The organism is Fontibacillus phaseoli, assembly GCF_003337355.1.
Classification (GTDB): domain Bacteria; phylum Bacillota; class Bacilli; order Paenibacillales; family Paenibacillaceae; genus Fontibacillus; species Fontibacillus phaseoli.
In genome coordinates, this window is sequence record NZ_QPJW01000002.1 from 167537 (window position 1) to 225207 (window position 57671).

At 46.8% G+C, this 57671-nt stretch carries 61 protein-coding genes, 2 pseudogenes and 1 riboswitch (1 of these 64 cut by a window edge); of the genes and pseudogenes, 5 read left to right on the top strand and 58 right to left on the bottom strand.

The annotated features are described in order from the left end of the window. From DFP94_RS25450 to fabF, 4 genes are all read right to left on the bottom strand, one after another. A partial coding sequence (locus tag DFP94_RS25450) for a MucBP domain-containing protein (RefSeq protein ID WP_181873068.1) occupies nt 1–3278 on the bottom strand: 3278 nt, incomplete at its 3' end. 152 nt (nt 3279–3430) lie between these two features. Further along, a riboswitch (cyclic di-GMP riboswitch) is annotated at nt 3431–3518 on the bottom strand. A gap of 246 nt (nt 3519–3764) precedes the next feature. Further along, nucleotides 3765–6254 (bottom strand): winged helix-turn-helix domain-containing protein, encoded by a 2490-nt coding sequence (locus DFP94_RS08130; protein ID WP_245954621.1) that lies wholly within the window; start codon nt 6252–6254, stop codon nt 3765–3767. A 280-nt stretch (nt 6255–6534) separates the two neighbouring features. Next, nucleotides 6535–7536 (bottom strand): DUF4349 domain-containing protein, encoded by a 1002-nt coding sequence (locus DFP94_RS08135; RefSeq protein ID WP_245954623.1) that lies wholly within the window; start codon nt 7534–7536, stop codon nt 6535–6537. A 331-nt stretch (nt 7537–7867) separates the two neighbouring features. Further along, nucleotides 7868–9106 (bottom strand): beta-ketoacyl-ACP synthase II, encoded by a 1239-nt coding sequence (fabF, locus tag DFP94_RS08140; protein ID WP_114495977.1) that lies wholly within the window; start codon nt 9104–9106, stop codon nt 7868–7870. A 165-nt stretch (nt 9107–9271) separates the two neighbouring features. Here fabF and DFP94_RS08145 point away from each other — a divergent pair, with 165 nt between their 5' ends. After that, nucleotides 9272–10117 carry a helix-turn-helix transcriptional regulator gene (locus tag DFP94_RS08145; protein ID WP_114495978.1) on the top strand — a complete coding sequence of 282 codons (846 nt, stop codon included), beginning with the start codon at nt 9272–9274 and terminating at the stop codon, nt 10115–10117. Between the two features lie 78 nt (nt 10118–10195). Here the strand turns inward: DFP94_RS08145 and DFP94_RS08150 are convergent. The 29 genes and pseudogenes from DFP94_RS08150 to DFP94_RS08290 form a co-directional block, all read right to left on the bottom strand. Further along, nucleotides 10196–10743, bottom strand: a pseudogene (locus tag DFP94_RS08150) (GNAT family N-acetyltransferase). Nucleotides 10744–10771: 28 nt separating this feature from the next. Next, entirely contained in the window at nt 10772–11191 is a 420-nt protein-coding gene (locus tag DFP94_RS08155) for a YjdF family protein (RefSeq protein WP_114495979.1), read from the bottom strand. A 150-nt stretch (nt 11192–11341) separates the two neighbouring features. Continuing rightward, nucleotides 11342–12277 (bottom strand): cysteine synthase A, encoded by a 936-nt coding sequence (cysK, locus tag DFP94_RS08160; RefSeq protein WP_114495980.1) that lies wholly within the window; start codon nt 12275–12277, stop codon nt 11342–11344. Nucleotides 12278–12417: 140 nt separating this feature from the next. Beyond that, the gene (locus DFP94_RS08165; protein ID WP_114495981.1) at nt 12418–12981 is read right to left on the bottom strand and encodes a DUF4269 domain-containing protein; all 564 of its coding nucleotides are present in this window, start codon (nt 12979–12981) and stop codon (nt 12418–12420) included. Between the two features lie 21 nt (nt 12982–13002). Next, a complete protein-coding gene (locus DFP94_RS08170) occupies nt 13003–13869 on the bottom strand; it encodes a P-loop NTPase family protein (RefSeq protein WP_114495982.1) in 867 nt (288 codons plus the stop codon). Nucleotides 13870–13888: 19 nt separating this feature from the next. Further along, the gene (locus DFP94_RS08175; RefSeq protein ID WP_114495983.1) at nt 13889–14230 is read right to left on the bottom strand and encodes a hypothetical protein; all 342 of its coding nucleotides are present in this window, start codon (nt 14228–14230) and stop codon (nt 13889–13891) included. A 10-nt stretch (nt 14231–14240) separates the two neighbouring features. Then, a complete protein-coding gene (locus tag DFP94_RS08180) occupies nt 14241–14855 on the bottom strand; it encodes an NUDIX hydrolase (protein WP_114495984.1) in 615 nt (204 codons plus the stop codon). 83 nt (nt 14856–14938) lie between these two features. After that, nucleotides 14939–16060: a bis(5'-nucleosyl)-tetraphosphatase (symmetrical) YqeK gene (gene yqeK / locus DFP94_RS08185; RefSeq protein ID WP_114495985.1), complete on the bottom strand. Its 1122-nt coding sequence runs from the start codon at nt 16058–16060 to the stop codon at nt 14939–14941. Between the two features lie 21 nt (nt 16061–16081). After that, the gene (locus DFP94_RS08190) at nt 16082–16888 is read right to left on the bottom strand and encodes a class I SAM-dependent methyltransferase (protein WP_114495986.1); all 807 of its coding nucleotides are present in this window, start codon (nt 16886–16888) and stop codon (nt 16082–16084) included. Between the two features lie 6 nt (nt 16889–16894). After that, on the bottom strand, nt 16895–17491 hold the full coding sequence (locus DFP94_RS08195; protein ID WP_114496357.1) for a DJ-1/PfpI family protein: 597 nt from the start codon (nt 17489–17491) through the stop codon (nt 16895–16897). A gap of 125 nt (nt 17492–17616) precedes the next feature. Next, entirely contained in the window at nt 17617–18177 is a 561-nt protein-coding gene (locus DFP94_RS08200) for a GNAT family N-acetyltransferase (protein ID WP_181873069.1), read from the bottom strand. Nucleotides 18178–18240: 63 nt separating this feature from the next. Beyond that, nucleotides 18241–18753, bottom strand: a complete 513-nt coding sequence (locus DFP94_RS08205) for a GNAT family N-acetyltransferase (protein WP_114495988.1) — start codon at nt 18751–18753, stop codon at nt 18241–18243. Between the two features lie 75 nt (nt 18754–18828). Then, nucleotides 18829–19347 (bottom strand): GNAT family N-acetyltransferase, encoded by a 519-nt coding sequence (locus tag DFP94_RS08210; protein ID WP_114495989.1) that lies wholly within the window; start codon nt 19345–19347, stop codon nt 18829–18831. Nucleotides 19348–19414: 67 nt separating this feature from the next. After that, a complete protein-coding gene (locus DFP94_RS08215) occupies nt 19415–19756 on the bottom strand; it encodes a hypothetical protein (protein ID WP_114495990.1) in 342 nt (113 codons plus the stop codon). Between the two features lie 238 nt (nt 19757–19994). Then, entirely contained in the window at nt 19995–20669 is a 675-nt protein-coding gene (locus DFP94_RS08220) for an HAD family hydrolase (protein WP_114495991.1), read from the bottom strand. A 12-nt stretch (nt 20670–20681) separates the two neighbouring features. Beyond that, on the bottom strand, nt 20682–21200 hold the full coding sequence (locus tag DFP94_RS08225) for a hypothetical protein (RefSeq protein WP_114495992.1): 519 nt from the start codon (nt 21198–21200) through the stop codon (nt 20682–20684). A gap of 38 nt (nt 21201–21238) precedes the next feature. After that, the gene (locus tag DFP94_RS08230) at nt 21239–21709 is read right to left on the bottom strand and encodes a DinB family protein (protein WP_114495993.1); all 471 of its coding nucleotides are present in this window, start codon (nt 21707–21709) and stop codon (nt 21239–21241) included. Nucleotides 21710–21906: 197 nt separating this feature from the next. Then, nucleotides 21907–22683, bottom strand: a complete 777-nt coding sequence (locus DFP94_RS08235) for a class I SAM-dependent methyltransferase (protein ID WP_114495994.1) — start codon at nt 22681–22683, stop codon at nt 21907–21909. Nucleotides 22684–22736: 53 nt separating this feature from the next. Continuing rightward, complete coding sequence (locus DFP94_RS08240) at nt 22737–23222, bottom strand: hypothetical protein (protein ID WP_114495995.1); 486 nt, start codon at nt 23220–23222, stop codon at nt 22737–22739. Nucleotides 23223–23226: 4 nt separating this feature from the next. Next, on the bottom strand, nt 23227–23922 hold the full coding sequence (locus DFP94_RS08245) for a class I SAM-dependent methyltransferase (protein ID WP_114495996.1): 696 nt from the start codon (nt 23920–23922) through the stop codon (nt 23227–23229). Then, nucleotides 23909–24301 carry a VOC family protein gene (locus DFP94_RS08250; RefSeq protein WP_181873070.1) on the bottom strand — a complete coding sequence of 131 codons (393 nt, stop codon included), beginning with the start codon at nt 24299–24301 and terminating at the stop codon, nt 23909–23911. The genes DFP94_RS08245 and DFP94_RS08250 overlap by 14 nt, the downstream gene beginning before the upstream one ends. A 36-nt stretch (nt 24302–24337) precedes the next feature. Then, nucleotides 24338–24860, bottom strand: a pseudogene (locus DFP94_RS08255) (DinB family protein). 509 nt (nt 24861–25369) lie between these two features. After that, nucleotides 25370–25714, bottom strand: coding sequence for a DUF4181 domain-containing protein (locus DFP94_RS08260; protein ID WP_114495998.1), 345 nt, complete (start codon nt 25712–25714; stop codon nt 25370–25372). A gap of 43 nt (nt 25715–25757) precedes the next feature. Continuing rightward, complete coding sequence (gene murI / locus DFP94_RS08265; protein WP_114495999.1) at nt 25758–26540, bottom strand: glutamate racemase; 783 nt, start codon at nt 26538–26540, stop codon at nt 25758–25760. Nucleotides 26541–26747: 207 nt separating this feature from the next. After that, nucleotides 26748–27326, bottom strand: coding sequence for a GNAT family N-acetyltransferase (locus DFP94_RS08270; protein ID WP_181873071.1), 579 nt, complete (start codon nt 27324–27326; stop codon nt 26748–26750). 28 nt (nt 27327–27354) lie between these two features. Further along, nucleotides 27355–28146 carry a lipid II flippase Amj family protein gene (locus tag DFP94_RS08275; RefSeq protein ID WP_114496001.1) on the bottom strand — a complete coding sequence of 264 codons (792 nt, stop codon included), beginning with the start codon at nt 28144–28146 and terminating at the stop codon, nt 27355–27357. A 59-nt stretch (nt 28147–28205) separates the two neighbouring features. Continuing rightward, nucleotides 28206–29000: a hypothetical protein gene (locus DFP94_RS08280; protein ID WP_181873072.1), complete on the bottom strand. Its 795-nt coding sequence runs from the start codon at nt 28998–29000 to the stop codon at nt 28206–28208. Nucleotides 29001–29027: 27 nt separating this feature from the next. Next, nucleotides 29028–29333 carry a DUF5316 domain-containing protein gene (locus DFP94_RS08285; RefSeq protein ID WP_114496002.1) on the bottom strand — a complete coding sequence of 102 codons (306 nt, stop codon included), beginning with the start codon at nt 29331–29333 and terminating at the stop codon, nt 29028–29030. Between the two features lie 269 nt (nt 29334–29602). Next, complete coding sequence (locus tag DFP94_RS08290; protein ID WP_114496003.1) at nt 29603–31708, bottom strand: carboxylesterase family protein; 2106 nt, start codon at nt 31706–31708, stop codon at nt 29603–29605. Nucleotides 31709–31853: 145 nt separating this feature from the next. On the opposite strand from DFP94_RS08290, the gene DFP94_RS08295 reads away from it, so the two are divergent. Both DFP94_RS08295 and DFP94_RS08300 read left to right on the top strand, forming a co-directional pair. Beyond that, entirely contained in the window at nt 31854–32150 is a 297-nt protein-coding gene (locus DFP94_RS08295; RefSeq protein WP_114496004.1) for a transposase, read from the top strand. An 11-nt stretch (nt 32151–32161) separates the two neighbouring features. Next, entirely contained in the window at nt 32162–33025 is an 864-nt protein-coding gene (locus DFP94_RS08300) for an IS3 family transposase (RefSeq protein WP_245954681.1), read from the top strand. A 918-nt stretch (nt 33026–33943) separates the two neighbouring features. Here DFP94_RS08300 and DFP94_RS08305 read toward each other — a convergent pair. Genes DFP94_RS08305 through DFP94_RS08320 form a run of 4 tightly spaced genes read right to left on the bottom strand, consistent with a single transcriptional unit; the run spans nt 33944 to nt 39971 of the window. Beyond that, complete coding sequence (locus DFP94_RS08305; RefSeq protein WP_114496006.1) at nt 33944–34591, bottom strand: pentapeptide repeat-containing protein; 648 nt, start codon at nt 34589–34591, stop codon at nt 33944–33946. 52 nt (nt 34592–34643) lie between these two features. Further along, complete coding sequence (locus DFP94_RS08310) at nt 34644–36842, bottom strand: DEAD/DEAH box helicase (RefSeq protein ID WP_114496007.1); 2199 nt, start codon at nt 36840–36842, stop codon at nt 34644–34646. Next, entirely contained in the window at nt 36839–38179 is a 1341-nt protein-coding gene (locus tag DFP94_RS08315) for an ATP-binding protein (protein ID WP_114496008.1), read from the bottom strand. Before DFP94_RS08315 ends, DFP94_RS08310 begins: the two co-directional genes overlap by 4 nt. Before the next feature lie 10 nt (nt 38180–38189). Then, nucleotides 38190–39971, bottom strand: a complete 1782-nt coding sequence (locus DFP94_RS08320; RefSeq protein WP_114496009.1) for a TerB N-terminal domain-containing protein — start codon at nt 39969–39971, stop codon at nt 38190–38192. Nucleotides 39972–40094: 123 nt separating this feature from the next. Here DFP94_RS08320 and DFP94_RS08325 point away from each other — a divergent pair, with 123 nt between their 5' ends. After that, complete coding sequence (locus DFP94_RS08325; RefSeq protein ID WP_114496010.1) at nt 40095–40799, top strand: M50 family metallopeptidase; 705 nt, start codon at nt 40095–40097, stop codon at nt 40797–40799. A 511-nt stretch (nt 40800–41310) separates the two neighbouring features. Here the strand turns inward: DFP94_RS08325 and DFP94_RS08330 are convergent. From DFP94_RS08330 to DFP94_RS08385, 13 genes are all read right to left on the bottom strand, one after another. After that, entirely contained in the window at nt 41311–41895 is a 585-nt protein-coding gene (locus tag DFP94_RS08330) for an AAA family ATPase (RefSeq protein WP_114496011.1), read from the bottom strand. 37 nt (nt 41896–41932) lie between these two features. Next, nucleotides 41933–42886 (bottom strand): peptidase U32 family protein, encoded by a 954-nt coding sequence (locus tag DFP94_RS08335; protein WP_114496012.1) that lies wholly within the window; start codon nt 42884–42886, stop codon nt 41933–41935. Between the two features lie 64 nt (nt 42887–42950). After that, on the bottom strand, nt 42951–43811 hold the full coding sequence (locus DFP94_RS08340) for a hypothetical protein (RefSeq protein ID WP_114496013.1): 861 nt from the start codon (nt 43809–43811) through the stop codon (nt 42951–42953). 232 nt (nt 43812–44043) lie between these two features. Then, nucleotides 44044–44376: a YobA family protein gene (locus tag DFP94_RS08345; protein ID WP_114496014.1), complete on the bottom strand. Its 333-nt coding sequence runs from the start codon at nt 44374–44376 to the stop codon at nt 44044–44046. A 66-nt stretch (nt 44377–44442) separates the two neighbouring features. Beyond that, the gene (locus DFP94_RS08350; protein WP_114496015.1) at nt 44443–45090 is read right to left on the bottom strand and encodes a nucleoside/nucleotide kinase family protein; all 648 of its coding nucleotides are present in this window, start codon (nt 45088–45090) and stop codon (nt 44443–44445) included. A 68-nt stretch (nt 45091–45158) separates the two neighbouring features. Then, nucleotides 45159–45635 (bottom strand): GNAT family N-acetyltransferase, encoded by a 477-nt coding sequence (locus tag DFP94_RS08355; RefSeq protein WP_114496358.1) that lies wholly within the window; start codon nt 45633–45635, stop codon nt 45159–45161. Nucleotides 45636–46003: 368 nt separating this feature from the next. Beyond that, complete coding sequence (locus tag DFP94_RS08360) at nt 46004–46204, bottom strand: DUF4177 domain-containing protein (protein ID WP_114496016.1); 201 nt, start codon at nt 46202–46204, stop codon at nt 46004–46006. Between the two features lie 31 nt (nt 46205–46235). Then, nucleotides 46236–46805 carry a histidine phosphatase family protein gene (locus DFP94_RS08365; RefSeq protein ID WP_114496017.1) on the bottom strand — a complete coding sequence of 190 codons (570 nt, stop codon included), beginning with the start codon at nt 46803–46805 and terminating at the stop codon, nt 46236–46238. Next, complete coding sequence (locus tag DFP94_RS08370) at nt 46802–47308, bottom strand: GNAT family N-acetyltransferase (protein WP_114496018.1); 507 nt, start codon at nt 47306–47308, stop codon at nt 46802–46804. The genes DFP94_RS08365 and DFP94_RS08370 overlap by 4 nt, the downstream gene beginning before the upstream one ends. A 47-nt stretch (nt 47309–47355) precedes the next feature. After that, nucleotides 47356–47721, bottom strand: coding sequence for a DUF4180 domain-containing protein (locus DFP94_RS08375; RefSeq protein WP_114496019.1), 366 nt, complete (start codon nt 47719–47721; stop codon nt 47356–47358). Nucleotides 47722–48383: 662 nt separating this feature from the next. After that, entirely contained in the window at nt 48384–48554 is a 171-nt protein-coding gene (locus tag DFP94_RS25455; protein ID WP_181873073.1) for a hypothetical protein, read from the bottom strand. Nucleotides 48555–48662: 108 nt separating this feature from the next. Next, nucleotides 48663–50423 (bottom strand): dihydroxyacetone kinase subunit DhaK, encoded by a 1761-nt coding sequence (gene dhaK / locus DFP94_RS08380; protein WP_114496020.1) that lies wholly within the window; start codon nt 50421–50423, stop codon nt 48663–48665. 1 nt (nt 50424) lies between these two features. After that, nucleotides 50425–51561 carry a glycerol dehydrogenase gene (locus DFP94_RS08385; RefSeq protein ID WP_114496021.1) on the bottom strand — a complete coding sequence of 379 codons (1137 nt, stop codon included), beginning with the start codon at nt 51559–51561 and terminating at the stop codon, nt 50425–50427. Nucleotides 51562–51756: 195 nt separating this feature from the next. Between DFP94_RS08385 and DFP94_RS08390 the strand changes: the two genes are divergently transcribed. After that, a complete protein-coding gene (locus DFP94_RS08390) occupies nt 51757–52614 on the top strand; it encodes a PocR ligand-binding domain-containing protein (RefSeq protein WP_342768234.1) in 858 nt (285 codons plus the stop codon). A gap of 208 nt (nt 52615–52822) precedes the next feature. Here the strand turns inward: DFP94_RS08390 and DFP94_RS08395 are convergent, their stop codons facing one another. From DFP94_RS08395 to DFP94_RS08430, 8 genes are all read right to left on the bottom strand, one after another. Next, nucleotides 52823–53284 carry a GNAT family N-acetyltransferase gene (locus tag DFP94_RS08395; protein WP_425459248.1) on the bottom strand — a complete coding sequence of 154 codons (462 nt, stop codon included), beginning with the start codon at nt 53282–53284 and terminating at the stop codon, nt 52823–52825. A gap of 113 nt (nt 53285–53397) precedes the next feature. Next, nucleotides 53398–53892 carry a hypothetical protein gene (locus tag DFP94_RS08400; protein WP_114496023.1) on the bottom strand — a complete coding sequence of 165 codons (495 nt, stop codon included), beginning with the start codon at nt 53890–53892 and terminating at the stop codon, nt 53398–53400. A 57-nt stretch (nt 53893–53949) separates the two neighbouring features. Then, nucleotides 53950–54429, bottom strand: a complete 480-nt coding sequence (locus DFP94_RS08405) for a DinB family protein (RefSeq protein ID WP_114496024.1) — start codon at nt 54427–54429, stop codon at nt 53950–53952. A gap of 191 nt (nt 54430–54620) precedes the next feature. Beyond that, nucleotides 54621–55043, bottom strand: a complete 423-nt coding sequence (locus tag DFP94_RS08410; protein ID WP_114496025.1) for a DUF6843 domain-containing protein — start codon at nt 55041–55043, stop codon at nt 54621–54623. Between the two features lie 61 nt (nt 55044–55104). Beyond that, nucleotides 55105–55752 carry a FusB/FusC family EF-G-binding protein gene (locus DFP94_RS08415; protein WP_114496026.1) on the bottom strand — a complete coding sequence of 216 codons (648 nt, stop codon included), beginning with the start codon at nt 55750–55752 and terminating at the stop codon, nt 55105–55107. Nucleotides 55753–56046: 294 nt separating this feature from the next. Further along, nucleotides 56047–56799 carry a hypothetical protein gene (locus DFP94_RS08420; protein WP_114496027.1) on the bottom strand — a complete coding sequence of 251 codons (753 nt, stop codon included), beginning with the start codon at nt 56797–56799 and terminating at the stop codon, nt 56047–56049. A 230-nt stretch (nt 56800–57029) separates the two neighbouring features. Then, on the bottom strand, nt 57030–57485 hold the full coding sequence (locus tag DFP94_RS08425; RefSeq protein WP_114496028.1) for an NUDIX hydrolase: 456 nt from the start codon (nt 57483–57485) through the stop codon (nt 57030–57032). 179 nt (nt 57486–57664) lie between these two features. Next, a protein-coding gene (locus DFP94_RS08430; RefSeq protein ID WP_114496029.1) for an RDD family protein crosses the window boundary here: on the bottom strand, nt 57665–57671 show its final stretch. It continues 377 nt past the right edge of the window; only the last 7 of its 384 coding nucleotides appear in the window; its start codon lies beyond the right edge, outside the window; it ends in the stop codon at nt 57665–57667.

Consider the following 57671-nt stretch of genomic DNA (forward strand, 5'->3'; position numbering starts at 1 on the left):
CAGACGTCCAGCGTGTAGCTGTAAGTCGGTTCCACCGCTGTATAACCCGCGATATCCTTCGCTTTCAGCTCGATCGTCTGACCGGTTACGCCATTAGCCGTTGTCGGATCGGCAAGAATTTTATTCGCGCCTTGCTCCAGGTACTGCACATCTACGCTTTGAGCGTCAGCCGTGTAGTAGAAGATGTACTCGTTGCCTTCGGCTTTAATCGTATAGCTATCGGTCGCTTTTTCCGGACTGTAGCCCGGTACGTCCTTCGCCTTGAGAGTTACCGTTTCACCGGTGACTCCGTCCACGCTCGTCGCTTCGGCAATATCCTCGCCTGTGGCGCGGTCTACATACTTCACGTTCACGCTTTGCTCGCTCGCGGTGTAGTAGAACACATGCGCTGCATTTTCATCGTCCAGCGTGTAGCTGTAAGTCGGTTCCACCGCTGTATAACCCGCGATATCCTTCGCTTTCAGCTCGATCGTCTGACCGGTTACGCCATTAGCCGTTGTCGGATCGGCAAGAATTTTATTCGTGCCTTGCTCCAGGTACTGCACTTCTACGCTTTGCGCGTCAGCCGTGTAGTAGAAGATATACTCGTTGCCTTCGGCATTGATCGTGTAGCTATCGGTCGCTTTTTCCGGACTGTAGCCCGGTACGTCCTTCGCCTCGAGAGTTACCGTTTCACCGGTGACTCCGTCCACGCTCGTCGCTTCGGCTATTTCCTCGCCTGTGGCGCGGTCTACATACTTCACGTTCACGCTTTGCTCGTTCGCGGTGTAGTAGAACACATGCGCTGCATTTTCAACGTCCAACGTGTAGCTGTAAGTCGGTTCCACCGCTGTATAACCCGCGATATCCTTCGCTTTCAGCTCGATCGTTTGACCGGTTACACCGTTAGCCGTTGTCGGATCGGCAAGAATTTTATTCGTGCCTTGCTCCAGGTACTGCACTTCTACGCTTTGCGCGTCAGCCGTGTAGTAGAAGATGTATTCGTTACCTTCGGCTTTGATCGTATAGCTGTCGGTCGCTTTTTCCGGAGTGTAGCCCGGTACGTCCGCGGCTGTCAGCTCAATCGTTTGGCCAGTCAGGCCATTCACCGTCGTGCTAGGAGCTACTTCATCCGTCGTACCCTTTTTCAAGTACTTCACCGTTACGTTTTGTTCACTTGCGGTGTAGTAGAAAATGTACTCGTTGCCTTCGGCTTTGATCGTATAGCTGTCAGTTGCCTTTTCCGGGGTGTAGCCCGGTGCGTTCGCGGCTGTCAGCTCAATCGTTTGGCCAGTCAGGCCTTTCACCGTCGTGCTAGGAGCTACTTCATCCGTCGTACCCTTTTTCAGGTACTTCACCGTTACGTTTTGTTCTTTGGCGGTGTAGTAGAAAATATACTCGTTGCCTTCGGCTTTCACTGTGTAGCTATCTTTTGCTTTCTCAGGTGTGTAGCCCGGTGCGTTCGCGGCTGTCAGTTCGACCGTTTGGCCGGTCAGGCCTTTCACCGTCGTGCTAGGAGCTACTTCATCCGTCGTGCCCTTTTTCAAGTACTTCACCGTTACGTTTTGTTCGTTGGCGGTGTAGTAGAAGGTGTAAACTTGATTCGGTTCAGACGTAAACGTATATTCCAGCTCATCAGGAGCTACTACGTTATATCCCTCGACCGGTAAGGCCTTCAGTTCAACTTTCGAACCAGCGGAACCCTTTTGGAAAGTAGGGTCCTTCAGTTGTTTGCCTGAATCCTTCTCCAGATACTTTACTGTAACGGTTTGTTCTACTGCTGCCGTGTATCCAAACCAAACGACTGGCGCAGGATTGGTGACGGTCAGAGTTACATTTCTAGGACTTTCTCCTACTTTCAACTGGTAACCTGCAACCGATTTTGCTGGTACAGAATGCGTTGAGCCCATAGGGAAAGCTTCCTTACCGTTTTGATCCTTGTAATACTCGCTATAAAGTGCTTCTGCGAATTCCGGACCCTCAACTTCAACGCCTTCGGCATTGATTGGCTTGCCGTTCGCATTGACTTTATAGCCCTTCATGAGGATGGAACCATTGCCGATGCTTACTTTCGGCACCTCAAAATCCTTCGAAACGTTTTGGTTATTCACATTCGTGTATTCCATGGTTGTTTTACCGTTCGTAGGATAAAGGACATTAGAAACCGGGTTTTTGGATTGGTCCATGACCACTGTGTAAGTGAATGTTGCAGGTTCGCCCTCGGCAATATTACCGACGTTCCAACTGAATTTCTCAGTCGCGGCGTCCCAAGTTACAGTCCCTTGCGATACTGTGTAATCTGCCGGACTAATTTGAGCTCCTTGCAGTTTGAGATTGAACATATCTCCCATCGGATCGATTACTCTTGCACTTTGTGCCGCATAAGAGATTTTCCCGGCCATTTCGCCGAAAATCGTGTTCAGCTCATCGCTGTTGGCAGAAAAATAACCTTCATTCTGAACGTCTTTCAGAACTTTAATCGCATTACTGTTATTGGAAACGTCGAGCCCGACCGAAAAAATCTTGAGGCCTGCGTCTTTAGCGATTTTTGCCTCCGAAATTGTTCCGATGCCGTTATCTTTTACGGAGAAATTATTAATTTCGTACCGTGAAGATCTTGAAAGATCATAATCTCCACCAGTTCCAAGCGTAGTTCCATAATCAAATTTCGTAATGGCAAAATTATAACTGTTATTTTGCCAACTGGAACTTTTGGCCTGCGTTCCCTTGAAACTGTAGGTTGGTTCTCCGTCACTCAATACGACGATTACTTTATTCTGAGCCGAGCTGTTCGCCAAAAGATCACGGGCATTCTTCAACCCTGCTTGAATATTTGTACCGCCGCTTTCATTGATACCGTCAATGGCCGTCTTCAGAGCATCCTTTTGACTAGGGCCTTTAAAATCGGAAACATTTGTAGCTGACTTATTGAAGGAGACAACGGCAATTCGGGTCGAAGACCCGGTTAACAACAAATTGTCCACGAACTTCTTCGCGGCTGTTCTTGCGTCTGCCATTTTGTTAATCCCCGTCCACCAGTCATATGCCATACTCCCGGACTTATCGATCACCAGCACTACATCCGAGCTTGTTTTGATGTTCTTACCCTCAGCCTTGAGCGTAATTTTCCACTCGCCCGATTTGCCTGTAGGTTCTGCCGTTTTGCTTAATTGAATTGCGCCGGGATTAGGCCAGACCGGATCGCTCGAAGTCGTCCCTGCTCCGAAAGCCGTCAAAGGACTAATAAAAAGTGAAAATAAACATAACCAGGATATTACAATCTTTAACCCGCGTTTCATAGGTTCCTCCTCATTTTTTCATGGAATTCCTCCCTTTCAGGCACTAGTGTTCTACCCTCCTTACTTTTGGGCATTTATATCTCACGGAACAAAATCCGCTGAGAACACAGGAAAATAAAAAACCGGCTACATAGACAATGGTAATTACATTGTTATGCAGCCGGACGGTCATTAATCACACGATTATTAGACTCCAAGGCTTTGCGACCTAATCTTTCGATTAGTGTGCCGAATATTCTATTAACAGTCATAAAGTCCCGATTCTAATAAAACCAGATTATGTAAATTAATCTTTCCTATGATATTTTCAATATATTTCAAAAAAAAATGCTTGTCAACTCATTAAAATGATAAAAATGTCACAGACAAAACCCGACTTAATATCGACACTTTTCGCATTTATAGTTCCTTATGACCTTCTACATTTACGATAACAAGGCCTAAAGTCAGCGTTCTTTCGATTTGATATTAGTATTATATCAAAACCTACTCACCCTGGCCAAAAACAAGCTCCTGGGTTTTTATTAAAGCTTGTACCCGGGATCCTACGCCCAGTTTACTGTAGATCCGATTTAAATACACTTTAACGGTTCCTAACGTCAGGCCAAGCTCGTCCGCAATTCCTTGGTTTGTCTGTCCCCTATAGAGCAAAGTGATGATTTGCTGTTCTTTTGGCGTAAGTCCGAACCGCACAGCAAGGTCGCCTGACTCCATCTTCGCTTTTAGGGGCACGCTGGCTATTTCCAGTAAACCGGATGCATAAATCATCCAGGATTCCGCCCCATGTCCGGCAAGATTGCTATCCGAATCAAGACCATATCGGATCAACTTGATCATCCATTCGCCCTCATCCAAAAAAGTGCGGCAATACCGGAAAGGCTCCCCCATCCTCAACGCTTGCTGGAGCAACACGGCTGCGCTCATCGGTCCACTGCGTCCTAACTCCGCCCTGGCTTGCAGCACGATAGAAGAAATGGCCAGATTCACGATTCCCGCCTCTTCCGCCTGGACCCGCAACGCTGTCAGCAGAACCAAAGCTTGTTCATTCGCCTTCCGAGCAATTAACAGCCTGGCTAGCGTCAATATTTCCAAGGCGTGATCCAAGGTAACGCGCTGATTCATCGATATTTTCAAATCCTGCAAAATAACCTCAGCCTCGTCTATATTTCCTTCTTCCAAATCAAGGTAAGCCAAAAATACGCGCAACGGCCTAAGCCAATGTACATATCCGTTTTCGGCTTCCTGAACCGTCTGAATCGTTTCTAGCACAATGGCCCGTGCGGCTAGCGGTTGATCTTCGCTTAGCTTTAGCTTGGCCAAAGTAAGCCTGTAAGGAATTAGCAGACCGGGTACTTCGCGATAACGGTTTCCGGCGATCATGCGATTCAGCCAATTCGCGCAAGCATCCAGTTCCCCCCATTCGTAAAAACCTTCCGCCAGCGCCTGTACGACATATTGGCAAATCAGAGAATCTCCCCAACCATGCTGCTCCAGAATCGAGACGATTCTCATGCCGATTTTCTTCGTCGTGTCCGTAATGACGCCCTTTAGCCCAAACGAAGTATTCCGCACAAACGGCTCTCTGAGATTATAATTGAAATTAAAAAACACGGAATCCTTCGGTAGCCGCTCTTGAATGTTATCCGCGAAAGAGAACCAATCTTCGAATTGCCCGGAGGAGAAGGCCAGATTGGCTTTTACAAAAAACAAACCGCTCACCCATTCCAGGTTCGTTTCATCTTCGGACGAATGAGACAGCCTTGCTTCGCATTGATCCAATAAAGCCTTCGCTTTCATGAAATCGCTTGTTGCGGAGTGAACAAAGGCTTGCAAAAGCAAAAGGCGGAACGGAAGCTCGTAGGAATCCGGGAGCTGTTTAAACCAGCCCAGCAGCGTCCCGAAGTCTCCCTGGCCTATTACGTCTCCCACATGACGATCCAGCAGGTCGGAAGCCAATTCATACCTTTCGCCCAGTAAGGCATAGTCGATCGCTTCTTCCATCCAGCCTTCTTGGGCATAAGCGGTACTGGCCCGGATATGGAGATCTCGCCATTGATCTGGCATCTGCTGTTGCAGTGCCGTTACCAGATAATCCGCAAACAAATGATGATAACGGTACCATTCCCTATGGACATCCATCGGAATCAGGAACAACCCCTTTTCCTTGATAAGCTCAAGTTTGATCCCGCTATCTTCCTGCCCCGTCACGATCCTGCAAATATTTCCGTTAAGCCGCTTCAATATCGAAGTCCGCAGCAAAAACTGCTGCAGCTCTTGATCCAGCCCCGCCATCACCTCATGAAAAAGATAATCGGCCAAATGCCGCTGATTGCCTCGGATTTGCACGTAGTTGGACAAATGGTCTTGACCGCCCTGCTGCATGGATAACAGCACCAGTTGCAGACCGGCGGCCCATCCTTCGGTACGTTGCACCAGCTTCTCGACCGCATCTTCAGACAGCGGATAGCCGAGTAAATTTTCGCAAAGCTGTGCGGCCGAAACTTCATCGAATGCCAACTCCTGCGGCCCGATGGTTTGCACATCCCCGTTCATTTTCCATCTGGCCATTCCACTGAAGGGGAGTTCCGTCCTTGAAGCAATATATATACAAACCGATTCCGGCAAATTATCAATGAAAAAATTCAAATACTCATGGACTTCCGAATTGTGTATCAGATGATAGTCATCCAAAACAATAGCCAGCGGCTGATCCTCCTGATCCAGTTCATTCAGCAACTGCTCCAAAAAAGAAATCATGGCCCCTTCCGAAAACTCCGTCATAAGCGGTAGCGTCCGATCCTCCACCCCCGGTTGCGTATGTTGAGCGAGCGAATGCACTACATACCGCCAAAATCTTCGGTGATCGTTCTCCCGTTCATCCAGAGTCAACCAGGATACCGGCCTTTGCTCATGATATGTACATTCAAACAGCGCCGTTGTTTTCCCGCTGCCCGCTGGGGCAACTATCGAAATCAAGCGTTGCCTGTTTCCTCTCCCCCCGGATAACTCCCATAAGGATCTATTGACATAGTGGCTACGAAACGTAGGCGGCAGCAATTTAGTTTTGAGAATAACAGGCCGTTGCATAGTAGCACCTCCAAAGTCTTGCCTTTAGTCTCAAACGACCGTCATCACGGTACCATTCAACAACTCTTCATTGATTTCGCTTTATGAGCAGGGGTTTCCTCTTTTCATGCAAAAAGAAAACCGGAAGATAATGACTTCACGCCTTATCTCCGGTTTTCGGCTCGGGACTTTATTTCTGATCGTCATCCTCTTGCTCGGTAGCAGCAGGCGATATCTCCTGATCCGGAATTTCCTTGATTGGATCAGATACTCCCCGTTCCTCAGACCGCTGTGCATTCCAGTCTGCGAAGCGGTTCCGTTTCTTTCTTCTCCGCCGCAGCGGCCAGACAATTGCCGCAATAACCGCGCCGATCACGATCAATGGCAAAGCGCCGGACAAGACGACCACTAACCATTGCAGCACTAATAAGATCACATCGATACTTCCGGTAAGCGCGTCTTGCGCCCGCTTATACAAAGGCGGCTTTTCTTCGTTTAATTTCACGATAGAAGTTTCCATCGGCTGATACAAACGGATTTCAATCGTGGAAAAAGAAACATTGTTGTCTATATAGCGCATCCGGCCCTTAATCTGCTCAATCTCGGTCTGAATCCGTTCCAGTTCGTTCACGAATTCGACCAATTGCGACGTTTGCGTGGCTTCATCCACAAACTTGAGATATCTCGCTTCCATTGCCTGCTTCACTTTAAGGCGCGATTCCAGGTCCACGTATTCTTCGGAAACGTCCTGTCCCTGAATGCTCTGCTGTATAGTCTCCGGTTTCAGTTGTTCCAGCCGATCCAGAAAAGAGGAGAATCCGGCAGCCGGTACTTTGAGAATGAAGGTGCCGCCCCGCTCATGCTGGGATTGATTCTCAGAAAATTCGACAATATACCCGCCCGTCAGCGTGATCAAATTGCGGATTTCCGATTGTGCTTTCCCGTAATCTTTTACTTCCATGACAACATTGGCATGGTAAATCAGCTTTTTGTTGAGTCCCGCAGCCGAATCCGTCCCCTGGAAACCCGAAGAAGCCCGGTCCGACTCGGCAGCGGATTCGGTTGGTGGAAGACTCGCATTGCCGCCAGCATCTGCGGCAGGCGCCTCGGAGGTCATGTCTGATTTTTCCTCGGATACGGCATTATTGGCTGCGGAAGAGCTTTCATAACTGCCGGAATCCGCGCTGTTCATATTACTTGCGCTCCCGCAGCCTCCCAGTAGGAAAGATAATGCCAAGCAAAGCAGAAGTGCATAGAATCCCCATTTTTTCATTTTAAATCGCCCCCAGGTTCTTATCTATTTTTTTGGCTTTTGAACTCCTGACGTTTCCAGAGGCTGGAAAGTTGCGGAGGGACGTTTTTAAACTTTTTTATCGGAACAACAGGGATGTTTCCAACCTCATCCGCTATGAGAATATCCATGATTTTACCACTCTATATAAGAAAAAAAGACAGCCGATATGGAGACTTTCATCTCCACGCCGCTATCTTTTGGAGTAGGGTCATGATACGATTTCTACTCTTTATGCTTGATACCGCCTTAACAGAATGGCTGCGTTATGTCCGCCGAACCCAAACGAATTGGATAGACCCGTCCTTAGGGAAGCTTCCCTTGCATGATGCGGGACATAGTCGAGATCGCACTCGGGGTCCGGATGTTCGAGGTTGATCGTCGGCGGAATGATGCCTTCGTTCAAAGATTGGAGCAACGCGATCGCTTCAGCGCCACCCGCAGCGCCGAACATATGGCCGGTCATCGATTTGTTGGCCGTTACGGGAACCTGAAGCACCCGCTCGCCGAACAGCCTTTTGAGCGCTTTCGTTTCCGCCAGGTCACCGACATGGGTACCCGTTGCGTGCGCGCTGACCACGTCAACTTCTTCGGCAGAAATTCCTGCCGATTGAAAGGCGCGCTTCATTGCGAGGAAGGCGCCGTCTCCTTCCGGATGCGACGCCACTACATGATAGGCATCCGAGCTTGCGCCATAACCGATCACTTCCCCGTAGATCATGGCCCCTCTGCGCAGGGCATGCTCAAGCGATTCCAGCACGAGGATGCCGGCGCCTTCGGCCATGACAAAGCCGTCCCGGGTGGCATCAAACGGTCGGCTGGCCTGCTCCGGATCATCGCTGCGCTTCGATAGCGCCGTAGCGTTGCCGAAGCTGGCAAGCGACAACGGGTGGATGGCCGCCTCCGTCCCGCCGGCGATCATTACGTCCGCTTCCCCGCTCCGGATCAAGCGAAATGCTTCGCCAATCGCGGTATTGCCGATCGAACAAGCGGTCACCGGGGACATCGTCGGTCCCATCGCTCCGTAACGGATGCTGATCTGCGCCGCCGCCATGTTGGATATCATCATCGGCACCAAACTCGGGCTGACCCGGCCGGGACCCCGGCTTTGGTATGCCTCCATATTATCCGTCAGCGTCTGAATTCCGCCGATGCCGGTGCCGACATAAACGCCGAACCGTTCGCGATCAATGCTTTCCGGATCAAGATTGGCCTGCTTCACTGCCTGGTCTGCCGCGTACAGTCCATACTGAACGAAACGGTCCATTTTCCGAGCCTCTTTACGGCCGAACAGGCCTTCAGGGTCAAAATCGAAAACCTGTCCGGCGATTTTTGTTCCGAAATTCGAAACATCGAACCTATCGATCACGGTAATCCCCGATTTTCCTGCTTTAAGCTTATTCCAAAACGTCTCCACCTCATTGCCCAGCGGCGAGACGATGCCCATTCCCGTAACGACGACTCTTTCCATCTAAAAACCCCCTTGAGTTCCATTCGGCTATGTAACAGCCGTCTTTGTCCCTATTGTATCTCTTCATTATCCTATTACAAGTTTTTAGTTATCCTAGTATAATGTATAATACAATAACAACAAAAATTCTAATCCGTAGCGAAGTGTTTGACTGGAGGCAGAGTAATGCAAACCGATCCCCGGCTTAAAGCCCTTTCCGATTTTTTGAAAATCCAGCGTTCCAAGCTGCATCCGACTACTGTCGGATTGCCTGCGGGTTCGCGCCGCCGCACGCCCGGATTGCGGCGCGAGGAAGTCGCCCAATTGGCCGGCGTAAGCACAACCTGGTACACCTGGCTGGAGCAGGGCCGCGACATCAAAGTCTCCGCTTCCGTGCTGGATGCCATTTCGGGAGCCCTTCGCCTTAATGGCGACGAGCGAAAATATTTGTTCGATCTGGCGCTCGAGAACGGGTTTCATCCGGAGCTGGCCGACGAGAAAGAAGCCATAATCAGCCCGTCGCTGCACAAAATTCTTGAGGAATTGAAGTTCTGTCCCACCCTGATTTCCGATCGCCATTGCCATATCGTTGGCTGGAATCCGGCGGCCTCCCATGTGTTTCTGAATTTTCAGCAAATTCCGGAGCGTGATCGCAACCTGATCTCCCTATTGTTCAGCAAAAAGGAGCTGCGCAGTCTCGCGGTGAATTGGGCCCATTTCGTCAAAGGATTTTTGTCCATCTTCCGGGCGTATTACGGTCAATATGTCGCGGACCCATGGTACTCGGATTTTATTGAGTACATGTCCGCCAATTATCCCGACTTTACGGAACTCTGGAATCAAAGCGAGGTAAGCGCCGCTCCGGAAGTCATGATCGAATTCCGTCACGCCAAAGCCGGAAAAATGCTGTTCAATCTATCTTCACTGCAGGTACAAGGGGAGGCGGACTTGCGTTTAAGTATTTACACCCCCGCCCCGCAGACGGCCACCGAGATGAAACTAAGAAAATTGCTCGAAGGACATGAAGAGTAATGCATCTTAATGTCCAGACCAATACCCCTTGTAAAATAAAAAAATGCGGCACCGTATTCCTGGTGCCGCACTTTTGATTTATTTCGCTGTTTCCCGGTACTCCTCCGCCAAGATGCTCATAAGGATAACATCGTGATACTTGCCGTGCTTGAAAATCTTTTGCCGCGCCCTGCCTTCTTCCTTGAAGCCGCAGCTAAGATAGCAACGATGGGCGCGTTCGTTGAAACCGTAAACCTCCAGCTCAAGCCGGTTTAGGTTCAAAGTTTCGAAAACAAAGCGTTGAAGCAGTCCGATCGCTTCCCGTCCGTAACCTTGGCCCAGCATTTCTTTACGCCCGATCACAATGCCGAGGGTGGCGGAGCGGTTTCTCCAGTTAAGGCGGTGAAGGTCGATTTGGCCAATATAGTCCAGGGTGTCCTTCTCCGCGATTATGAAGCCTTGTGTTTCCGTATTCCCTTCGACCATACTTTTCAAAAAGGATTCCGTATTATGATAGGTTTGCGGAAACATAAAGATTTCGCTTAAATTTCCGACAATGTCCTCATCATTAACCCAACTTCGGATGTGCGGCAAATCCTCCATCCGGTATTCACGCAAGTGATCCGCTTTCCAGTGATATGCGGCATATTTTCACCTTCCTTGTACAGTACAAATTTATCTTCCGCGATGCCTTTGCTTTGCCTTCAGCACTTTCCGCTCCCGCTTGAGGGCTTCTTGGCGTTCCCGTTCTTCCCGTCCGGTGCTTGCTTTTTCTTTCTTTCGCTGTTCATACTCCTGTTTCAGCGCTTTCTGCGCAAACGTCGATATGCCCCTGTTGTCCATCTCACGGGCGGTCAGACGGGCCAGCCGTTTCGGGTTAATCCGGCCTCCGGCCGCTTCCTTCATTCCTTTAACGCCCGTAGAACGGGACAGGGCATCCATCACCGGAAGCATATCATGAATTACAAATTGCCAAATTTCCGGATCTTTCGGCTCGCCTCCAAAAATATGACGGTAAACTTTCAGCTTTCCTTCGGCCATTTCCTCGATGACGCCAACCCAAAACTTTCCTTCATAAAAAACGGTCAACTTCATGTAAATCCCCCTCTTGTTAAGCAGCGGAACGACGGACATCCCGAGGGGGAAGGTTACTGACATGGCCTGGGCCATGCTTCTGGACTACCGACCAGAATGTGTTTTTTCGTTCCGCATTCAGTATTTAATAATATAACCGGCCTAAAATTCCTATTCTTCCGGGAATAACGGTGTAGACAAGTATCGCTCCCCGGTATCCGGCAACAGAACAACGATGTTCTTCCCGACATTCTCCGGCCGCTTGGCCAGTTGAACGGCAACATAGGCAGCGGCTCCGGAAGAAATCCCCACCAATAGGCCTTCGGTTCTTGCCAACAGGCGCGAAGTACTAAAGGCGTCTTCATCCTTGACAGGGAAAATTTCATCAACGATCGCAGCGTCGAAATTCCGCGGTACAAAGCCGGCGCCGATCCCCTGGATTTTGTGGACGCCGCGCTTGCCTCCCGAAAGTACAGGCGATTCATGAGGCTCCACCGCCACGATTTGCACCGAAGGATTTCTCTCCTTCAGGAATGCGCCCACCCCGGAGATGGTGCCGCCGGTTCCGACCCCGGCCACAAAAATATCCACGTTACCGTCCATGTCCCTCCAAATTTCTTCCGCGGTCGTGACTTTATGTACAGCCGGATTGGCAGGATTCTCGAACTGCTGGGGAATGAACGAATTCGGCGTCTCTGCAGCCAATTCTTCAGCCTTGCGGATCGCGCCTCCCATGCCTTCCGCCGCAGGGGTCAGGACGAGCTCGGCGCCCAACGCCACGAGCAACTTCCGCCGTTCGATAGTAAAGCTCTCCGGCAGCGTGATAATGAGACGGTAGCCCAACGCCGCAGCCGCAAAAGCGAGCCCCACCCCGGTATTTCCGCTGGTTGGCTCAATAATGACCGAACCGGGCTTCAGCAATCCTTTGGACTCGGCGTCCTTAATCATGGCAAAGCCGATCCGATCTTTTACGCTGCCCGCAGGATTAAAATATTCCAGCTTGGCTACAAGTTTGGAATGCGCTCCCGTTGTCCCCGCAAAATTGTTGAGTTCCAGCATCGGTGTATTACCAATAAGATCCGTTAGATTTTTCGCAATATTACCCAAGACAATCCCTCGCTTTATTGAATTCCGACGTTTGGGGTCGGCTACTTCCACTGTATCACCGTCCACACCGCAAGTAAACGAATGTCCGGGCACGGGTGCTACGGCCTAACATAATTCTGGATTCTTCCACTAATTCCACCTCAACCCTCCTTCAATATAAGCAATAATTCCTCGTCCGTCCGGTTTTCACAGGCCAGCAGTTGCCGATAAGGATCGCCTTCCAGTTGAAGCAGCCGGGCAAAAGCCGGTTCGGTTTTGAGTCCGCTTTGTTTTAACGTAATAATTTCCTGTTTAAAAGGTTCGCCGTACAGCCTAAGCATCCTCGCTTCCACCATCATATGCCGGTAGCCATTCTGTTGCCGGATTGGCATGGGCTGTCCGAACAATTCCACGGGCCATCCCTCGCAGATAAAATTGGCTTTGATCCTCTCAATCCCCTCAACCTGGCGCCGCACAATCTCAAACTCCGGGAAATGTCCGAAGTGGAAGATTACCTGCTCTACAAATAAAGCAAAATCATGCACCTCGCAAATGATATCCAAATCGCTCCCGGGCACCTGGATATCGAGGGGAACCGTCCCGACCAGAATCGGATCATAATCCCTTAAAGTCTCAAAAATTGAATGCTTCTCCAATAATTCCTGCACTTCGGCCTGCAGCCCGGTTCCGACTACCGGATCATCGCGTTTTACATCCTTCATCATAAGTCTATTATCACCTGCCGATCATATATCACGGATTTCCTTGGACACTGCAAGCGATTCCAGAATATCTCTTAATTCCGCCTTGCTTTTGACCGGATCATACGCCGTATTGTTTAAAATTATTTTGCGGAGCCGTAAAGAGTCGAGCAATTCAAGCGTGAATTCCCTTTTGTATCTCAGTATTTCGACCGTTCCTTCCAATCCCGTCAAGCCGCGGTTTTTCCCAAATCCCTGCCCGGTATAATACTCGATGAAACCTTCACTCCATTCACGCGGTCTCTGTTCAACCGCATTCCGGAACGTCCGGTCCACGTCCTGTTGATCGATATAGATCACGACGGGATCGAGCTTGAGAATACTTTCCTCCAACCGTCTGACATACTGCCGAATATCTTGTTTCGGGACATCATATTTGATCAGGCCTACGGTAAGCGGATTTTGCAAAAAACAACACTCGAAAATATCCGTCGTGTACCGTCCCTCGGCCTCTTTCCCATATTCGCGCCATTTTTCCGCAAGGACTTCCGCATGTCGTTCAAACGGAAGTTCATAAACATCATGTTGAAACATCTGACTCGCCAAGAAATCGGGAAAATCAGCCCCGTCTTCTTCTCTCAGTTTGCGATACGGAATGAAGTAGCGGTCCCCGCGTCGAACCGAACTCTTTTCCAATAATGAGGACAAATCCTTTTGTTCCGTCAACAGCTGCCGGAATTCCTCGGCTTCATAACAAGCCACGCCGTCATAATCCGCGGGATGCTCCAGATTTCCTTCCAAATACAGCCGGGTCTCCTGCCCGAATCCGGTCAATATTTCACGGGTCCATTGGGCATGCGTCGATTTGCCTGAACCGGGCAGGCCTTCGATCATCACTAATTTGCAAGTCATGTTGGCAATTCCCTTTCATTCATAAAAAATTGGCGTACAGGATCATTCCAAGAAAAGGGATCACCCAGATCAATGGAATCAGGTTCCAAAGCACCGCGGCTCTCCATTTCTTCTTGGCAAAAAAGTACCAGCCGAAACACAGAGCCAGTAAAAGACCGCCGGGATAGGCTTGAATGTAATAATACAAAATATTCAATCCAATGTTATTCTCCGATCCCGGGCTGTCAAACATCATGGCGGAGATGCCCAATACGACGAGCCACACTGCCGAGAAAAGCAAATATAAAACCTGTGAAACAATCAGAAAAGCAAGCGTCTTCGGGGAACTGTCCATCCCCGTTAATCCGGGAAGAATACTCATTTCCCCGGCTCTAATCCAGCCAAGCCTCATGCTGGACATGCCTTGCCTTGAACAGCAACTGAATTTGTTTGAGCGTATTTCGTTCCGTGGACAGCGGCGGTAATTCATCTTCGCCAAAATATCTCGCCTGAAGGGTTTCCATGCCCGCTTGCAGTTGTCCACCGGTTACTTCGCAGAGAATAAACATTTTGTAAACATGCCACGCCGCCGGAGGATGATCATGGAATTTCTTGTCCAGCACACCAAGGAGTCTGACCGGACGCACTTCTAGTCCGGCTTCTTCCTTAACTTCCTTGGCTGCGACTTCTTTAGGCGACAGTCCGACATCGGCCCAGCCGCCCGGCAAGGCCCAGGCACCATCCAACCGTTCGCGGACGAGCAGTAGTTTGTCCCCCTCAAACACGACGCCGCGGACATCCACCTTCGGTGTTGCATAGCCGGTCTCGGATGCGAACAGTGCCCGCACTTGCTCCCCCTCCACACCGGTATACTGGCTCATGATTTCCACACTCAGATCCCGAAGCATTTCAAAACGTTCAATATCATAGATGTCTTTGGAATAAGCCAGTCCGGCTTGACTGATCGACTGAATCTGCTTGGCCCATTCCAGCCATTTTAACTGCATTGCCAACTCCCCTTTCCGTCGCTCAAGTTAGTCTTTTTCCAGGAAGCATCCTGCTTGTCGTCAAATGAAAAAGAGTTGTTCCCTCAGGCTCTGACATACTGGATGTAATCGGTCACGGGAGGCGTCAATTGCTCCATCCGCAATCCGGAGGCGATTTGACCGCGATGGTAACTTCCATGAAGCGTAATATGCGTCAAAATATCGATAATTGCCGTCGTGAATGGTATTCCTTTACTGTTCTGATAAGGGATCCCCTTATATAAATCCTCTTCCTTAATCTTTGAAAAATAGCGAGCGAATCCTCCGGCGTTACCCGCGGCCAAACGCTCGCACTGCTCGAGGCTCATGGTCTCGGTCGGCCACAGATTTATCGCCGTTGTCCCCCCGGCTTCGTTCAGCCGGGACAGCCAAATCGCTTCGGCCGCCAAAATATGAGCAAACATTCGCAGCGTAGCCTGAGGCACCGATTGTTCCATTTGCAACTGGTGAATAATCTCCCGGTTGGCCCAGGCCATGTGATCGAACATCCTAAGCAGATGCTGCTTCATGGGACCGGCTTCTTGCTGTACTTGTTCCAGCAGCTCCTCCCTGGCGGAAATCAGCCAGGAATGAACAAGTTTCATATGATCCCGCTGGCTATATACATGATCCAAATAAACATATACCGCCTCATTGAGACGGCGGCCGTCGACAAGGCGGCGAATCTCGCTCAAATAGGCGTGTTCCCCTGGCAGTTCCCAGGAGACTTTATCGGCGATGAACACCACTTTATCAAACAAGGTAGCCTGAGGTCTAAGCGTTGTATGGCATTCGATTGCCTTCAGAATTCCTTCATCGCCGATGTTAAACAACTGCTCTGCCATAGCCCGTGACAACTTCTGATGCAGGATTCTCGCATACGATAGCTCCTCATCCAGGATTTCAATGCCGGCGTCTTGGGCCACTTGAATCATCTGAGTAACGGGAATGACATTGCTGATGTCGTGAAGAAGCGCAGCCTGCTCCGCCTTGAGCGGATCGGCACCATAGAGCCGGGCAATGCGCACGGCCTGGCTGGTCACCTTCAGCGTATGATCCCATGTCTCGCTGTCCTGGTGAAGTTTGAAGAAAGTGCTAACGTCCTGAAGCAGGCTTCCGGTGAGACTGAGCCCGGCCGCATACTTTTCCAGCCCGGTTTCGTTCAAATACTTGTCCGTATCTTCCATAGTATCTCCCCTGTTCCGAAATCAGTTTTTTCTCGCGATAATCAACAAATGCTCCGTGGCCTCCCTATATTGAGGAGCCTCACTGGTTTCACTGGCAGCCTGCACAAGATGATCGTAGACCTGACGGTCCTCATGAAAAAGCCGAGTCAATTCTCCGCTCATTCCCGCCAGGAAGCTCTCCGCACCCGCATAAGATATGATGTCAAAACCACCTTTCCTCACTTCCTCCAACGCGATCCCAGGAATCGTAAAATAACATTCAGTAAAGCCTTCATTCTCATTCAGTTGTTGCTCCTGCAAATACTTATAAATATTTTCGGCATCCCGGTAAGAATCGCTAAATTCCGTCACGCCGGCCTTTAAGCAACCCCATGAATTGATAAAAGAAAATATGGCGGTCCCGCCCGGCTTCAAAACTCTTGAGGCATGAGCGATAATTCCGAGACGATCCTGCGCTTCATGTACATGATATAAAGGCCCCAGAACGAGCACGCCGTCGTAGGCTTCCTTCTCCAGAACATACAAATTTCTCGCATCTTCACATATATAGGCTTCTGCTTGCAGTCCAAGCTCAGCGATCCGGCTTTCCGCCAACGCAAGTTCCTGTGATGACAAATCGAAGAGGGTTACCTGGTATCCCTGCTGGAGCAGTTCGATTGAATATCTTCCCGGCCCGGAGCCGATATCGCAAATATGTCCCGAATCGGGCAAATATCTATCCATTAGCCGTAATGTTGACAGCCACTCTATCTTGCTATAAGGATTGTTTAGCCGATTCCATTCCTGCTCCGCGTTATTATCGTAATAACTTTTGACGACTTGGCTCATTACTTATCACTCCCTCAATTCTTGAAATTCGACAATTCCTTCCATGTCATAGGGATAATCGATCTGCATTTTAATCTCCGAGACCGCCCCCTGTCCTGCGAATATTTTCACAAGGTAGAGCGCAAGATCTATGGATGTGGCAACGCCTCCAGCCGTAATGAGATTCCCGTCTTTTACGATCCGCTTCCGAATAACTTCTTTGCAGTAGGGTTCCAGCAAATCATACGCACCGGGATGCGTCGTGGCTTTCTTGTCTTTCAACAGTCCCGCAGCCCCCAGCAGTAAGGATCCGGTACAAACAGATACGATATAACGGCAAGCTTCGGCCTTACGGAGCCAGGAAATAAAGGACTCATCGAATCTTAGCTGCCTCGTTCCCATCCCGCCTGGAACAAATACGAGATCATACTGCGATAAATCCGGATTCACGAGGTCTACTTTGATCTTCAGGCCAAGTTCATCCCTGACTTCTTCTTCGGGTCCGCAAAAGTCCCAGGTGACCCCTTTGGATGATTCAAACCCGTTAAGCCGATAAATCACATCATAAAAGCCGATCAAGTCCAAAAAAGTAAGGCCGTTAAAAGCAACAAGGGCAATTTTCAATTCCTTTCCCTCCTTCAGCGTCATAACGTATTTCATCCCACTTATAAAACAACCCGGCCCGACATACTTTGTCGATTAGGCCGGGTGCATGTTGTCTGATTCTTAGTCATATTTCATTGCACAGATTAAGCCGGGCTAAGCAGCAAACTCATGCCGATTACGTCCACGTAGCTTCCATCCTGCAGTTTGATTTGTTTTCGCAACAGGCTTTCTTGGACAAATCCCAGTTTACGATACAACTGAATGGCCTTGCTGTTGTTGGCAAACACCTCGAGGCTGATTTTTTCTAGCTTGTGATGCTTAACAGCCCAGTCAATAAGAGCTTGAAGCAATGCTTTTCCGATGCCGCCCCCTTGATAATCGCTGCGAACGCTCATTCCGAAATAGCCGGTATGGGCAATTCTTCGTTTATGTCCGCTATGAAAATCAAGGAGTCCGACTACCTTCCCCTGCTCTTCCGCCAGCAAGATGAGACTGCTCTCCTTGTTCAGCGTTTCTTCAATCCATTCGCGCTCCATTTCAACGGTCCTGTCGAATTCCTCAGGAACGGTTAATAAGAAGGATTCCGAAGAAATAATTTCCCGGTTATAGGCCAGAATTCTGTCGGCATCATGCCCAACCGCGGTTCTGATCTCAATGATTTGGTTATATTTGTCCACGATCCTGATCGGTTCAAACCAGCCCATACTCATCTTCCTTTCAGCGGAATTTGGATAGCGCTATTTCCTCCGATTACCTTCAAGCTTATTTTATGCCCCTGTCACGGCAAAGCGTTGGGATACGATTCCGTGCTCCCCAGGGAGTCCGTCGATTGTCACCGAAGTCCTTTCCTCAACAAAACTTATTTTTAAGTTGGCGTAAAGCTTTTTCCAAAATCGGACAGCCGCAAAATTGTTTTCCAACTGCTCCACATGATAGGTTCCGGGATGCAAATGAAACACTTGGCTTACCGTTTCCGCCGCCAAGTTTCTCCCTCTGAACTTTTTCAACAGGAACAGCTCCTGGATCGAATACTCTTCTTCATTTGGCGTATACGGCGGCGAACATATCAGTACGAAACCGGCAATTTGTTCATCGGCTCGGATCAAATACGGGATCAACGCCTGCTTTTCCAAATACAAGTGAGTATTGCCCAAATCAAATTTCCCGTCTTCCCTCACATCTTCTCCTGTATAAGACGATAGTTCGTACAAATACAAATTATATAAATTGAAAAAGAGTTCTTTCTCACTCACGCCTATTTCGGAGAGTTGAAGATTCATATATTTCCTTCTTTCAATTGATTGATGTTTATCAAAGACAATATCGTTTATCGCGATTGAACTCAAGGAATTTTTTTATATACCGATATCATCCAAGCATTTCATCGCTAAAAATTCGATCTCCCGATCCTCCACTTTGCTTGGAAAGCATTCTCCTTTTCTAAACCCGGTCCGTTCATATACTTTAATCGCTCGCTCATTAAAAGCAGCTACGACCAATTGAAAGGATGTAATGGCATACCGTACGCTTAGAAATCCCATAGCCTCAATTAAAAAGCTCTGTCCAATCCCTTTTCCGGTAAGATCCGGTCTCAGTCCAAGTCCGATATCCAGGCAATCATGATGTTCATAAATACCGGCCGGGTAACCTCCCGGCACTCGTGCCGAGTTCCCGCTGCATATATATCCGATGACTTCATTCCTCCGCGGGTCGATCCCCAAGAAATACTCTCCGTTCATCAGTTCGCTGATACACTCGTCGCTATCCTCCATACTGTAGATCGAATAGATTCCTTCGTATGTCCAGCGGGATAGGACAGCCGCCCGGTCTCGGGTCATCGGTTCGAAAGTAATCGGGAAATGAATATTACTCATCGAAAAACCTCCAAATCTAGCCGTTAATTAACGGATACTAGGGAAAAGCTCTCTTCAAAAGATTCCGTCATGGACGGTTAAGCAAAAACAGAATGCATGCAACCGAAAAAATAATCAGCAAAACTAAAAGAAAGGCAATGATATAACTCTTCAAAAGCACGCCGAACCTCGTCTTTTCCTTCGTTATCACGAAATACCGGGAAATCCAGGCTATAGCCATGGCAACCAGCGACAACAACGACGAGAACCTGAGCAATTTAAACAGGTACTGCCTTAATGGAAGCTGGATCAATTCCGTAACCGCGGATCCATCGTATTTGACCACCGTCGTATCCTTAAAAAACACGACTCCGATTAACAAAGCAATCAGAAAGCTGTATACCCCCGTCTTTACAATGAGCTTCTCCAAGCTGCCATCCCCCCACTTCTTATTCATGAACGATGACGCAAGAAAATGAAAATCCAATTCTCCAGTGTTAACGTTTTCTTTATTATATGGGGTTAAGCCGGGGATGAATAGCTTATCGCAGCGAGTAGTTAGATTTTTATTATTATTATTCCGTTAGATAAACGAAAGCGGCCTACCTCAGATTTTCCTCTCAGGCCAGGCCGCGTCTTTGGTTTACCACCGATCTCTTGTTGCCAAATCAAAGTATCCCGTCTAATTCTTCCAAGGATTCCACGATCAAATCGGGTCTCACTTCATGACTCCAGGTAATCTTGTTTCGATTCAACCAACACGCTGTAATTCCTTCCCGCTTTGCACCCAATACATCCGATGACGAATCCCCGATATGAATAATACGGCCCGGAGCCACTTGATAATAATTGATCAATTGCTTAAACATGACATTCTGTTCATCGTTCTTGTACGAGCTGTACTGTTCCGAGGTCAGGAGACGAATTCCATAGTCCTTATAAAACGGCGGCACCATAGCATCGTCCGCATCGCTTACAATACAAACCTCATACTTTTTCGTAATACGGCTCAGAAAGGCCTCCGTATCCTCATAAAACTCCGACAGTGCATGTTGGCGGAATAAATGGCGGTTCGCTTTCACGCAATCATAGGAAATCTCTTTCGCAGAAAATACGTCGGCAAAACTGTGTTCGTATACTTTTGCTGTCAAGGTAAAAGCTTCATGCTTTGAAAACTGCTCCTTATGCTTAAAGAAACCTTCCAATAGCAAACCGGCGTATTCATCGGCCAATTGATCGGTATATGTATTTAGCAAAATCGGCTGCCAAATATGAGATCTTCTTGTATCTATATTCACCAACGTTTGGAACAGATCGAGGCTTACGACTTCAAATGATCTCATGGAATATCCTCCTTAAGTGAGGTCAGAATCGATTTTGCTTCTCAGATAAGCTTCATGAAGCCCTTTTTTATAAAATTCAAGCTTCTCTCCAGTAGCTCCTTGAACCCGGTCTATTACTTGTCCCAGATGATAACCGGCATGCTCGAGAAGATGATATAGCTGGTGAATATGCTCTTCATTCAATGGCAGCTCCCCCTGAATATACCGTTTCATGAGGATGCTCCACGCTCTCAATTGTTCTTCAAAAGCTTGTATAAGTTGTTGGGATGTGACCGTGTCGCTTGGAAAATATTCCTGGAATCCTTGTTTCAATTCCGGATCGGATTCCGATAATCTCAAGCAGTTTCTGGCGATGTGCTCGCACATATGCATGGTGATTCCCCCGATTGTATTGCTGCCCGGGTAATTTTCGGTCCATAACAATTCTTGTGAAAGCCCTTGAAGAGACTCTTTTAATTTTAAAAAGTACATGTCGTTCATCCGATGCAACGAAATTTTCAAAAAAACCTTCTCAAAAGATGCGGCCTCCATGCTTCTCCATCCCTTCCCTTATGAAAGCTCATTCACCTTTACCCGACCCAACCTGCAGTCTCATAGCCTCGTGAACTTAAAATATGATTGCAATAGCCGATATGATGCTGGATATGCCGGATCTGCATTAAAATAACGTCGGCCTTGGTAAACTTGTCGTAAACCGCGCACGGGTCCACCAAAGATACCCCTGCCAGTTGCTTGAAAAATGACTCGGACTTTACTTTCATCTCATCTATATAACCAGCAAGTTCATGCTTCGTTGGATAGTCCAGGCATTTCTTATCGAAATCCGGGGTAATATCCTTGTTGAAATTCGGTAAGTGAAATTCTTCACCTTCTTCTCTAAACCAAAAAGCAATGCCGGTGATCGCGTGTAAAATATGCTTCCAATAATCCAATTCCGGATCTGCCCACACTTCCTCTGGCCCTAATTCTACTAATTGATTCAGCATTTGCAGCGCCGGTTCAAGATGTCGTTGCAAGACAGCAACCATTTGGCAACTCATCACATTTCCTCCTCTTCAAAATCAAAGTTTTTTATAAATGTCTCCATTTGTGCTATATGATGCCGATCATGCCATACAACCAAAACACCCCTACCATTAATGACTTTCATGTCCTAGGCAGCGGTGTTTGTCGGTATATTCTTTTCTAATTATATACATCTCGTCATCATGAGGCGGTGATGGCTTTTCCCAAAAGCTTACGACTTTTCAGCAACTACAATAAAGCTCTTGGGAATTCCCGCATCGAACACCTCGGAGGATAAATTAGGCAGTTCCTTCAATTCCTTGATCGTTAATCCCGAGCCGGCAACCGAAGTGATCACTTCGCCAAGCGTCCAGTATCTTTGATAAACTTTCGTGGGCACGGCATCATCGGAATATTTCGAATAAGCAACCTCGCGTTCAACCACGGCATCATCAAAATAGTTGCCCGTAACCTTATGTTTTCGAATATTCGCTGTTGTGCCTCGGGAAGAAATCAACTTGGTGGACACAGGATGGAAATCCTGCAAAACAAACCGCCCTCCCGGTTTTAAAAGCGTGGCAACAACCTGAAAAAGAGGATTCAGGTCGAGAAAATAATGGAGCACGCCTTTCTCCATAAACACCAAATCATATTCTGCACTCAACTCATGAGAAGGCAGCTGTAGAACATCGGATACAACGTACCGGATTTCCGCCTGCGCGGCATGAGAGAGTTCCTCCGCATATCGGGCATTATCGGCGGAGAAGTCCACAATCGTAACATTCGCCCCGAGCAATGCTAAGGCAACGGCTTTCATCCCATTCGAACCAAGTAAATTCATGACTTTCTTGCCGGAAACCTCACCAAAATAATCATAAATCTCGCCGATTTTCTTTTGCGGGTTTTCTTGAAGTTTTTGCGCCGCTTCCACCGGAGATCCGAATCGCTTAACCCATGCTTCAAAGGCACCTGTATTCCATGCTTGCTGATTTTTTTCGTTAGACTTCATTGATGCCCTCCATTTTGCTAAGAAACGATGCGTCAGAAATGCAGTTCCTAATATTATGGCCTATATTGTTCTTCCATGGCTACCAGCGTATCCCCGGCAAAGCGGAGATTGAACAATCTTTCTTCTAATTCCGAAGATACAAATTCGTTATAATCCACCGCTCTTGGGGTAGCGCCATCCATTACATAAAATAAACCGTCTTTTTCTAATTTCACTTTTTCCTGTTCGTTCGTTTCATTTCGAATATAAAATCCGTTGCTTAATGAACCTGCTTCGGGATCGCCATCTTCCTTCGCCGCCTTCTCCGCTTCCGCATCCGAGAACCATTCCGCATAGTCAAGGACCAAGTAATATTGCCCTTCCTCGCTTATCAACTGTTTTATAAAGGCAAGTCTCTTCGTGATTGGTGACTCGTCGGATGTCTTGGATACAGACGAATTACTCTTCTCATCTTGCAATTTCGTGTAAAGAAAAACATTACCCAGCAGCGAGATCACGAATAAAAATATAATAACATAATTGAACCCCCGTTTTTTCATCCTGTCACACTCCTTTCCACCAAACCCCGGTACATTCCGGCACAATGGTTAGTTGCTTCTCCTTAATCTTGTCACCCAACTCATCTCCGAAAAAATCGCGGCATAACCGTTCCGCTTGTTCCGCCGAATCAAATTCATAGTCGGTTCTTATAGCTTTATGTTGGAATCCGTAATGCTGTTCAAGCGCCTCGTAGTAATTTCTTAAGAAATCGGGCCCCGATGGTTCCGCATGGCCGGTTCCCAAAGTTTCCAGGATGATGACGGTTCCGCCAGGTCTCAAAATTCTGGAAATCTCCGTCATGACTAGAGATAAATTCTGCTCCCATGCCTGATGATTGCTGCTGCCTACATAGCAAATGCTCCACCCGGCCATGATGATGTCCATACTCTGGTCATGAAGGGGAATCTGCCTTAAGTCGGCTACGCAGGTCTTCCAGTTGGCTACTCCCATCCGATCCAGCTTGCTTGCGGTAACTCTCAGCATATCTGCCGCAAAATCAACCGCTATAATGCTCTTGGTTTGGGTAGCCACCATAGTTGTCAATCTCCCTGTCCCTGCCCCGAGATCGGTAACGTCCTTATTACTAAAATCAACAATCTCTGCCAGCGTGGCGGGAATGTTGCCCATAAAGTCTTCTTTGGATACGAGCAGATCGTAAGGCGTTGATATGTAACCGTAAATATCGTCATTTCTTAGCATTGTATAGCTCCCTTTCTCCTATTGCTGGAGTTACAAAATTCATGATATTTCCGTCGGGATCTCTAAACCAGAACGATCTGGCCCCCCAAGGGCGGCTTGTTGGCGGCTTTACAATATCTACGTTAAGACGCTTTAATCGTTCGAATTCGACATCTACATTATCCACTTGAAACCCCAGCGTAAAACTGCCATAACCCGCTCCCCGCATGCAATCCGGAGCCAGCCTCTCCATCCCTTCCGATGAAAAAACTGCCACCTTTACCCCGCCGGTCCGGATCTCCGCAAAAAAATCATCCCCCTTCACGCCAAGTACCTTTGCATAAAATTCGGACATGATACGAACCTGATTTGAAATAAGACCGACTTCAAAAAGTTCCAAGATCATCTCTCCCAACGGTATTGTAAGGATCTGCGATTACTTTGATCTCTTTTTAATGATTCGGATCTGGCCCCGATGGTTGATTTCATCTTCAAAAACATGAAACCACATAAAATACCGATTGGCTTGCTTCCCGTGCCAGAATTCTTCCTCTTGATATAACCACTCATCGTTTATAGTTTTAAACAAATCGAAGGTCCGGTTTCTGACCGTATCCAGTTTCTCCAGATAATAATTCAGATCATTGCCTTTAATTTTCTCCCGGCCTTCGGCGCCAAGGTTTAACGCGGCTCCCCATTCCGCCATTTCTTCATCGTTTAATCCCATTCTCAAACGTACCGACTTGATAAGCATATTCGACCGCCGCGAAATGCAGTAAAAAAGCCCCTATGGAGTTGCTCTCGGCATCCAACAAAAAGTCCAACTGATCTACCGATAAATTTTCTACGGACTTTGTCGTGGTAAACCTTGCGTAATTCATCATAGATAGCAGACGGCTAACTTGTGGCGAGTAACCAGGGATGTCGGTGATTAAGTAAATATTGTCCATGTTCAGCATGTTATTCCCTCCGGATAATTAGGATCATTAATTGAACAAATTAACTGGATTGCCTACAGTTAATATCGTCTAGTTCGTTCCATTAGGCCTATTAACTGGATTTCCTACAGCTAATACTGCCCTTTACCTCTGCAAAAACGAATATCGGTCGAAATAACTGGAGGTTTTCCAGATATTTTTGTACAAGGTCCAGTTTCACCAGAATTAACTGGAGGTTTTCCAGTTAATCTCTCACCGTGCACAACCGGTACCGACCGGTGACAACATATGCTGCTCCTAATGGGTCTCTCCATAATTCCATATCCCCTACAATGTTTTTATGTATAAAAAATGACCCTACCTGAGAATGCGCTTGTCTTAGGCTGGGTCAATTTTTAGTCCGATCAGGTTCTATGTCATTGGAATGTATAACGTTTTGCCGATCTTAAGAGTAAAACATATCCCCATCTTTGTAGATATAACATTTAACATAGTGCCGGAATTCTTAGGCAACGGAAGCATCCCTTTATTCAGAGTAGATAATAAACCAGAACGATCCCAAGGACCAGTACAATCAACGAAACAATATATTGCCTGGATTCCCTTTGATACTTCCAATCTATAAAAGACTGGAAGCCAACAGTCAGTATGACGAATAGCATCCAAAACCACTTCATGGCTAAGCTATCCATGCCTACCGCAAATGCAATAACAATGAAGACGATAATCCCTACCAATGCAAGAATTATTTTCCCCCATATGTTCACTTCCTTGCCCTCTTCAGGCAGTTCCCGTTTATCCAATCCTACGATCCATATTCTTAAAATCAAATGGACAAAGACGAGAAGTATACATATAAAACTAATAACCACCATGAATCACTCTCCCATTCCGATCACATTTTCGTAATCCTGACATTCAGGAGAAATCATCTTCTTTTCTAAACAAAGTAAGTGCCCGCTCCATCTTTTGCAGATATTCATCCGAGTTGCTTGAACAAAGGAATTTGATGTCATTTTGCCCGTGGTCGTTGAATAAATGGTTGTCTCTCAGAACTTGAGTTAGCCTGTTTATCGTTCCTGCTCTTCCATCGACGATTTGAATATGCTTGGGCAAAAGTTCCGCTAACTTATTTTTGTAAAAAGGATAGTGCGTGCAGCCCAACACAACGGTACCATATTCATCGAGTTGAAATGAATCCAGCTTCTCGGCGAAATAGTGACTCAGGGTCTCGGGATCAAAATTTAGCGACTCGCAATACTGTACCAATTCGGGCAGAGGCATAGAATCGACGATATTCATATTATCCACGCTTGTAACGAGATCGCGGTATTTGGATTGATTTAGGGTCAATGGAGTGGCGAAAACCAATACTCTCTTCCCCGTTTCCCGATTCATCTCCACGGCCGGCTTTACGGCTGGCTCCATGCCGATGATCGGGATGTCATAGGAGCTCCTAAGTTCCGCTACAGCCAAGCTTGTCGCCGTATTGCAAGCAATAACGATCGCTTTTATGTCTTCTCTCATGATCGTCTCGATAGAATGACGGATATATTTTTTCACATCTTCTTTGGGCTTAGTACCATATGGAACATGCAGCGTATCGGCATAAAATAAAAAATCTTCCTTGGGCAGCTCTTTCAGAGCCGCCGACAGAACGGTCAACCCGCCTAGTCCGGAATCAAAAATAGCGATTCTCATTGCTTTCACCCACCTGTACTTGTTGTTCACACTGCTTAGATGATTATACATCGTGACAACCTAAGGGGGATAGCCCACAAGAGCGGAAGAAGGCAAGAGCCTGTTTTTCATAATTTCATCTGTTCACAACATCCTTAAAATCTCTAAGGATTAACCGGGTGGTTACGAGATACATAGTGATCCTCCATTAGCAAAAGATTATAATATTTATTCCTGATTAAGCTCACTTAAAAATTCTCTTCTAAGAATGGAATACAGCTTTTGGTTTTTATATTCATTTCTAATTTTGAGTTGTTCCCTGATTAAACCTTCAAATGTCATTCCTAAATTCTGCATTACTTTTTCGGATCCAAAATTTGCTTCATTGCATCTTGCTTCAATTCTATTAAGTCCCAGTTCCATAAAGCCATACTTTATCAGCGCTCTACTTGCCTCCGTGGCTATCCCCCGGTTCCAATAGGTTCTTGAAACCGCGTAACCCATTTCTGCCCGGTCATGATCCTCATCAAATCCGAACAAACATATTCTGCCTATCACCTTACCGGCAGCCTTGTCTACGATTCCCCAGTTGAATGAATGTCCGGTCTGGAAATGACAATCCAATGAATTTAGGAATGCTCTCGCATCCTCGATCGAATGATGGTAATCCCAGCGGACATGCTCGGTCAGCATAGGATCACGTGAAAAATCAAAGAAATCTTCGGCATCCGAACATTCCAATTTCCTTAGCAAGAGCCTGCCGGTTTCAAATACCGGTTGTGATGAAAATAATAGATCGGTATTCAAAATTCTCCTCCTTTCTTAGGTCAGCCTATTAAAGAAGTTTTATAATGAACGATATAAAGTAAGCCGCAGGCAACAATAAGACCTGAGCAAATAAGGTACCCATCAACCGTGATACCATTAACAGGACATAAATTTTACCCAATTGATCCCGATACAACTTATCGTTAATCGCCCGATCCGTAATTAATCCTACTTGAGGATCTATAAATATGGTCAGCAATATCGTTGCGATACCATTGATTAGTCCCGAAGATTGGGATGCAGTTGTACTTAACTCAGGGACCAGATGGGCCGCGTACAAAGAAGATAACACTCCGACGGTATAAATGGCTGTTACAAATATATTCAAAATAATAAATCTTTTGGAGATTCCCAATACTTTAAATTGGCTTAGCCGAAAAGATGGTTTTCTTAGATAATGTCGCGTATTTTTTAATTGTCCAATTGTCACGCTGGATATAAGCCGCGGCAATGAACCCGCAACTTCCAGTTTAGATATGACTCTCTCCCACAAAATCACAAAAGTCGGGAACAGAAAGATGGCTATAATCGTACCTACAGAGGATGCAATTAAAATAATTCTTAAATAACCTAAAACATTAAACGCGGGGTCCGTCTTGGCAAAATCGATGAACTTAGCCGTCATTGGGGCTTGTATGAGATTAGCTGTTCTTGAGACGAGCACAATAATCCCTGTTAAGGACAGGGCAACTGCTATTTTGTTGATTTTTACTCCGGCAAACCGGAGCGAATACGACAGGGTCTCGGCAGTATGTATGATCATAGTCAAAACAAATATAGAAATTAAGTAATTCGTCATTATTTAGTGGTCTCCAATGAATGTTCGAATTTTTCACCAGCGTTCGATATGCTTGTAGTCTAAGTCCAAATAATCGGGTTTCCCGTTTGCATGGAAGCCTCAAACAGCTTCCGCAGCACTCCGGCGGAAGGAAAATCTGAGCTTTTAAGTTCCCTCGTAACGACTTGAAGCGAGCTTGGATAATAAAGCTCTTCGACTCCCCAAATCTTTTTCCTGAAGGGGTGATCACACTCATGTACCCGTCCCGTCTCGGTATCGTGAAACCGCACGAGCGGATGTTCCCGGCTAACGCTCTCACCACGAATAACTTCCTGGGTGAAAGCTACCGACCGAAACAGTTCACCGTTAGCCCCGTGTATGATGCAGAATCCCCGTTCATTTAACCGGTAAGTAAGTTGTCCTCCGGAAGCGTAGAACCAACTGTCTTCACCCGCCAGCGCCTTCTTATATTCTTCCAGAGATTCAGGCTCCACCAGAAATGTCCCCTGAAGTTCACGAATCATGGACTCCAGAATATCCAGTTCCTTTAACGCCTTATCTGCCTGATTCGCAGGCAGGGGTTTCCCCCCAATCGAGCTTAACAACGGAAAATAGCCGATCCCGAGCCGATCCATTGCTCCATAAAAAAAGTTCCCTCCAGCGGTATTGGCGACCCGATCATAATAGTAATAAAAGTCCTCATGTTCACAAGCCTGTTCCCGCCAACGCAGGAAGAGCCGGTAGATTTCATCGTCTCCGGAGTCCGACAAATCGATCCCCTCTTCCGTCCATTCCAGCAATCCGGAATCAAAGGGAGGGGGCTTTACTTTTCCTTCTTTTACGCAATTGCATACTACATAAGCATCAAGTCCCATGTATGCTCCTCTTTCTGCGCTACTATTTCATTTCGACATTAAATACAATACAAGTGCGGTTGCCAGCCAGGGCAGGCCAAAGATAAAGAATAATGAAGAATACTTGCTTCTAAACCTCTTATCCCCCTCTGTTTCAATACTTTCATTCGCTCTTGTTCTATCCCCGCTAATAAAAGCACCGGAAAGTAATCCCGCTAACAACCAGGAAACCAATCCGGCTCCGCCGGTTATTTTTATTGCCGTTTCTCCATTACTTAAAAGACTTATAAATATTGCTGCAATGATACATGTAACTATTCCAATAAACAAAGTTCTCGTTAACAAAGACTTCATATTCAATTACTCCTTTCCGCTTTCAACCTGGGAGCCAAAAATTCCATGAGCCAACAATCTCTTAATTGACTTTCATGACGCTCATGCCGTTTCAGTAAGCTTATTTTAAAAAAAATGATAAACGCTCCAGCATTCACAAAAGCCCAAGCCACAGATAGCTCTTATCTTGGGCTTGGGCTTTTGTGGTCTGAGCTTCTTCCATGATTATACATTCAATCTCACATGCGCGATAGACCGAGTCCTGAATAGAATGAGCCGTCTTGCGCCCGTCAATCCGTCAGGTAAATATCGCCGAAGGCATGGATATCTTTCGCCGTGCCGATTCCACTATTGAATTCCAGCCATCCCTTGCGTCCATCCCCGTCATTGTCGTTTAGCAGCAATGAAAATTTCAATTTCATTCCCGGCCTCACTAACGCTTTATTCAGGATCAACTCGTCCCAGGGGATAGCGACTTCATAGACCGTTATTTGATTCTTTCGATGAATAGCAAGCTCGGTTTCAAAAAAGTCTTGTATGCTAAAACCTGGCGGCGTTAACCAGCGCCACTTGGTCAATTGTCCCTCGTCATCCATGGCCAGGCCAAATTCATGGTATTCGGGCGGGTTGCCTCCATCCGCATTAGCTATGCCAATCGCAAACTGTATCCCGTCCCCGTTCCAGATTTCGCTGCCGCTCGACGATTGGACATGCTTATCGTCGGTAACTTCCAGAGCAAGATATAAATTGGCAGGATCCCAGCATAAAAAACCTGTCGCGCTGGCATCGTCCTCCCCATTCCAATCCTTCATTTTAACGTCTCCCACATCGAAGACGGCGCAATCTTTCCATTCCTTCAGCTCCCCATCAATGCGGATATTGCTATGAGGCTTATCAATTTTCAGCGCATGAAGAAAGTCCCCACTCCTATGCACCAATTTGCCTGAAACGTCATATCCTCGTACCCGTCTCTCCCCGCTTGCCAACTCCGGGATAATCATCACGATACTTTTCCCCGGCTCCAGTTGATCCACGTCGGTGGTGAAGGTCCCTTGATTCCCTTGCTCCGTTTCATAATTAACTTGCAGGGAACCATTGAAATTGTGCTTGGATTGGTTCGTAAGGGTCATATGAGTTTTCATTTTTTGATCCGCCGCATCAAAATACGTTTCAAAGCTTTCTTTCAGAGGATTCAAAACTTTGACATTGATCACAAATCCCGAAGCCGAAGCGGCACGGTCATCCCGAACCATATTGACGAAAATCGTATAATTTCCGGGTTCCAAACCTGCAGGAACTTGGAGATAAACATTTTGGCTTTCTTCGCTCTCAACCAGCGACCAGTCCAACGGTGCGAATACTTGGAGCTCTGCTTCACCTGAATTGAGAACATAGTCGTTTGGCAATTTAATATCGACAAGATCACCGGAAACGGCCGCAAGCCCTGCGTTCTCGGGAAGTTCCTCTGTCTCGGGACTACTCATCACATTCCACAAAAAATGCGTAATCGTCTCAACGACATCATCGATGAACTTTTCGTTTTTATAATCATGTCCGGCGCCCTCCATCGTAAACAGATTATGATAAATTCCATGTTGTTCCAATATGTCGTTTAAATCCAGGCTTTGCCAGTAGGGTATCATTGCATCGATCGTTCCATGGATAATCAGGACGGGAGGCAGTTTTTTATGAACGCTATTCTCCAGCAGACCGCCGTAGATATCCACGATGGCTAATACCGGTTTAACGAGCGAAGGATCGTTCCGCAAATATTCGTTGGCAAAATTCATCGCCAGATAGCCTCCCGCGGAGTCCCCTCCGATCACGATCTTTTCAGGATCCAATCCATAAGCTGCCGCGTTGTCATGGATCCAGCCGATCACATCGGATATATCCTCGTATGCATCCGAAAGGGTGAGCGCAAAGTTGTTGAACGGGTCGGTTTTCAATCTGTAATTCATTGACAAAACAACGTAACCTCGTTCTGCCAGCTTCATAGATATGCTCGCCGCATCCTCCTTGCTCCCTTCCTTGTATCCTCCTCCATGAATGAAAATAAAGACCGGCCTCTGCTTGTTGTTATCTCTTGCCGGCTCATACAAATCCAGATTTAGCGGTTCTTCGTTCTCCGTCTCATTTTTCTTGTTCGCATAAACGATATTGCTTTTCGTACTTACATCGAATAGAGGAGATAAATACCTGACTTCACGCTGCTCATGGCTTAGGATCACCTTCATTGAAACGTCACTAGTTCCGTTCGAATTGCTTGCGATCTTTGATAGATTCGAATTTGCTTCAGAAGGGTTCATATTCTCTTTTGCCTGTCGATTTATGAACAGCCCAACTCCCAAAATAAGCAATAAACCCAGAAGAAAATAAACCGGCCACCGTTTCACTCCAATCCCCCCGGAAGATATTAATTTCCAATTATTTAAAATTTAAATTCATTTTAAGATCGCGATTGCACCTAGTATAGAAAGTGGACACCTCTTAACCACTCACGGATAATAGAGTTAATATAATTAAGAGGTGGCGCGGACCATGAGTGAAAAAAGGCAAAGCTACAACGAGACGTTTAAACGAGAAGCCGTGAGATACGTTCAAGAACAGACGAAGTCCCTTCCTCAGATTGCTGAAGAACTAAACATAAATTCGGATACCTTACGGCAATGGGTTGGGAAGTACCGGGAGTTTGAGAACGAACCTATCAACCACGGCGAGACTCTTCGCAATCAGTCTCAAACTATTCACGACCAGCAACGTGAGATTGAGTATCTGAAAGAGGAGATCGCGATCTTAAAAAAAGCCATGCACATCTTCAGCAAAGAAAGGAACTAAGGTTCCAGTTCATCGAAGATCATCGCTCCGAGTTTCGAGTGGAGAAGATGTGCGAGGTCCTCAGCGTTTCCAGGAGCGGCTTTTACAAGTGGTTGAACCACGTGCCAAGTGAACAGCAAAAACGCAAGGAGCAGCTTACAGCGCGCATCCAATGGCACTATATCGACTCGGAGAATCGTTACGGCAGCCCTCGAATATGGAATGAACTCCAAAAGGAAGGGTGGATTGTCGCAGAGAAAACAGTCAGCAATATTATGCGGGACCACGGGCTTCGCTCGTGCATGAGTCGTAAGTTTAAGGTAATGACCACCGACTCCAAGCATGATTTGCCGATTGCACCAAATTTGCTCAAGCAAAACTTCAAAGCAACAGCCCCAAACCAAAAATGGGTTGCAGACATTACCTACATCCCTTGTCGCCAAGGGAAGCTGTATTTGGCAAGCGTTTTAGATTTATGCACAAAGCAAGTAGTTGGATGGAAGCTTAGTGATCGAATGACCACCGAACTTGTTACTGAAGCGTTAGACCAAGCCTACAAAGCCAAGAAACCGAAGAAGGGGCTCATCCATCACTCGGATCGAGGCTCCCAGTATGCCTCTAAGGAGTACCGCAACAAACTCAAGAAATACAAAATCAAGGCGAGCATGAGCCGCAAGGGCAATTGCTACGACAATGCTTGTATCGAAGCCTTCCACAGCATCTTGAAACGGGAGCTCATTTACTGTTCGCCGAAATTCAAAACAAAGCAGGAAGCCTTTGAAAAGCTATACAGGTACATTGAGTTTTTCTACAACCGCAAACGTTCCAACAGCACACTTGGCTACATGTCCCCGTGTCGTTTTGAGGAGCAATTTTACCGTAAGCAGGCAGTGTAAGAAGTGTCTACTTTCTTGACAGAAGAGCAGATCCGGTATAAACAATAATGCATTCCATCTTTTATTGAGTGTAATCATACGCAATGCGCAAAATAAATAACACCGGGAAGTCCCGGTGTCAATGACAATGCCAAGAGTTTCTTTGATTTGCGGGATGGATAGGCCGCCATGCAACGAAGCGCCACTTTCTTCAACATAGTCGTTTCAAGACTTCCCTGCGCATTTAGCGCTTCCAGCGCAAAGCTTTATGCTAATTTCAGATCGCTCAATGTCATCCTCTCCTAGTCATCATTTTTTTTAGGTCAGATGTTAACTAGGTATGATGAGCCATACGGGCATGGATTTGATCTTGGTTGCTGTTTCCTGCTTGCTAGTTGCCAGACTTACTTACTAGTTACAACTTATCACTTACTATTTACTATTCATTCCAATCATTCGTTTTGTCAACTCTCATTGCTGCGGCATGGAGAACTTAAGGCAGCTTTCCGACGAAAAACCCTGTCCTTTTATAAGCACAGGGTTTCTCAGGTGGCCAATTTCTTCATGTCTCAATAACGACCTTTTGGGGCCTTATTTCCTCGAATGGGGCAGGCATAGCGAAATAGTATCCTTTTAGGTCTTTATTTTAATTCATAATAGCCAAAGTAGCTTCAAGTGGTTATTTCTTCGAAAACAAGGTCCCAAAAATCCCCTAATTCAAGCTGCATGACCTAAAAGCGCGAAATAGCGCCCAAAAAGGACGCTATTCCAGCAGAACAGATTCTAAACCTGGCAGTACCACCATAGGAGGTATTTTGACAGTTCATTGTCATTGTCCTTCGTTTTTTCGAAGCTTGTGGAATCCTTCACACTGATTAAAACATAAGAAAGGTTCGGTAAGTAGTTTTATCCCCTAACCGCCCCGTTCCGTCCCCTCTGCTATTCCTTCACCTTCAGCCCCAGCAGCTTGGCAAACCCGATCGCCTGCTGAGGCGATACCGTGCATCCGGGTAGCGCTTGTATGGGGATATCCACCCGTTCATAGGTGCAAGTGCTGATATCCATGCCTTTTAACGAGGTGTCATTGAAATCGGCCTCATTTAAATCGCATTCCTGAAGCTCGACATCCTTAAACTTGCAGCCGTAAAAATTAACATTCTGCATGGAACAGCCGGTAAATCTCACCTGCTTCAGGGATGCCTCCACCAGATCGCTCAAATTCATCAAACAGTTTTCAAACGTCACGAATCCCAGATTGGCTTTGGACAGATTTACCCCGGTCAATTTACAATCCTTAAAATGTACGCGATGAATAATCCCCTTTGGCAACACCGAGTTGGACAGATCGCAGTTTTCCAGCACCGTGTCCGTCAAATCCATCCGATCGAATGTGGTGTGGGCGAAGGAACAGCCCCGAAGAAGTACTTTGGACATGATACATTTATCCAGGACCCCATGCTCGAAATGGACACCGTTCATTATGTTATTGACCAGTTCATGATCCTCGTCCTCCAGCAAGTCTTCCAAATACGCCTCTTCTAAATTTGCCGGAAGCTGCGGTAACATTATTTTCGTTTTTGCCGCCATCCTTATCACCCGCTACTTGTTAATGAAAAGCTCTATCTTAGTTCGTTTATTCCTACGATTCCGTCTGCTTTGCCAGCACTTCTGCAAGTCCTTTTACATCCAGCCCATCCACGGCAAAAGCGCGCCGAACCAGATCCGGCGGCACAAACTCGTCATATTTGCCCAAATATGGAGCTTCAGCGGCATCAAGAAGTGACTCAGCATCCGGGATCGCAGACAACTCTGCTTGAATTGCTGCCAGCAGTTCCTCGGCCCTCGTTCTTCCGGCAACGACCATGTAATACGGTTCCATCGGGACGACCTGACGTAGCCCCATCGGCTCCTTCAGGTTATGCTTCAGCAGACGTTCCAGCGTACGGAACTGTTTGCTTCCGCCCCAAGGCAAAATAAACACGGCATCGCCGCCCGCCGGAATCACTGTGCTGCGCAGCAGCCCGCTTTCCCGGGCGAGCCTGCGCGACCGTTCCAGACGATTCACCGCACCGGGCGCCAGATAGGGGTACAACGTCTTCTCCTCCAGCACCTGGCGCATTTTTTGCATCACCCGGGTATGGACATCGCCGCCGGCTCCAAGCCAAAGCGTATCCACCTTGCCTCTGGAGGATTTCACGTATACCGCTTTATGCTTGTTGTCCACTTCCTCCACTTTCCACAGCTTGCCGGCCAGCGTAAAACAGTAACCCGGCGGCGGTACGGTGGTGATGCTCCCGATTTCCTCGGAGCCGTCATATACCACATGCTCCTCGTCGTCCTTAAACACCGCATAGAAACGGAAGTTATTCACTACCTTTTCCCCGCCGAGCCCGATGATCAGCGTGCCTTCCTCCGTCTGCTGGACGTGGTCGGTCTGTAGCAAATACTGCAGCAGCAGCTTATACTCGTCCGGCTCGATCCCGCGAAAAGCCGGCAGCGTCAGCACCGCCCTTGCCAGATCGGCAGGCTCCGCCTCGCCGATGCTTTTGAGCGTGCTCATGGTCTGATGGTAGAGCACACCGACCGGCTTCTTGCGCAGATCCAGCGGCTCCACCCAGCGCTCGCGGACGTACAGCTCGATGACGGCGATAGCCCGCAGCAGCGTCCACGGCATCCGCGCGGGCAGTTGCGCTTCCTCGTCCTCTTCCTCCGCGACGAGGAACATCATCTCCGACGCCTGGTCTCCCCGGCGTCCGGAGCGGCCGAGCCGCTGCACAAAGCTGGAGCAGCTGTACGGCGCCCCGAGCTGGATGACCCGCTCCAGCTCGCCGAGATCGATGCCGAGCTCCAGCGTCACCGTCGCTGCGGCCACCGCAGGTCCGGGACCGGAGCGCAGCGCGGCTTCGGTCTCCTCCCGCAGCATCGCGGAGATGCTTCCGTGATGCACATGGAACACGTCCCGCTCCTCCCGCTTTGCGGCGATCCGGCGCATCTCCAGGGTGGTCAATTCCGCGTCGGAGCGGCTGTTGGTGAAGACGAGCGCTTTTTTCCGGTGCGTGTGATCATAAATAAAGTTGTGATAGTTCTGCTTGGCAAGCTCCAGATGCTTGGCCTCCCGCTCATTCCGGGCATCCGGGAACGAAAAGTGCTCCACCGACAGCTTCAGCTTCCGCCCGCCGTGCGGCGAAACGACCTCGACGGACTGCGGAGTGCCCGCCCCAAGCCAGCGCGCCGCGGTGTCGTAATCGCTGAGCGTTGCCGACAGCCCGATCCTTCTTGGCGAACAAGACGCCATCCGCTCCAATCTCGTTAACTGGCTAAGTACCTGAATGCCCCGATCCGCCCCCATAAAGGCATGCACCTCATCAATCATGATATAACGCAGATCATGGAACAAGGCTGGGATCGCATTCGGCCGGTTCATCAGCAGCCCCTCCAGCGACTCAGGCGTAATCTGCAGAACACCGCAGGGGCGCTGCATGAGCTTGGTCTTTTCACCTTGCGAGACATCGCCGTGCCAGTGCCAGACCGGAACTTCTCCTTCCCTGAGCAGTTCGGTGATCCGTTCAAACTGATCATTGATCAGCGCTTTCAGCGGCCCGATGTACAGGATGCCGACGGATCCGGAAGGGCGGTTGTACAGCTCGGTGAGCGCCGGAAAAAAAGCCGCCTCCGTCTTCCCGGATGCCGTGCCGGAAGCGATCAGCAAGTGATGCGAAGTATCGAACAACACCCGGCAGGCTTCAACCTGGGCCTCGCGCAGGGCGTCCCATTTTTTGCGGTACATGTATTCCTGAATGAACGGTGCCAGCCGGGAAAATAGATTTTGCCCGCTCATAGCTCAAACTCCGCCAAGAAGTCATCCAGCTCGTCAGCGGCTTCGCTTTTCTTGGCTGCGCCTTGGGCGGCGTATTGTTGTTCGCGCTCGCCAAGCAATTCCTCGAACGTTAGCTCCTCATGCTGGTGCAGCATATGCAGCACATCCATGAAGTCCCGCACAACCTCCCGGGTGGTGAGCAGCTCCGCGGCGCCAAGGCGGCCCACCGCCGCCTGCATAAATGTTATCAACTGCTCATCGCGCAGCTGCGGCTCATAGCCGGCATGCATCGCGTGAATGTCCCGCAGTTTTTGCAGCAGGATCAGGATCTCCTCATGCGAAAGCATGTCCAGCCTCAGAATCGGCGAGGTGTACGTACGCCGCGTCCCGCTGCTATAGCGCCCGTCCATGAGACGCGACCGCAGGGCATCATAGCTGAACAGCCCGCGGCGCTCATCCTCCACGAACTGTGGCGTGCCGCCCAGATAGATGCCCAGGTACTGGGCTTTACCTTGCATCGTGTCGTTAAACATCGTGAGCAGCTTCTCATAGTTGCTTTGGCGGGAAATGCTGTTCGTAATTTTGTACAGGTTCACGCCTTCATCGATAAAAAGCAGGAGTCCTTTATACCCGATCCGCACCGAGAACTCCGCCCATAGCTTCATATAGTCGTACCAATTGTCGTCATCGATGATCACGCCGACCCCGAGCTCTTGACGCGCTTCCGTTTTGGTGCCGAATTCTCCGCGCAGCCACCGCAGCGCCGCCGCTTTCCGGTCATCGTCGCCAAGCTTATACCCCGACCAATAAGCAGCCAATACCTTGGCAAAATCAAACCCGTGCACCAGGTTCTGCATTTCATTGGTGACCGCATAGATGCGAAGTTCCACCGCTTCATGAAGCTTTGGATCGCCGGGGCGCAGGCCGGTGTCCTGCATCTGCTCCTGCTGAAGGGCGGCAATCCATTTTTGCAGCATCGGCTCCAAGGCGCCTCCGTCCGGTCTCGTCCGGGAGGATAAGTGCATCATCAGTTCCCGGTACGTGGCCAGCCCCTGCCCCTTCGTTCCGACGAGACGCCGCTCCGGCGACAAATCGGCATCCGCCACCACAAACTCGCGATCCATGGCATAATTGCGGATCATCTGCAGCAAGAAGCTTTTGCCGCTCCCGTAACGTCCGGTAACCAACCGAAAAGCCGCCCCGCCCTCACCGATGTTATCCATATCCTGCAAGATCGAAGCTACCTCCGGTTTCCGTCCGACCGCGATATGCTCGAGCCCGACCCGCGGCACCACCCCGGCCGTCAAGGAATTCACCAACGCCGATGTGAGCCGCTTCGGGATTTGCATCTGTTTCATCGTTATCACCTCATAGATCTTTATTGCCAATTTGACTGCATTGCAGCATATTACGGAGCTCTGTCTCGTACTCCTCCGCTATCCGGTCGCCATCGATCAGCAAATCCCCGATCCATTCCATCGCCAGCTCGTTGATTTCATCAAGCAGCAGTTCCGGCATCGAGCCGGCCTGCTCGGCTATGCCGTATCGCACGTCGATGCCCCGCTCCTCGACAATTGCGCCCAGCATTGCCAGGTGAGCTCCGGATAACCGGACCGACATCTCTTGCCACTCTTCCGCCAGCTTGGGCTCAATCGGGCCTTCAATCCGAATCCTTTCTTTGTGAAGCTCTTCGCTCCCCTCACTCCGTTGTTCACAGTCATCGCCAGCGCTGCTCTCGGCAATCTCAAGCTGTACGGCCTCCGGAAGCTCATTCAATTCTTTGAACCCTTCGGGCTGCGAATGCGCCGACGGCTCTTCCTCAAACACCCGCCAGCCAAGCTCAAAGTCCATCTCAGCCTGCTGCGGCACATCCCTTTTCAGCTGCCGTGCTCCCTTTTGACCTGATGAACCTGTCGGCCGCTCCGTCTTTTGCTCAACCGTCGCAATCGACAGTTCTTCGGTTAATAGCATGTCACGCACCTCATTCGATTCTTGCTGCAACTTGCGCAGCTTTGCCGTGTTAATCTTTACCACCGGAATCCGAGACTTGGCTTCCTCCGTCTGGCGCTGCCCAAATTCCTTGTGCAGAAAACGGGATACAAGCTGCTCCACTTCCGGTTCGAGGCTGATTCCCCGCAGTTTTCCTTTAAAGCCCGTCAGCTCCCGCAGTTTGTTCTCTGTATGCCTGACAAGTTGAGTCAGGTACGCACGAAATGGAGGATGTTCACTAATCGGCAGGACGGATACGGGAACTCCGTGTCCGTACACCTCATGATCATATACAGCGCTGCGAAACAGGAAACGGGTAATCTTTTTCTCCTTCGGCTTAAAGCGCTCAATGAGTTTGCTGCCCTTGGTTTTTGCTAAGAATCCGTCAACCAGCGCGATTACTTTCGGGACATAGTGCCGCATTTCTTTTCTCCCCTGATCGCTGTAGTAGCGGCTCTTCTCCACCTCGTAATCGATGAGCGGCAACACCATTTCCCAAGTCAGTTCCAGCGGTTCGGCCGAGAATCTGCGTCCCCATTCCAGTTCCTTCAGCACGTTGGATAGACTGCGCGGAAGCTTCATCAGCGGCTCTGCAGGCGGCATGTCCAGCCCGAACACTTTCCCGAGGTCATACATCCATTCCCGCACATACAAATCCAGCTTCGGGTACCGCTTCCGGTACGCTTTCCAGACCCGGTCCATCAGTTCCACTCCGTGTACCGGGTCATCCCAGCCAATGCCATGAATCAACTCGTACAGGTACACGAACAGATAGGACATATCCGTCTCGGGATACCGTCCGGAACGTACCTCTCCGCGCCAGTACAGATACCATCGCAATTGTCCGGGTTGCATTTGGTCATAGGTCGGCCAGTAAGTCTGAAAAGGAACAAATTCAGCGTATTCCTCGCTCTTCCCTTCCAGTTCCCGCGCTGTCTGCACAAACTGCTGCTCCTTCGAGACATAGCGAAAATCCTGCCGCCAATCCAGATTGCGCTCCAAGCTTTCGCTCTCCGGCGCAACGACTTTACTTACGGGCTCGGTCTCAGGCTGACCCGGTACTCCAAGCTCCATTTCCGCAAACGTGAGCTGCCGGTCCCTTACCATTCGCTGTTTGTTGTTATCTATATGAATGTAGTGTTTGTCCGTTCTATCGTTCATCTTCCATAGACCTCCATCACGACACCATTATACCATCAAAGCGAAAATTTGTTCGCTTTTTGAATACATTTTTGATCTCTATTATAATGGACCTAGTAGAGTTTTTTCTGAAAGGGATATGCTATGAATAAATGGCTCAAGGCCTTCCTGTTTCTAATAGGAGCAGCGATACTGACGAGACTGATTCCGTTCTCCAACTGGTTTCGCATGCTCGATACAATGATTCATGAGCTCGGCCATGCCGTTGTGACGCTTCTGGTGTCCGGACGGGTGCTCCGGATTGAGCTAAATCCCGATCACAGCGGTGTCACCTACTCCCTGTTGATTTCGGACTGGAGCCAGATTGTGGTCTCGTTGGCCGGTTATATAACGGCCTCCTTGTTTGCGATTGCCATGTTCTACGGCTATTACAGACAAAAACAAGGCATCGGCCTTATCATCATCAGTGTGCTTGCTCTAGCGACGATTGTCTTTTTTGTACGGTCGGGATACGGACTCTGGTGGCTGATCATCTTCATTGCCGTGAATATGGCGTTTTATTTCATCGGCGGATGGATTAGGAACTTTTATTATTTACTCTTGGCTTTTCTTTGTCTGGAGGAGTCGTTGATGGGGCCGGTCACGCTGTTGCTGCGGTCCTTAACCGCTCCGGCTCAAGCCGGGGATGCCGCGAATCTGGCCAATCTGACGATGGTTCCCGCGCTGGTCTGGTCGCTTCTGTTTCTTGGCATCTCCCTATTGTGCGCCATGTCGTCGCTGCAACTGTATTGGAAAAACGGGCAGCGGGAGAACCTGAAGAGTAGACGGCAGCATCTGAATCTCAAATAATTCGCGGGCGCTCTCTTCTCTTAGCTGCTCCGCCGGAATAGCGCCCTTTCAGGACGCTATTTCGCGTTTTTAGGACGCATTGCAAGGAATAGCGGATTTTTGGCGCCTTATTTTCGGAGGAAATAACCATTTGGAGCTCTTCTAACCGGTTCGGGTTAAATAAAGCCCCAAAAGGACGCTATTTTCTACAACCTCACCCAAATGAGCAAATAAGGTCAAAAAAGGACGCTATTTGTGTTTCAGGCATAGCCAATGCATAGAGTTCGCCGCTTTTGCCGTTTGCGAGGACAGCATGATGTCAGGGGGATAAGCGCATAAGACCGCAAACAGGCAAAACATGAAAGAAGATGGCGATCCGCCGGGCTCGCTTGGAGAGACGTGAGACGCGAGGGAGAATCCTCTGTTTCCAAATGGCCTAAACCAAAGAGAAACCCTGTACTTTAATAGGTACAGAGGCTTCTCGACAATCTGGCGCTGCCCTTAACAGGGCAGCGCTGCTTTTGGTATGTTGTTATGCTTGACCCTTGTCTTTTCCGTCAAAACCAAATTGGTCTTTGATCATTTGTGCAACAATGCCAGGCTCAAGATCGCTGTTATTTATTTTCAGGTAATTCTCTTTCGCGATTTCGCCGGGATAGGAGTTCAAACGGTGAGCCTCAAGGGTTCTGAGCAAATCCCTCTCTGACTTTTCAACATTTCTTTTCGTCGGTTTATGTTCAAGCCGGTTAGCGGCTTTGTTCCGTCTCATTCTTTCATCGAGTTCGGCTTCCAACTCAACGAAATAGACAGTTCCGCCCCTGGATTCAAACATTTCCGAAATCCGCTTTACATAATCCCAGTCATCTTGAAGGTCAAACGCCCAAACGTAAGTAAAAATCAGGCCTGGCAAATCACTTTTTGAAACTTCTTCAAAGATTTCGTGCCGTATCAAGTTTACTAGCCGTTTACCGGACGGAGTACCATAATCAAAAAACTGTGAAACCAAATCAATGGACATATGATTATGAAACAATTTGAAATCCGTCAGTTCCGCCAAGTGTTGTCCGACTGTCATTTTCCCGACGGCCTGCGGGCCGAACAGAATAATAAACTTCATTTGGTCGTGTACCCCCATTTTTATCTTATTTCCATCTTCACAAGTAAGAATTAGTAACGTTATTCTTGATATACTTGCATCTTTTCTTGGAGCACCATTTGTTCCAGAAATCTTTGCTTTCTTCAAATGCTAAATTTCTTGCGGTTCTCTCGTCCATGTTGTTTTCCAGATAATTAATGCACTTGGCATAGGTTCTCACGATGATTTTCGTTACGTTGGCCGGTGTTTCCCTACCCGTTATTTTTAATGTGGCGACGCCCATTTCGTATAGCTTTCCAACGCTACAAAGCGAACAGTACAGGTTGCTGTCATAGTAAGGAAAATCCTTTTCGACGGAACCTTGCGTAATCACGTCATACTTGGATTTGCACGGAAACCCCAGGTCAAGAGATTCGCCCAGATTATGGTACAAGCTGCACCTTCCATTCAAAAAAGAGCCGCCGAAATTCGCGAACACCTCGATCTCAATGCCTTCCACCTGACAAATTTCTTTGATTTCCTCCGTCAACATATGATACTCGAGCGTCACTCTTTTAAAGCCGAGATCTCTAAAAAATCTCACCTGCTCCGCGTTAATCGTAGCCAAGTAAACGCTTACGTAGCAAGGGATGTCAATATTCTTTTCCCGTAATAATAGATACTGACCAAGATCCGCTAGAACTACATTATCAATACCACATTGCAAACCCATTTGTATATAATCCAGAAAGTTCCGTTCCATGCCGTCTCTTTCTTTGCTCGGTAAACTGAACTGCGGAAGATTGGCCAAAAAGCTAACGCTGGCGCTATTTTGATGCGCTAAATCTACCGTTTCTTTTAATTCATTTTTGTCCATGGTAATCTGTGGATGGAACACATTCGAATTTCCCCGTGCGCTATACGAAATATTTTTAAAGGCCCCATAAGAAGCACCTAGGTAAATCTCACCTGCACCTGCCTCCAACATGTTTCTTGCCGAGTCCAATGAAATTACCGGAGCTTTAACCTTCATAAAATAACCTCACTTAGATTATTTAATTTAGTGAAATTTTTCACATATCGTGTCGTAAAAAAAGTCACCCATTGGTGCATAAACGCTCCACGTGACAATCGACGATCCCATAAGCGAATAAACTAGACCGGTTCAATAAAAACAGGTGATCCGGATTTCGATAATACGTTATATTTCCCGAAACATAATAGTCGGGTACGATTTGTTGTACTTCTTTGCTGGGATCAACATATCCACGCGCTTTAATACTCCACAATTTAGATAATTTAAGTACGCTCGGTTGTTCACACTCTTCCTTGCAATCCGGAAAAAGCGTCGCAGAATATTGAGCCTGGCTGCAAATCCGGCTTGCTGCACCGATGATCGTATTCAAGTGCACGATAACTTCGAGTCCGGTTTCGGTAATCTCATTCAAACCTTCGATGTTCTTTTTGCTGACGTTAAGATGAGCCCCTACAATACCCATATTTTTAAACAAGTTTATTTTTCTTGGATCATTCAGCACAAAACCATTCATATATGTTTTGATCGAGTCATCCTCATCCCTGTTTAGATGATCGGACCAAGGACAATCCGAGAACGATTTGGTTAGCAATCTTCCGAGATAAAATTTTACGTGGCTATTCGGATGTTTGTTTACAGCGTAGTATAGCAGACCGTAATCATTAAACGTTAGTGAATGAATGAGACGGGTGGAAATCAGTTCATCGAGGGTATCTTTAGCGTATTGCAGGTTTTTTTGGGATACTAGAGGAGTTATGATATGGATTTCTGCATGTTCTAGATTATTTTTCAGCTGAATAATTTCGGCTTCATGAGGAAGTTTATACACGCATCCTTCGTCCCCAAGAAAGACACACCCGTTTTCCCTCAGTTTTTGAAGATCAACCTCTTCAACGTGGCGAACAAACAAACCTGTCTTCATCACATCACCGATCCTGTTCCTCGTGATTTCAAATCGAGGCGGCCCCCTCATATCTGTATTAGCATCTTGCCTTATTCATGCGGGGCCGGGTCACCAGAAATGTTTGGTATACAAGAAAAGCCCCAGCCCTAGATAGCTCTTATCATAGGCTGGAGCGTTTGCTGGTTGAGCTTTCTTCCCTGATTATACATCTGCGGACCAAGGGGCGAAAGACCCTGAAAGCTCGTACGATCTATTTTTTTATAATTTCAATTTTCCTTGCGGATGCTTGGCTCGGAAACGAATCATGGATGCCACCCTCGACCCAATACCTTACCTGCTGCCCAACCTGCAAATTAGCATTCTTTGTCTTCAACCAAATAGCGCCACCTTGATAGGTCTCAAATATTTCATTCCAAGATTTTTCGCCGATATCCTTGGAATCGACGTTATCAAGTATAAGTACTCTGCCCTCGGACACGTCAAATACGATGCCTTCCCCATCCGGTTTCTGATCAGCTGTCGGACTGCAGCCCGCACCAATGAGTAAGAGAACAAGGAGCATATGCAATATTTTCATATACATCTTTGCGCTATCCCTCCCATTTTCCTTGCCGATTTATCTCGCGAGAACGTCTTCCTTATTATACCATCAGCATCCCTGCATTTTTACAATCCATTCCGAGATTTCCAAGACGATACCATCGATATTTTTATTTGCATCTATAATTAAATCAGAATTTGCTTTTACCTTCTTTCCCGTTTCAAAATACATGTCCCTGATCCCGCCATATAAATAATCAAATAAAAAATGATCCAGCAAGTTAATCAAACTTTCCGAATCATTTCTTAAATGTTGGATTAAATCATGGATCCTTCTTGCTAGCGCGATTTCCGGCTCCAGATCCAGGTAAATTACAAAATCAATGAGATCCTTCAATTCCCTGCGTTCTCCTCCAAACGGTTCTTCGATCAGGATCAATGGGCCGGGCATTATGGTCATTACTTCTTTTTCGGAGTGGCCGATTCCGTATTCTTTTGCCCAACCGTTCCCTTTGACCCGTTCAATCGGCTGTCCGCTCCTTAATTGAATTAGGTGGTTTTGAAGTAATGGTGTCGAAACCGCATTGGGATCCCCACCCTCTTTTAACCAAGCGTTCAAATCATTCGGAAAATCTCTTCTTGATGCGTAGTCATCAAAAAACAAGGCCGGGCAATTCAATGACTTTGATAGTTGTGATACGACCGTACTTTTACCCGCTCCGGAGTAACCGCTAACTGCAATAACCCTAGTTTTCATTTATCAACCATCCCCTAAATAAAAAATATGAGCCAGGCCTCTGTTGGAGAGTCCTAACTCATTTGCATTCATAATATCATGGAATTTTTTAATTTCAAGCTCCTTACTTCTTCTTCGCCGAACCACTCTCCGGTTTCAACAAATCCATGGTTGCCATATAATTTCTTCGCTAAGTCGTTATCCTTATGAACCGTAAGACGTATTTCTTTGCATTGCGGAAATTGACTTTTTATCCACAACATCATTTCATGGAGGGCAGCTCCGCCATACCCTTTCCCCTGTTCTTCCGCATCGATTAGAAAACCGTTTATCCAATACATGTCACTCGTTTTCTCTTCATAGGCATGCATAATAAAACCAACCATTTTATCTTTGTCATATACGGCAAAAGGAATATACTCCACTTCATCTCCGTCAGGCTTGATATAAATTTTGGCCAGCGATACCGCAACTGAAGGCACAAACCTTTGTTGACTTTCTGAGACCTGAAGGGAGAGTGCCTCTTCCCAATTGTTCCGATTTACGGGTTTTAACTCAATTCGCATCTGTTTAGCGCCCCCCTTCTTTACAACAATATATCTGAGCATGTATTCTTTGCTCCTCCCGTTGCTGTGATTCTCATCGGAGAAACATGTGAACTACATCAATCCGCCATCGTTCAGTTGTTGAACGCAATGTTGTATGAGCTTTTTTCTGTCTTGTTCCAGGAATAAGCGCAGAACATCATAACAGGAGATGGCATTTGCTCGGCTTTTTCCCCCCTACCATTCCTTCGTTACTAAACCGATCATTCCAATAAGATTCCATAGCTTCCTCATTCCTAAATCATGCCGTTTTTGAACTCGATTCATGCTGTCCGGCATAGAAATCACTTACAATGCAAAGCTAGTTTGTCGGGGGGTATGAGAACACGTCAAAATTTCTTTTTTCTCTTGAAAATAACGATGACATCTCTGGATTGCCCTTGAGATATGCTTGTATCGAAGCATGAGACTAATTCCCAACCGTCCAATCCATATTGATTTAATTCGGCTTCAAATTCTTCGGCGTCTACTTTGCCTCCCAAAAAACCACCGGTTTTATACTTTATCGTTTTATATTCCCATTGTTCCATATAGATCTTCTCCTTTTTTCAATGATTTCTCTTAGGTCCATAATCTCTTTACTTCTATTAATTCTTCATCCTTGAACTCCATCCTGTAAACATCCGGCTTTGAAGTTCCCATTAAAAACTCATATCCGTATTGGTTGTCAAAATACCCCATCATCAACGTCATAATGGCTCCATGCGTTCCTAATGCTATCTTCTGACCTCTGAAAGTTTGAAGTATTTCTCGCAGAATGGCTACAGCCCGGTTTTGGCATTGGGAAATCGATTCTCCTCCAGGCAGCGCAAAATCGTGATCAGAAAACATCTTCTGTACGGCGGGATATATTTCCTGATCGGATACAATCTTATCTTCACTGGAGAAAAGAAGTTCTTTAAGATCTTCATATACTAATACTTCTTGACCGGATAAATGAGCCAACTCCTCGATCGTCAGCACAGCCCTGCTATATGGACTCGAAATAAACGTGCCCAGTCCCTCATGCTTCAATAATTCAGTTACCCGATGGGCATCTGCCTTCCCTTTTTCCGTTAATCCTCGGGTACTATCATTTCCTTCTGTTTTAGGCGATTCCCCGTGTCTAATCATGTAGATATATGTATTCATAAATCCTCCAGTCCATTTGAAACTTCCAAATCCGCATCACGACGATCCAATTTTTTTATCATAATAATATCCCTGCCATATTGCTCGGATTCAACTACATCCATATCTAGATACCCAAGTTTCTTGTAAAAACTTTGTGCCGTTAAACTACTGGGCAGTTGTAGCGTTGCGACCCCGGAATCCAGTGCCATGCGTTCAATATGGCGAATTAATTCCCGGCCGATCCCCGACTTATGGCGGTCTTTATCAACAAAAACCATATAAATAGTATCCCTATCAAGACTGGCGGTCCCAACGACTATATCTTCTATTACGGCAACGAACATCTTTCTCGTTTTGGATAAGCCCATAATATACTCTGGAGTGAAAATGCTAAGCATATTATTAATGATTTTATCGCCGTAATCTCTGCTATTCACATGAATCAAGTTGTCGCTAATTATGGTTGATATCTGGTGACAATCGTCTTTCACAAACTCCCGAATAATTATGTTTTGGCGCATGTTTACCCGCTCCAATTCTAGTTACTCTATTTATTTCCCACCGTTGTTTAAACCCTGCTCAATTTATTAATGGCCTGTTCCTCTGTTGGCAGAAAAAATAAATCTCTTCCATTGTTACTTTCAAAGATGAAATCCTTAAGACTGTTGCTTGAATAAACTGAAAAATCGCCGATGATTGCAATTTTAGCTTGATAGTTAATGAACTTTTGAATGATTTCACCGGCAAGCCGCGTTTTCAAGTCAAAAAAATCTTCACTTATTACCGACTTGTTTAAAATAAACCGATCGCATCCCACTTCATATCTTACGGTTGCCATAAGATCCAATGCAGACTGAACATCGGTAATCAATTCTTCATGACTATCAACAAAGGCTATATCAATTCCATTTTCTTTGATTGTTCTAATATTCATAGTTATACCTCCATAATTTAAAGTTCTTTATCCATATGAATATCAAGCGGTTCCTTCTTAAAAAGCTCTTCATCTACCTCTTTGGTGATCCGAAGATGATTTTTCTTTTTCCCTCTAAATTGCTTGTTGTTTGTTCAATTGATCTCATATAGGAAATCCTCCGGTTGACGATTCAATAGGTAAAAAAACCCCTCCAGGGGATGCGGCCGGTATTCATAGGAAGATTAAAACCTGCTATTATATTCTTTCATTCGCAGGCTTTTCAAGCAATCGGCAAGCCCCGGTGTCGGGCTGGTCAATAACAAACCATTTTAATCCATTATAATCCACTTTGTAAATATAATCCTTCGCTTTTGAATCTATTCATATATTTGAATATTGGTGGCTCTTATTGCTCTTTCTACAATGGGTCCGGCTTTCGATCGCGATACTGATTTATTCCGAACCGTCCTCCAGCGACTAAAAGCAAAAGGAATGTAAAAAATGAATTTTCCTTCTTCAAACTTATCATCTCCCTTATATTTGCTCAAATCCAAAAAGCCCCCGCCAAGATAACTTCTATCCTAGGCGGGGGCTTTGGTTGTTTTTACCTTCTTAAATAATTATAGATCCGGCGCCAAAAGAGCGGTAGCCCTGCAGAGTGAATCGGAACTCCACTTTCGCTAATACAACCGCTCCTCGCCGGTGACTGGATTTTTGAATGCCGATTTAATATCGCTGCTGGTGAGCTCCTCCGCAAATTCGGCATCCATTTTTCCGGTGTGGGGCGTACTGTTCAATTTCTCGTTTGTCTTTGGTGCAGGATCGGTTGTTTGCTTCGACTGTTTATCCATAGATAACCTCATCTCCTTTAAAGGTAAATATTTGCTTTATAGGATGTGAGTTATCCATCTTATTTATGCGATGTATTCTCGGAAGAAGAAATTTCAGATCAAAATGGACTACTTCATCGCTTTGGCCAACTCCGTGAAAATAACCCCGAGCGCGAAAGCACCCGCATCCGGGTAACCGATGCTGCGTTCACCCACCGCGCCTGCTCTTCCCATACGCGCGACGATATCTGTCGTTTTCTTTGCTCCAAGTACGGCCGCTTCCGCAGCCTTGTCCGCCGCCAGCTTCAAGTCGTCGCCTTGCTTTGCGCTTTGCGTCCAGGCATCCGCGAACGGCACGAGCGCATCGATCAAAGTCTTGTCTCCGACGACGGCGCCTCTGCCGAACGATCTTTCGCCCATATCCTGGATGCCTTTAACGACAGCCTGCATCATCTCAGCCACCTCTTGAACGGACAGTTCCTGTTTCTGGCCGGCATATTTGCTAGCAGCACGGAACCCGGATCCCCAGATCGGGCCGGAAGCCCCACCGCAATGCTCCATAATGATCATAGAGCAGGCGTCGAGGAAATCGCCGATATCGTTGAGATGATGGGCTTGAAGTTCTCCCCATTCCCTTTTTAGCTGCTTGAATCCCTTCGCTACGCTCATCCCGAAATCGCCGTCGCCGGCATGGGCGTCAAGTTCGCAGAACGAAACCTCGTTCTCAATGATGACTTCGCTCATTTGGTCGATGAGATAGACTATATTTTGCAAAGACATGCGGTTATTCTTGATTACCGCCGCCACGGCATCCGTATTGTTTGTATACGATACCGCACCTTCCGCCTTCTCTTCCCGGATGACCTCGGTATAGTTTACGGGTTCAAAATGTCCTTTCACAGCCAAGGCCGGCGTATCGCATGGGGCGGACAGCCATTTTTTGAGTCTCTCATCCAGCTTCATGATCGTCACCGATGCCCCGGCCATATCGATGCTGGTCATGTAGTTACCGACAAACACCTTGTAAACGCGTTTGTTCCTTGCCGTCAATTCACGAACTACGGAATTGTTCAACAAATATAGCTCCTGCAGGGGCGTTGCGCCGAACCCGTTAATCAATACGGCAACTTCCCGCTCGGTCCGATCATCCATTTGCAAGTTGTCCAGCAATGACGTTACCATCCGCTCCGCCAGTTCATCCGCGGACACGGCTTTCTCCCGGCGGATTCCCGGCTCCCCGTGAATGCCGACGCCGTATTCCATCTCGTAATCTTCGATTTGGAACGTCGGGGATCCCTTGGCTGGAACGGTGCAGGAAGTAAAAGCGAAGCCGATGCTGCGAACATGATCTGCCGCATGTTGCGCTGCTTCTTTTACTTCAGCCAGGGACAGCCCGGCTTCCGCCGCCGCTCCGCCCACCTTATGAACAAGAACCGTTCCCGCAACCCCTCTTCTGCCTACCGTATAAAGGCTGTCTACGACGGCAATATCATCTTCTACCTTGACATAGTCCACTTGAATGCCGTCTTCGCTCGCGAGATAGGCCGCATTTTTGAAGTTCATGATGTCGCCGCTGTAGTTCTTGATAATAAGCAAGGTTCCTTTGCTGCTAGCGGAGTTGCGGATTGCCTGATACACCTGAATTTGAGATGGAGAAGCAAATACGTCGCCGCAAACAGCCGCATCCAACATCCCCTTCCCTACAAACCCGGAGTGGGCCGGTTCGTGACCGCTGCCGCCGCCGCTGATCAGCGTAACTTTATCGGGGTTGATCTCTTTTTTGGATATAACTTTGAATTTAGGGTCGAAATCCAGTTCAGGATGACTCAGGACAAACCCATTGCACATTTCCCTTACCAACGTTTCCGGCTTGTTCATAATCTTCTTCATCTTAAATCTCCTTACTTGATTTGTATTGACTACCCAACAGATCCGCAGCCATAATCGCCGAGGCTACCGCATCCTCCGAAATCGGGAATGGCATCGAATGAATGGATTCTTCGGCAATGCATGCCTTTTTGGCAACCTCAAGCAGTTCCTCGTAGGTTACGCTCTCGACTCCGATATCCGCCAGGCATACAGGCAAGCCGACCGACAGGCAGAAATCCAGCACTTCCTTCATTTCGGCCCGATCGGCGTTCTCAAGCACCAATTGAGCGATCGTGCTGAACGCTACCTTCTCGCCATGATAATAGTGATGCGTCCCTTCCAGCGCGGTCAAACCGTTATGAATCGCATGAATCGCCGCCAAACCGCCGCTTTCGAAGCCTAAACCGGATAACAGGATATTCGTCTCGATAATATTCTCTAACGCAGGCGTAACAATATTCTGATCACAGGCCAGCTTCGCTTTGTACCCGTTCTCAAGCAGCGTATCGTAGCAGAGTTTGGCGAGCCCCAGCGCCGTAATCGTCCCTTTCGCCTCGCCGCAAATGCCTTCGCGGACACCGCACGGCAGACCGGCATTGACGTTGGAATATGAATGAGCAGTTGCCCTTGCTTCGAAGTAGGTCGAGAGCGCATCGCCCATCCCTGCTACGAGGAATCTCGTCGGCGCCTTGGCAATTACCGTCGTATCAATCATGACTACGCTCGGGCTCTGCTTGAAATAAGCATAATCGTCGAATTCGCCTTCCGGAGTATAAAGCACCGCCGAGTGGCTTGTCGGTGCATCGGTGGCGGCAATCGTCGGAACGATAATCAGCGCCTCGCCTTCGGCCACGCATTTGGCCGTATCGATCGCCTTGCCTCCTCCGAGACCGATCGTGCATGCGCAATGATGCTCCTTGGCCAGAGCCTGTAATCTGGTTACTTCCTGCCGTGAGCATTCCCCGCGGAAGCCGCTTTCAATAAGCGTTATGTTAAATTTCTTTTTTGTGGCTTCCAGCTTATCCTTCACGCGCGATACATCATCGGGATGAGCGATCAGCAATGCGGAATCGCCAAAAGTTTTAACGAAATACCCCAGATTCAACAGTTCATTTTCCCCTTGCACATATTTAGTCGGACTGATAAACGCTCTTCTCATTTTTTAATTCCTCCTCGGTTGATTATATTTATAATTATAGGATGCGTTATTTGAGGAAACATGAAACATTAAGGTCCAATTAAAGCGTTTTCTTATCGTGTTTTTTTGTCATCCTTATGGTAAATAGTATTATCTTGTTCCTTTGAAGAATTATTCGCTATAATATGCAGTAGGATTACTATTACTATTACGATCATAGGAGAATATTGCGATGCACGCGCCGGTCTGGAAGCGGTTCGTCAGAACAAGCCCTATATTTATTTGTGCCATTTCAACATTATCGATATCGCCATTCCGATTATCATCGACAATCAATACCTCGGCGCGATCATGGCCGGACAGCTTAAGCTCAGCGAACCTGACGTACCTACGTTGGAACAGATCGTATCACGTCCGCCCAATGTCGAGTCGAACCGGAAGTTTAAAGCGCTTGAAGCGGAATACGAGGCACTGCCGGTCTTATCCTACGATGAAGTGACGAAGTGCGTCGACCTGCTGCTACAGTTAAGCACCTATATCGTGGAAGAGGCGATTCAAAAGCATACCACCATCGATTTGTACAAAAAAGTGCTGACCTCCAATACACAGCCGCCTGCTTCGGTTGAAGCTATCGCTGAACCGGACCGTGCGGTCCGCAAAATTCAATACATTCAACAGGGACTGTCGGGCGCCTTGTTCGTCAGCAGATTAAAGAATGGGACTCAAAAGTTTCTCTCTTCGAATACCGTGCTGCAGCCCGCGTTTGATTACATTTTTACGCATAAGCATGAAAATTTCAGACTGAAAGAGATGGCCAAGCTTTGCCATATAAGCCCAAGCTATTTTAGCCGGATTTTCACGAAAGAAACGGGAGAAAATTTCTCCGTTTTCATCGCCAGGCTCAAGATTGAATGGGCCAAACAGCTGCTGGAGTCTACCGATTCGCCGATCAATCAGGTAAGCGATGATTTAGGTTTTTGCGACACCGGTTATTTCATAAAAACGTTTAAAAAGTTCGAGAACCTCACCCCGGCCGTTTACCGGAATATAATTAGCGGGCGATACGCGAAGTAATTTGTTTCTTTACGGATAATTGTCGGATTGCAAAAAAGGCCCCCCGTTAATCAAATTAACGGAGGGTTTGTTGGTTTTGCCGCTAAATTACTTTCCACATACAACGTGGGCAAACATGCCATGTTCTTCAAACACAATTGAATTGAGAATAGGATCTTTTCGCTTATTTTCCGAATGATAAGATTGCTTCTTTTCCCCTTCGCTTCGTTCATAAATTCATGCGCAAGCGGATCATATCCCGGCATTGGATGCCGTTCTCGTAAATATCTTCAACATAATGTCTTACGAAAAAATCCGGTTCCACCCCAACGATCCGAAAACCGCACTTCTGATACAAAGCTAATTGTGCAATACTCGAATTGCCCGTTCCGATCTCGATCGTTTTGAAGTTCATTTCCTTAGCTAAATGTATGGCGTTAAGCAAGAGCTTCTTGCCTATTCCTTTACCTTGATCCGCCTCTTTGACCGCTATATTCATGATCTCCGCCATATCCGGCCGAGTTTGTAAAATTACGAATACACCAACCCGTTCATTGTTCCATGAAGCTATATAACAAGTACCCCTGGATAAGTAATCGTCAACGATAACTTTAGAAGGATCTGCGAGTAACAATAAATCATAAGGTGCAGCAGATTTATCTAACAGCTTTTCTATTGTTAATTGCATGATAACCCCCGGTCTCTTATTGACTTTCCATTTACCTTTTTCAAAGGGAGATTTTTGACGCCATTATCGGCACGGATATTCATGTTCTTCAAAAATCTCTCCACTCCCTCCCAAAATCAGATGAAATCTTCTATAAAATCGGGTTGGTTGGTAAGTATCCATTCGTTCATTCGGATAATGGTATGTTTTGAGCATTCGTTATAGCTATCATAGAGCCTACTGACTTCATCAAACAATGCTGGGTCGAGTTCTAAATCGCCCGGACTTATTGGCCTTTCCGATTTATTACGCTTCTCAATGAACAGCTTGATATCGTCTAATAAGTCAGCCATTCTACCATCCCCAAAATATAGAACCCCGTTCTTAATCCCGTTCCATGAACGTAGCTCATTGATATTGTAGGCAGAAAACCAATAAAAAGCTGCCAATGTATCGGCATGATTATGATATGAATAAAACAGAAATATACCCTTCTGGCCTTCGTTCAGTTGATTATACATTTCGGATTTTATGGAGAGATCTTTCCCGCGAACAGCATGTAACATGGGCCGTATGCATAACCAACTCAATTCAAAGCTTTGAAGCTCTTCTTGTTTGATCTTTACCTTCATATCTTTCTCCCTTCAGTAATTTGAAAAACATAACACAATGCTATTTTTTATTACTTCTTATAATGTTTCCGTGTTTACGACGTCCCCCCGATTTAAGGCTTCTTCCAACTGGCTCATATGATGTCTGTCATGCCAGATAAAATCTCTTAAATAGTTCTCGATATTAAATGGGTTTCCTTCAGCATCGGTATATACTTGTAAAATCTGATCATTATTCATGGATTTAATGCTTTCCAGGATTCCATTCCGATATTTTAAAGTCAACTGGGTGAGATCATCTTTGTTAAGATTCTTTCCTAGTTCGATGTTTCCTTGATTAAACTGGTCGAAGTCAAAGTTTTCTATAGTTAATTCCTGACCATGCAAAATACACTCGATCGCTGCTTCAAAAAAATATTTATCCCAATACATAATATGGCTAACTACATCATGAATTCTCCACTTTCCCTCTCCCAAAGGCGTTTCCCAGTTCAAATCCTTAATCTTAATCAGATAATTAGGCCATTCTTCAAATTGATTCATTAACTCGTCCATCATGGATATCTCTCCTTTTTAATATGGAATTGTCCAAATATAATTAGTCATTCTCTGTATTATACTCGTCCTTAAAAAGACTATAATACGCAGGGGTCATCAAATTCACCGCATTTTCTAACATGTTAAGGTCATCATTATGAGTTTTTATCCATTCTTTTGTCATTCCATGCAAAGATGTTTATTGGGCCTGGTTACCTGAGCGACCCGTTAAGCATAAAATCTTCACCGCAGGCTGTTTGCGTGACTTCGATTTCAGTGTGATGCGTTTCAACGCCATCGGAGCTGCTGGATCCACCGGTTCCTCTTGCGTGCACACATAAAGGATCAATCGCCGTCCGGTTTCCCTCCTTATCTACATAATAATACTGGTCGATTACCGCGCCATAATCATACATGGGGTTAGAAGTTTCATATTTTCCATCTAGGCTTACCTGAATGATATCAAACTTTCCTTCTCTTTCGAGGTGCGGAGCGCCTTTAATATTATAGGTTACTCTGATTGTTCCTTCATAACCTTCCGGGATCAGATAGAGATCATAGGTTCCTCGATTGTATTTGGAAGTACATCCGGTTAATATGACTGTTACAATAATAGCAAAGATTAAGTGCTTCATAAATTACTCAGTCCCTTCAAAAAACGGCTGCCGATAAGGGCAGCCGTTTCTGATTATAGCGTTATTTGCTGGCGTAGAGAATGAATTTCTCCAATGCTCCCGTGTCGGTAATGCTGTGATTGCATCCTTGATTTTCCAAACATACGTAATGGCCAAAGAATGAAAGATTGTCCGGCGAAGCATTAGCAGGCTTGGTCTTAACCGAGAAGAATGCAAGTTCTTGATGCCGATTACAGAACAAGCAATACCCTTTCTTATTCGTCGGCGTAATTCTCCCCTCGATGCCAATGAACTTTCCTTCGAAAGGATAAACAACGAATAATTTGTTACTGGCAATATCTACCCAACTCAGATACGTCACAAATCGAAAGTCGATCGCTTGCAGATCCGGTACTTTCAGTTTTTTATTTTTAGGGAATAACTTCTGAATCTGTTTTAACGTAATCGGTGGAAAAGGCTCTAAGCATGACTCTAGTGTGCTTAGATATCTCTGGAAATCGTATGCCGTTTCGATAGAAGATATTTGTCCCAGCAGTTGCTTTTGATCCTCCGTCAAAACAGGAAACGCCTCAATGATGTTACGCTCGGCACGATATCTTACGGTTTCCAAGACGCTCCGATCCGCGACGGTTGTCAAAGTTTTCTGAAGGAATTCCGCTTGTTTCTTAATAACATTAAATTGGTGGTTTCTAATAAATGTTGTACTCATAGTGCTTCAGCCCCTTATTTTAATGAAAGATCATAAGGTGCAAAGCCCGTATTAGAAACGATAATGTTAAGCTTGGGCGATTTAATCCATCCTATCGCACCCCACGCAAAGTACCGCCCTAGATCAGGCTTTGCATGAGGTCTTCCTAGCTAATGAGCAATTCTGTATTGCCATCGGTATAACCCCCATTCACATATCTTACGCAAAGTATAGCAGCAAGTCCCGGAAGGTGCAATTTATTGACGGAGTAGCCGAGCTTCCTCCATGGTAATGCTCATTTTTTCCGAGCCAACACTACATATCCTCCAAATTAAACTCTCGCAGTGTCACCAATTCTTTTTTTCCCCTGTTCCCCTTCTCCGTGTGGAATTTTCCGTTCTCATCCGTGTATCTTACAATGTAGTCACCCGTTAGCAAGTTATAGTCTTGTTCATCGGCGTTTTCGAGGGTGTTTGTTAAGGTGTGATACTCCCCGAATGTTGCGCCGATCAGGCACCAGTCATCATCTTGGTATCTAAATCGGTATTTATTATACCATCGCCAATTGCTTCCGCCGTATTCACTTATCAAGACGGATCCCCGATTAATCGTCAGACTTTCAAAAGGATCTCCCCAAGCCCCTCCCTCATCCGCAGCTAATAGGACTTGATCTGCAATGATCGAGAGAGAATACCCGTTATTTTCTGTACCAAATGCAATCATTAACGACCGCGGGGGAGCTTCATCGGCTGTGCTCGTATCCTTCATAATTATAGCTGCTACATCAGAAATTCCATCCTTGTTTAAATCCCCTTCTGCTTTGGCTGGCTCTCCTTCGTTAATCTCAAATAGACTCCACCCGGAAGGAATGATGTACTCGATGCCCGAATTAATCGGTTCGCGGATCACCTCGGTAACTTCATTCTTCGGTTCAGGTTGATCATCCGAAATTTGCGAATCCTTTGAGACAGTCGAACCGATCGTTTTGTCAACACTTATGCCGCATGCAACTAATGACACGAATAAGAGAAGGGATAGGGATAGGGTGTATAATACTTCCCATCTCAAATGGCTTCAATCCTTTCTATTCAAAAGGTGACTTAACTCTTCAAATAAGTAGAACATGTGATTGCTATATGTACGATTCCAAAGATGGTGCAGGGAATGAGGACGATATAATTCTTTAACCAAAGCCCGGCAAATTAGAAATATAACGGAGGCATGGAAGCAATTCCTCCCCCTCTAAAATGTGTTCCACAAACACGTCGAGTCAATCAACTGTTAGTTGTTTGCAGTTCCTATTCCAACCTTCTTTTCCTCAGTTCTTCAACTACAGGTCTTACTGGAGGACTGATCTTTTCCGGTAATTTATCGATATCAAAAAAGCGAGCCTCTTTTCCTTCATTATTCAATCTTACTTCGCCCTGATAAGAATCACTCTTGAATACAATATCCACATTGTAAACTTCATCCCCGTTTGGATATTTATAATACAATTCTTCTCCGGAAAAAACAGCAAACAAATTCAGATTTTCTATAGTTAGTCCTGTTTCTTCAAAAGCTTCCCTTTCGGCTGCCTCCTCGACCTTCTCGCCGAGCTCAATTGCCCCTCCCGGAAAACACCAGCTATCGTTATCCGTCCTATGTAGCATTAAAACTTGGCCTGTCGGATTATAAATAATGACACTAGCCCCGCACATCAAAATGGGGCGATTACCAACGAATTCCCGCATGTCTTTAATGTACTCTTTCATAGCCGTCACCTCATATTTAATCGTATTATTCAGTCTCGCTAATCCCATAATTGGTCTAACTTATCAGAATAATATAGAACAGCCTTTTTATACGACTGAATGCCCTGATCGTTACTTGTTTCCGCCAGCTGTCTTAGTAAAATTTCAATTTAATACATACGTATAAATATGGAATGAAATTATCCG

What these genes read in the sequence shown, in the direction of transcription:
- DFP94_RS08335 (WP_114496012.1), bottom strand. Translation starts at nt 42,886, where the DNA reads ATGAAGGTTAAAGCTCCGGTAATTTCATTGGACTCGGCAAGAAACATG.
- DFP94_RS25455 (WP_181873073.1), bottom strand. Translation starts at nt 48,554, where the DNA reads ATGGATAAACAGTCGAAGCAAACAACCGATCCTGCACCAAAGACAAAC.
- DFP94_RS08385 (WP_114496021.1), bottom strand. Translation starts at nt 51,561, where the DNA reads ATGAGAAGAGCGTTTATCAGTCCGACTAAATATGTGCAAGGGGAAAAT.
- DFP94_RS08175 (WP_114495983.1), bottom strand. Translation starts at nt 14,230, where the DNA reads ATGAGTATTCTTCCCGGATTAACGGGGATGGACAGTTCCCCGAAGACG.
- DFP94_RS08365 (WP_114496017.1), bottom strand. Translation starts at nt 46,805, where the DNA reads ATGAATACATATATCTACATGATTAGACACGGGGAATCGCCTAAAACA.
- DFP94_RS08135 (WP_245954623.1), bottom strand. Translation starts at nt 7,536, where the DNA reads ATGAACAGCGCGGATTCCGGCAGTTATGAAAGCTCTTCCGCAGCCAAT.
- DFP94_RS08190 (WP_114495986.1), bottom strand. Translation starts at nt 16,888, where the DNA reads ATGAGCCAAGTCGTCAAAAGTTATTACGATAATAACGCGGAGCAGGAA.
- DFP94_RS08280 (WP_181873072.1), bottom strand. Translation starts at nt 29,000, where the DNA reads ATGGGACTTGATGCTTATGTAGTATGCAATTGCGTAAAAGAAGGAAAA.
- DFP94_RS08320 (WP_114496009.1), bottom strand. Translation starts at nt 39,971, where the DNA reads ATGAACGATAGAACGGACAAACACTACATTCATATAGATAACAACAAA.
- yqeK (WP_114495985.1), bottom strand. Translation starts at nt 16,060, where the DNA reads ATGGAAGATACGGACAAGTATTTGAACGAAACCGGGCTGGAAAAGTAT.
- DFP94_RS08275 (WP_114496001.1), bottom strand. Translation starts at nt 28,146, where the DNA reads ATGACGAATTACTTAATTTCTATATTTGTTTTGACTATGATCATACAT.
- DFP94_RS08210 (WP_114495989.1), bottom strand. Translation starts at nt 19,347, where the DNA reads ATGAGTAATATTCATTTCCCGATTACTTTCGAACCGATGACCCGAGAC.
- dhaK (WP_114496020.1), bottom strand. Translation starts at nt 50,423, where the DNA reads ATGAAGAAGATTATGAACAAGCCGGAAACGTTGGTAAGGGAAATGTGC.
- DFP94_RS08425 (WP_114496028.1), bottom strand. Translation starts at nt 57,485, where the DNA reads ATGAAAGAGTACATTAAAGACATGCGGGAATTCGTTGGTAATCGCCCC.
- DFP94_RS08240 (WP_114495995.1), bottom strand. Translation starts at nt 23,222, where the DNA reads ATGAAAAAACGGGGGTTCAATTATGTTATTATATTTTTATTCGTGATC.
- DFP94_RS08170 (WP_114495982.1), bottom strand. Translation starts at nt 13,869, where the DNA reads ATGACTTGCAAATTAGTGATGATCGAAGGCCTGCCCGGTTCAGGCAAA.
- DFP94_RS08355 (WP_114496358.1), bottom strand. Translation starts at nt 45,635, where the DNA reads ATGCGAATTGAGTTAAAACCCGTAAATCGGAACAATTGGGAAGAGGCA.
- DFP94_RS08405 (WP_114496024.1), bottom strand. Translation starts at nt 54,429, where the DNA reads ATGATGGACGAGTTAATGAATCAATTTGAAGAATGGCCTAATTATCTG.
- DFP94_RS08325 (WP_114496010.1), top strand. Translation starts at nt 40,095, where the DNA reads ATGAATAAATGGCTCAAGGCCTTCCTGTTTCTAATAGGAGCAGCGATA.
- DFP94_RS08310 (WP_114496007.1), bottom strand. Translation starts at nt 36,842, where the DNA reads ATGAGCGGGCAAAATCTATTTTCCCGGCTGGCACCGTTCATTCAGGAA.
- DFP94_RS08330 (WP_114496011.1), bottom strand. Translation starts at nt 41,895, where the DNA reads ATGAAGTTTATTATTCTGTTCGGCCCGCAGGCCGTCGGGAAAATGACA.
- DFP94_RS08180 (WP_114495984.1), bottom strand. Translation starts at nt 14,855, where the DNA reads ATGCAGTTAAAATGGCTGGAATGGGCCAAGCAGATTCAGTCGATCAGT.
- DFP94_RS08400 (WP_114496023.1), bottom strand. Translation starts at nt 53,892, where the DNA reads ATGAAGGTAAAGATCAAACAAGAAGAGCTTCAAAGCTTTGAATTGAGT.
- DFP94_RS08165 (WP_114495981.1), bottom strand. Translation starts at nt 12,981, where the DNA reads ATGATGAAGGATGTAAAACGCGATGATCCGGTAGTCGGAACCGGGCTG.
- DFP94_RS08225 (WP_114495992.1), bottom strand. Translation starts at nt 21,200, where the DNA reads ATGGAGGCCGCATCTTTTGAGAAGGTTTTTTTGAAAATTTCGTTGCAT.
- DFP94_RS08200 (WP_181873069.1), bottom strand. Translation starts at nt 18,177, where the DNA reads ATGGGCTGGTTTGAACCGATCAGGATCGTGGACAAATATAACCAAATC.
- DFP94_RS08315 (WP_114496008.1), bottom strand. Translation starts at nt 38,179, where the DNA reads ATGAAACAGATGCAAATCCCGAAGCGGCTCACATCGGCGTTGGTGAAT.
- DFP94_RS08410 (WP_114496025.1), bottom strand. Translation starts at nt 55,043, where the DNA reads ATGAAGCACTTAATCTTTGCTATTATTGTAACAGTCATATTAACCGGA.
- DFP94_RS08370 (WP_114496018.1), bottom strand. Translation starts at nt 47,308, where the DNA reads ATGCGCCAAAACATAATTATTCGGGAGTTTGTGAAAGACGATTGTCAC.
- DFP94_RS08285 (WP_114496002.1), bottom strand. Translation starts at nt 29,333, where the DNA reads ATGAAGTCTTTGTTAACGAGAACTTTGTTTATTGGAATAGTTACATGT.
- DFP94_RS08345 (WP_114496014.1), bottom strand. Translation starts at nt 44,376, where the DNA reads ATGTATATGAAAATATTGCATATGCTCCTTGTTCTCTTACTCATTGGT.
- murI (WP_114495999.1), bottom strand. Translation starts at nt 26,540, where the DNA reads ATGAGAATCGCTATTTTTGATTCCGGACTAGGCGGGTTGACCGTTCTG.
- DFP94_RS08235 (WP_114495994.1), bottom strand. Translation starts at nt 22,683, where the DNA reads ATGAAGTCTAACGAAAAAAATCAGCAAGCATGGAATACAGGTGCCTTT.
- fabF (WP_114495977.1), bottom strand. Translation starts at nt 9,106, where the DNA reads ATGGAAAGAGTCGTCGTTACGGGAATGGGCATCGTCTCGCCGCTGGGC.
- DFP94_RS08220 (WP_114495991.1), bottom strand. Translation starts at nt 20,669, where the DNA reads ATGAGATCATTTGAAGTCGTAAGCCTCGATCTGTTCCAAACGTTGGTG.
- DFP94_RS08230 (WP_114495993.1), bottom strand. Translation starts at nt 21,709, where the DNA reads ATGAGTTGCCAAATGGTTGCTGTCTTGCAACGACATCTTGAACCGGCG.
- DFP94_RS08245 (WP_114495996.1), bottom strand. Translation starts at nt 23,922, where the DNA reads ATGCTAAGAAATGACGATATTTACGGTTACATATCAACGCCTTACGAT.
- DFP94_RS08145 (WP_114495978.1), top strand. Translation starts at nt 9,272, where the DNA reads ATGCAAACCGATCCCCGGCTTAAAGCCCTTTCCGATTTTTTGAAAATC.
- DFP94_RS08295 (WP_114496004.1), top strand. Translation starts at nt 31,854, where the DNA reads ATGAGTGAAAAAAGGCAAAGCTACAACGAGACGTTTAAACGAGAAGCC.
- DFP94_RS08375 (WP_114496019.1), bottom strand. Translation starts at nt 47,721, where the DNA reads ATGAATATTAGAACAATCAAAGAAAATGGAATTGATATAGCCTTTGTT.
- DFP94_RS08305 (WP_114496006.1), bottom strand. Translation starts at nt 34,591, where the DNA reads ATGGCGGCAAAAACGAAAATAATGTTACCGCAGCTTCCGGCAAATTTA.
- DFP94_RS08350 (WP_114496015.1), bottom strand. Translation starts at nt 45,090, where the DNA reads ATGAAAACTAGGGTTATTGCAGTTAGCGGTTACTCCGGAGCGGGTAAA.
- DFP94_RS08205 (WP_114495988.1), bottom strand. Translation starts at nt 18,753, where the DNA reads ATGAATCTTCAACTCTCCGAAATAGGCGTGAGTGAGAAAGAACTCTTT.
- DFP94_RS08155 (WP_114495979.1), bottom strand. Translation starts at nt 11,191, where the DNA reads ATGAAGTTGACCGTTTTTTATGAAGGAAAGTTTTGGGTTGGCGTCATC.
- DFP94_RS08260 (WP_114495998.1), bottom strand. Translation starts at nt 25,714, where the DNA reads ATGGTGGTTATTAGTTTTATATGTATACTTCTCGTCTTTGTCCATTTG.
- DFP94_RS08360 (WP_114496016.1), bottom strand. Translation starts at nt 46,204, where the DNA reads ATGGAACAATGGGAATATAAAACGATAAAGTATAAAACCGGTGGTTTT.
- DFP94_RS08415 (WP_114496026.1), bottom strand. Translation starts at nt 55,752, where the DNA reads ATGAGTACAACATTTATTAGAAACCACCAATTTAATGTTATTAAGAAA.
- DFP94_RS08340 (WP_114496013.1), bottom strand. Translation starts at nt 43,811, where the DNA reads ATGAAGACAGGTTTGTTTGTTCGCCACGTTGAAGAGGTTGATCTTCAA.